54 protein-coding genes, 3 pseudogenes and 2 riboswitches are annotated in these 57,671 nt (G+C 35.1%); of the genes and pseudogenes, 17 read left to right on the forward strand and 40 right to left on the reverse strand.

Annotated elements, in window-relative coordinates; genetic code table 11:
- Positions 1-183 precede the first annotated feature (183 nt).
- From ABH968_RS16635 to ABH968_RS16655, 5 genes are all read right to left on the reverse strand, one after another.
- Positions 184-1,215, reverse strand: coding sequence for a YdcF family protein (locus tag ABH968_RS16635; protein WP_370045683.1), 1,032 nt, complete (start codon positions 1,213-1,215; stop codon positions 184-186).
- A gap of 419 nt (positions 1,216-1,634) precedes the next feature.
- The gene (locus ABH968_RS16640; protein WP_370045685.1) at positions 1,635-2,012 is read right to left on the reverse strand and encodes a YxeA family protein; all 378 of its coding nucleotides are present in this window, start codon (positions 2,010-2,012) and stop codon (positions 1,635-1,637) included.
- A gap of 150 nt (positions 2,013-2,162) precedes the next feature.
- Entirely contained in the window at positions 2,163-3,221 is a 1,059-nt protein-coding gene (locus tag ABH968_RS16645; protein WP_370045687.1) for a DUF418 domain-containing protein, read from the reverse strand.
- Positions 3,222-3,433: 212 nt separating this feature from the next.
- Entirely contained in the window at positions 3,434-5,359 is a 1,926-nt protein-coding gene (locus ABH968_RS16650) for an FtsX-like permease family protein (RefSeq protein ID WP_370045689.1), read from the reverse strand.
- On the reverse strand, positions 5,346-6,113 hold the full coding sequence (locus ABH968_RS16655) for an ABC transporter ATP-binding protein (protein WP_370045691.1): 768 nt from the start codon (positions 6,111-6,113) through the stop codon (positions 5,346-5,348). The genes ABH968_RS16650 and ABH968_RS16655 overlap by 14 nt, the downstream gene beginning before the upstream one ends.
- Positions 6,114-6,243: 130 nt before the next feature.
- Between ABH968_RS16655 and ABH968_RS16660 the strand changes: the two genes are divergently transcribed.
- Together ABH968_RS16660 and ABH968_RS16665 are read left to right on the forward strand one after the other, a co-directional pair.
- On the forward strand, positions 6,244-6,915 hold the full coding sequence (locus tag ABH968_RS16660) for a response regulator transcription factor (protein ID WP_370045692.1): 672 nt from the start codon (positions 6,244-6,246) through the stop codon (positions 6,913-6,915).
- Positions 6,912-7,937: a sensor histidine kinase gene (locus ABH968_RS16665; protein ID WP_370045694.1), complete on the forward strand. Its 1,026-nt coding sequence runs from the start codon at positions 6,912-6,914 to the stop codon at positions 7,935-7,937. Before ABH968_RS16660 ends, ABH968_RS16665 begins: the two co-directional genes overlap by 4 nt.
- 352 nt (positions 7,938-8,289) lie before the next feature.
- Here the strand turns inward: ABH968_RS16665 and ABH968_RS16670 are convergent, their stop codons facing one another.
- The gene (locus tag ABH968_RS16670; protein WP_370045696.1) at positions 8,290-8,640 is read right to left on the reverse strand and encodes a helix-turn-helix domain-containing protein; all 351 of its coding nucleotides are present in this window, start codon (positions 8,638-8,640) and stop codon (positions 8,290-8,292) included.
- A 132-nt stretch (positions 8,641-8,772) separates the two neighbouring features.
- Between ABH968_RS16670 and ABH968_RS16675 the strand changes: the two genes are divergently transcribed.
- Positions 8,773-9,765, forward strand: a complete 993-nt coding sequence (locus ABH968_RS16675) for a DGQHR domain-containing protein (protein WP_370045697.1) — start codon at positions 8,773-8,775, stop codon at positions 9,763-9,765.
- A gap of 259 nt (positions 9,766-10,024) precedes the next feature.
- Here ABH968_RS16675 and ABH968_RS16680 read toward each other — a convergent pair.
- The 10 genes and pseudogenes from ABH968_RS16680 to ABH968_RS16730 all read right to left on the reverse strand — a co-directional run.
- Positions 10,025-10,861 (reverse strand): annotated as a pseudogene (locus ABH968_RS16680) (Y-family DNA polymerase); the annotation flags it as partial.
- A gap of 939 nt (positions 10,862-11,800) precedes the next feature.
- Positions 11,801-13,231, reverse strand: coding sequence for a DHA2 family efflux MFS transporter permease subunit (locus ABH968_RS16685; protein ID WP_370045699.1), 1,431 nt, complete (start codon positions 13,229-13,231; stop codon positions 11,801-11,803).
- A 124-nt stretch (positions 13,232-13,355) separates the two neighbouring features.
- Positions 13,356-14,167, reverse strand: a pseudogene (locus tag ABH968_RS27860) (FecCD family ABC transporter permease).
- A gap of 51 nt (positions 14,168-14,218) precedes the next feature.
- Positions 14,219-15,211, reverse strand: coding sequence for an ABC transporter substrate-binding protein (locus tag ABH968_RS16700; protein WP_370045705.1), 993 nt, complete (start codon positions 15,209-15,211; stop codon positions 14,219-14,221).
- On the reverse strand, positions 15,204-16,565 hold the full coding sequence (locus ABH968_RS16705) for an NtaA/DmoA family FMN-dependent monooxygenase (RefSeq protein WP_370045706.1): 1,362 nt from the start codon (positions 16,563-16,565) through the stop codon (positions 15,204-15,206). The genes ABH968_RS16700 and ABH968_RS16705 overlap by 8 nt, the downstream gene beginning before the upstream one ends.
- A gap of 307 nt (positions 16,566-16,872) precedes the next feature.
- On the reverse strand, positions 16,873-17,703 hold the full coding sequence (locus ABH968_RS16710) for an AraC family transcriptional regulator (protein ID WP_370045708.1): 831 nt from the start codon (positions 17,701-17,703) through the stop codon (positions 16,873-16,875).
- Between the two features lie 462 nt (positions 17,704-18,165).
- On the reverse strand, positions 18,166-19,473 hold the full coding sequence (locus ABH968_RS16715; protein WP_370045709.1) for an opine metallophore biosynthesis dehydrogenase: 1,308 nt from the start codon (positions 19,471-19,473) through the stop codon (positions 18,166-18,168).
- A gap of 23 nt (positions 19,474-19,496) precedes the next feature.
- Positions 19,497-20,288 (reverse strand): nicotianamine synthase family protein, encoded by a 792-nt coding sequence (locus ABH968_RS16720; RefSeq protein ID WP_370045710.1) that lies wholly within the window; start codon positions 20,286-20,288, stop codon positions 19,497-19,499.
- A 232-nt stretch (positions 20,289-20,520) separates the two neighbouring features.
- Positions 20,521-20,673 (reverse strand): hypothetical protein, encoded by a 153-nt coding sequence (locus tag ABH968_RS16725; RefSeq protein ID WP_370045712.1) that lies wholly within the window; start codon positions 20,671-20,673, stop codon positions 20,521-20,523.
- Between the two features lie 69 nt (positions 20,674-20,742).
- Complete coding sequence (locus tag ABH968_RS16730; RefSeq protein ID WP_370045713.1) at positions 20,743-20,964, reverse strand: transcriptional regulator; 222 nt, start codon at positions 20,962-20,964, stop codon at positions 20,743-20,745.
- Positions 20,965-21,242: 278 nt separating this feature from the next.
- Between ABH968_RS16730 and ABH968_RS16735 the strand changes: the two genes are divergently transcribed.
- From ABH968_RS16735 to ABH968_RS16745, 3 genes are all read left to right on the forward strand, one after another.
- The gene (locus ABH968_RS16735; RefSeq protein WP_370045846.1) at positions 21,243-21,938 is read left to right on the forward strand and encodes a cupin domain-containing protein; all 696 of its coding nucleotides are present in this window, start codon (positions 21,243-21,245) and stop codon (positions 21,936-21,938) included.
- 147 nt (positions 21,939-22,085) lie between these two features.
- Positions 22,086-22,373 carry a hypothetical protein gene (locus ABH968_RS16740; protein WP_370045715.1) on the forward strand — a complete coding sequence of 96 codons (288 nt, stop codon included), beginning with the start codon at positions 22,086-22,088 and terminating at the stop codon, positions 22,371-22,373.
- A 547-nt stretch (positions 22,374-22,920) separates the two neighbouring features.
- Entirely contained in the window at positions 22,921-23,406 is a 486-nt protein-coding gene (locus ABH968_RS16745; protein ID WP_370045717.1) for a DUF3231 family protein, read from the forward strand.
- A gap of 52 nt (positions 23,407-23,458) precedes the next feature.
- Here the strand turns inward: ABH968_RS16745 and ABH968_RS16750 are convergent, their stop codons facing one another.
- From ABH968_RS16750 to dacB, 8 genes are all read right to left on the reverse strand, one after another.
- Complete coding sequence (locus ABH968_RS16750) at positions 23,459-26,065, reverse strand: cation-translocating P-type ATPase (protein ID WP_370045719.1); 2,607 nt, start codon at positions 26,063-26,065, stop codon at positions 23,459-23,461.
- Positions 26,066-26,568: 503 nt separating this feature from the next.
- Positions 26,569-26,853: a hypothetical protein gene (locus tag ABH968_RS16755; RefSeq protein ID WP_370045721.1), complete on the reverse strand. Its 285-nt coding sequence runs from the start codon at positions 26,851-26,853 to the stop codon at positions 26,569-26,571.
- Positions 26,854-26,955: 102 nt separating this feature from the next.
- Positions 26,956-28,146: an MFS transporter gene (locus ABH968_RS16760; protein WP_370045723.1), complete on the reverse strand. Its 1,191-nt coding sequence runs from the start codon at positions 28,144-28,146 to the stop codon at positions 26,956-26,958.
- Between the two features lie 67 nt (positions 28,147-28,213).
- A riboswitch (purine riboswitch) is annotated at positions 28,214-28,313 on the reverse strand.
- A 488-nt stretch (positions 28,314-28,801) separates the two neighbouring features.
- Positions 28,802-29,359: a signal peptidase I gene (gene lepB / locus ABH968_RS16765; RefSeq protein ID WP_370045724.1), complete on the reverse strand. Its 558-nt coding sequence runs from the start codon at positions 29,357-29,359 to the stop codon at positions 28,802-28,804.
- 525 nt (positions 29,360-29,884) lie between these two features.
- Positions 29,885-29,995, reverse strand: a complete 111-nt coding sequence (locus tag ABH968_RS16770) for a transcriptional regulator (protein WP_370045726.1) — start codon at positions 29,993-29,995, stop codon at positions 29,885-29,887.
- A 335-nt stretch (positions 29,996-30,330) separates the two neighbouring features.
- Positions 30,331-31,263: an LCP family glycopolymer transferase gene (locus ABH968_RS16775; RefSeq protein ID WP_370045728.1), complete on the reverse strand. Its 933-nt coding sequence runs from the start codon at positions 31,261-31,263 to the stop codon at positions 30,331-30,333.
- 596 nt (positions 31,264-31,859) lie between these two features.
- On the reverse strand, positions 31,860-32,633 hold the full coding sequence (locus tag ABH968_RS16780; RefSeq protein ID WP_370045729.1) for an IclR family transcriptional regulator: 774 nt from the start codon (positions 32,631-32,633) through the stop codon (positions 31,860-31,862).
- A gap of 311 nt (positions 32,634-32,944) precedes the next feature.
- On the reverse strand, positions 32,945-34,378 hold the full coding sequence (dacB, locus tag ABH968_RS16785; protein ID WP_370045731.1) for a D-alanyl-D-alanine carboxypeptidase/D-alanyl-D-alanine endopeptidase: 1,434 nt from the start codon (positions 34,376-34,378) through the stop codon (positions 32,945-32,947).
- Positions 34,379-34,553: 175 nt separating this feature from the next.
- Here dacB and ABH968_RS16790 point away from each other — a divergent pair, with 175 nt between their 5' ends.
- Positions 34,554-34,925 carry a hypothetical protein gene (locus ABH968_RS16790; protein WP_370045733.1) on the forward strand — a complete coding sequence of 124 codons (372 nt, stop codon included), beginning with the start codon at positions 34,554-34,556 and terminating at the stop codon, positions 34,923-34,925.
- 67 nt (positions 34,926-34,992) lie between these two features.
- Here ABH968_RS16790 and ABH968_RS16795 read toward each other — a convergent pair whose 3' ends face one another.
- Positions 34,993-36,729, reverse strand: coding sequence for an ABC transporter ATP-binding protein (locus tag ABH968_RS16795; RefSeq protein ID WP_370045735.1), 1,737 nt, complete (start codon positions 36,727-36,729; stop codon positions 34,993-34,995).
- Positions 36,726-38,468, reverse strand: a complete 1,743-nt coding sequence (locus ABH968_RS16800; RefSeq protein ID WP_370045737.1) for an ABC transporter ATP-binding protein — start codon at positions 38,466-38,468, stop codon at positions 36,726-36,728. The genes ABH968_RS16795 and ABH968_RS16800 overlap by 4 nt, the downstream gene beginning before the upstream one ends.
- Positions 38,469-39,293: 825 nt before the next feature.
- Between ABH968_RS16800 and ABH968_RS16805 the strand changes: the two genes are divergently transcribed.
- The 5 genes from ABH968_RS16805 (at position 39,294) to ABH968_RS16825 (ending at position 43,089) form a co-directional block, all read left to right on the forward strand.
- Positions 39,294-39,584, forward strand: coding sequence for a VOC family protein (locus ABH968_RS16805; RefSeq protein ID WP_370045739.1), 291 nt, complete (start codon positions 39,294-39,296; stop codon positions 39,582-39,584).
- A 674-nt stretch (positions 39,585-40,258) separates the two neighbouring features.
- Positions 40,259-40,621: a fluoride efflux transporter CrcB gene (gene crcB / locus ABH968_RS16810; RefSeq protein ID WP_370045740.1), complete on the forward strand. Its 363-nt coding sequence runs from the start codon at positions 40,259-40,261 to the stop codon at positions 40,619-40,621.
- On the forward strand, positions 40,618-40,947 hold the full coding sequence (gene crcB / locus ABH968_RS16815; RefSeq protein ID WP_370045742.1) for a fluoride efflux transporter CrcB: 330 nt from the start codon (positions 40,618-40,620) through the stop codon (positions 40,945-40,947). Before crcB (ABH968_RS16810) ends, crcB (ABH968_RS16815) begins: the two co-directional genes overlap by 4 nt.
- 30 nt (positions 40,948-40,977) lie before the next feature.
- On the forward strand, positions 40,978-41,325 hold the full coding sequence (locus ABH968_RS16820) for a hypothetical protein (protein ID WP_370045744.1): 348 nt from the start codon (positions 40,978-40,980) through the stop codon (positions 41,323-41,325).
- Positions 41,326-41,591: 266 nt separating this feature from the next.
- Positions 41,592-41,699, forward strand: a riboswitch (SAM riboswitch).
- A gap of 109 nt (positions 41,700-41,808) precedes the next feature.
- The gene (locus ABH968_RS16825; RefSeq protein ID WP_370045746.1) at positions 41,809-43,089 is read left to right on the forward strand and encodes a Na+/H+ antiporter NhaC family protein; all 1,281 of its coding nucleotides are present in this window, start codon (positions 41,809-41,811) and stop codon (positions 43,087-43,089) included.
- 197 nt (positions 43,090-43,286) lie between these two features.
- On the opposite strand, the gene ABH968_RS16830 is transcribed toward ABH968_RS16825, so the two are convergent.
- From ABH968_RS16830 to ABH968_RS16855, 6 genes are all read right to left on the reverse strand, one after another.
- Positions 43,287-43,445: a DUF3951 domain-containing protein gene (locus ABH968_RS16830; RefSeq protein ID WP_370045747.1), complete on the reverse strand. Its 159-nt coding sequence runs from the start codon at positions 43,443-43,445 to the stop codon at positions 43,287-43,289.
- A 452-nt stretch (positions 43,446-43,897) separates the two neighbouring features.
- Positions 43,898-44,443, reverse strand: a complete 546-nt coding sequence (locus ABH968_RS16835) for a DUF2812 domain-containing protein (protein ID WP_370045748.1) — start codon at positions 44,441-44,443, stop codon at positions 43,898-43,900.
- Positions 44,443-44,760, reverse strand: coding sequence for a PadR family transcriptional regulator (locus tag ABH968_RS16840; RefSeq protein ID WP_370045750.1), 318 nt, complete (start codon positions 44,758-44,760; stop codon positions 44,443-44,445). The genes ABH968_RS16835 and ABH968_RS16840 overlap by 1 nt, the downstream gene beginning before the upstream one ends.
- A gap of 137 nt (positions 44,761-44,897) precedes the next feature.
- Positions 44,898-46,004: a PA2928 family protein gene (locus ABH968_RS16845; protein WP_370045752.1), complete on the reverse strand. Its 1,107-nt coding sequence runs from the start codon at positions 46,002-46,004 to the stop codon at positions 44,898-44,900.
- A gap of 32 nt (positions 46,005-46,036) precedes the next feature.
- A complete protein-coding gene (locus tag ABH968_RS16850; RefSeq protein ID WP_370045754.1) occupies positions 46,037-46,873 on the reverse strand; it encodes a CbrC family protein in 837 nt (278 codons plus the stop codon).
- Between the two features lie 50 nt (positions 46,874-46,923).
- Entirely contained in the window at positions 46,924-47,232 is a 309-nt protein-coding gene (locus ABH968_RS16855; protein ID WP_370045756.1) for an antibiotic biosynthesis monooxygenase family protein, read from the reverse strand.
- A gap of 92 nt (positions 47,233-47,324) precedes the next feature.
- Between ABH968_RS16855 and ABH968_RS16860 the strand changes: the two genes are divergently transcribed.
- A complete protein-coding gene (locus ABH968_RS16860; RefSeq protein WP_370045758.1) occupies positions 47,325-48,011 on the forward strand; it encodes an ArsR/SmtB family transcription factor in 687 nt (228 codons plus the stop codon).
- A gap of 36 nt (positions 48,012-48,047) precedes the next feature.
- Here ABH968_RS16860 and ABH968_RS16865 read toward each other — a convergent pair whose 3' ends face one another.
- Positions 48,048-48,938 carry a DMT family transporter gene (locus tag ABH968_RS16865; RefSeq protein ID WP_370045759.1) on the reverse strand — a complete coding sequence of 297 codons (891 nt, stop codon included), beginning with the start codon at positions 48,936-48,938 and terminating at the stop codon, positions 48,048-48,050.
- Between the two features lie 171 nt (positions 48,939-49,109).
- Here ABH968_RS16865 and ABH968_RS16870 point away from each other — a divergent pair, with 171 nt between their 5' ends.
- Both ABH968_RS16870 and ABH968_RS16875 read left to right on the forward strand, forming a co-directional pair.
- Positions 49,110-49,781 (forward strand): response regulator transcription factor, encoded by a 672-nt coding sequence (locus ABH968_RS16870; RefSeq protein ID WP_370045761.1) that lies wholly within the window; start codon positions 49,110-49,112, stop codon positions 49,779-49,781.
- Positions 49,781-51,016: a sensor histidine kinase gene (locus tag ABH968_RS16875; RefSeq protein ID WP_370045763.1), complete on the forward strand. Its 1,236-nt coding sequence runs from the start codon at positions 49,781-49,783 to the stop codon at positions 51,014-51,016. Before ABH968_RS16870 ends, ABH968_RS16875 begins: the two co-directional genes overlap by 1 nt.
- 52 nt (positions 51,017-51,068) lie before the next feature.
- Here the strand turns inward: ABH968_RS16875 and ABH968_RS16880 are convergent, their stop codons facing one another.
- From ABH968_RS16880 to ABH968_RS16900, 5 genes are all read right to left on the reverse strand, one after another.
- Complete coding sequence (locus ABH968_RS16880; protein ID WP_370045765.1) at positions 51,069-51,620, reverse strand: ferric reductase-like transmembrane domain-containing protein; 552 nt, start codon at positions 51,618-51,620, stop codon at positions 51,069-51,071.
- A gap of 3 nt (positions 51,621-51,623) precedes the next feature.
- Positions 51,624-52,520 carry an FAD:protein FMN transferase gene (locus ABH968_RS16885; protein WP_370045767.1) on the reverse strand — a complete coding sequence of 299 codons (897 nt, stop codon included), beginning with the start codon at positions 52,518-52,520 and terminating at the stop codon, positions 51,624-51,626.
- Positions 52,521-52,533: 13 nt separating this feature from the next.
- The gene (locus ABH968_RS16890; RefSeq protein ID WP_370045769.1) at positions 52,534-52,776 is read right to left on the reverse strand and encodes a hypothetical protein; all 243 of its coding nucleotides are present in this window, start codon (positions 52,774-52,776) and stop codon (positions 52,534-52,536) included.
- 11 nt (positions 52,777-52,787) lie between these two features.
- Positions 52,788-53,450, reverse strand: coding sequence for a stalk domain-containing protein (locus tag ABH968_RS16895; RefSeq protein WP_370045770.1), 663 nt, complete (start codon positions 53,448-53,450; stop codon positions 52,788-52,790).
- A gap of 597 nt (positions 53,451-54,047) precedes the next feature.
- Positions 54,048-54,398, reverse strand: a complete 351-nt coding sequence (locus ABH968_RS16900; RefSeq protein ID WP_370045772.1) for a hypothetical protein — start codon at positions 54,396-54,398, stop codon at positions 54,048-54,050.
- 197 nt (positions 54,399-54,595) lie between these two features.
- Between ABH968_RS16900 and ABH968_RS16905 the strand changes: the two are divergent.
- A pseudogene (locus tag ABH968_RS16905) lies at positions 54,596-54,754 on the forward strand (CatA-like O-acetyltransferase); the annotation flags it as partial.
- A 113-nt stretch (positions 54,755-54,867) separates the two neighbouring features.
- Here ABH968_RS16905 and ABH968_RS16910 read toward each other — a convergent pair.
- Together ABH968_RS16910 and ABH968_RS16915 are read right to left on the reverse strand one after the other, a co-directional pair.
- Positions 54,868-55,401, reverse strand: a complete 534-nt coding sequence (locus tag ABH968_RS16910) for a dihydrofolate reductase family protein (protein WP_370045774.1) — start codon at positions 55,399-55,401, stop codon at positions 54,868-54,870.
- A gap of 221 nt (positions 55,402-55,622) precedes the next feature.
- The gene (locus ABH968_RS16915) at positions 55,623-56,522 is read right to left on the reverse strand and encodes a helix-turn-helix transcriptional regulator (RefSeq protein ID WP_370045776.1); all 900 of its coding nucleotides are present in this window, start codon (positions 56,520-56,522) and stop codon (positions 55,623-55,625) included.
- A gap of 96 nt (positions 56,523-56,618) precedes the next feature.
- Here ABH968_RS16915 and ABH968_RS16920 point away from each other — a divergent pair, with 96 nt between their 5' ends.
- Positions 56,619-57,074, forward strand: a complete 456-nt coding sequence (locus ABH968_RS16920; protein WP_370045777.1) for an effector binding domain-containing protein — start codon at positions 56,619-56,621, stop codon at positions 57,072-57,074.
- Positions 57,075-57,671: the final 597 nt, after the last annotated feature.

Consider the following 57,671-nt stretch of genomic DNA (forward strand, 5'->3'; position numbering starts at 1 on the left):
TCAACTGCTTGTAATTTATCTTCTACAGTATATTTAGCCATAGAAAAACTGCACCTCCAATTGTTAGATGTGTCTAACAATTGGGGTGCAGTTCAGATTATGGGTATTTTTTAATAAGCAAATAGATTATCGCTTTCTAGATTGGTACGATGCTCCAATAGTTAAGCAATGCTAAATCCATTCTCAAAAAAACAAATAATTTACTACGGTTGCTAAGATAGAGAATCCCAAAATAATGGCTATTACAATACTATGACGTACACGATTCATAACAAAGACGGCAATATACTCTCGAATCATCGCATTTGGCCAATAATAAAAAGCCGTTTTTGAACCAATTCCTTGACTATCCAAGCTTACTTTTTTAGCATATAATCCTGCACGAAACACATGGAAATTATTAGTAGAGAAAATGCTATTATAATTGAATCCTTTTATTGATTCCATAATTTTCTTTGAAAACAGCATATTTTCATAAGTAGTAGTAGAACGATCTTCTTTTATTGTATGTTCTAGAGGAATCCCGTTTTTTACAGCATAATCCTGCATTGCTGCCGCTTCAGAAATATTTTCATCCGGTCCTTGTCCACCGGAAAAAATAATTTTAGGTGAAGAGGAGACTGCTTCTTGTTTCCAATAAAATTCAATAGCTTTATTAATTCGGCTAGCCAAAAGTGGCGGAACCTTATCATTAATTAAACCACTTCCAAGAACAATGATAAAATCTTGATTGTATTTTGGTCTATTGAATTGGTAGAGAAAATAGGACGTTAAGAAATTAGATAAATCTATAAGTACATATAAGAAAATAAGAACTGCTCCCCAGTAAAGTGTTTGGATTACGCTAGGAAAAAAGCGAATTGGTTCGACTATAGGAATTATCATAAAGAGTAAAAGGCATATACCTAGAATCAAAGTTAGACTATTAGAAAAACGTCGACTTTCTTTTCTCATAAGAATCTTGGCATTTAGAAACAGCCCCACTATTAAGGCAATTAAGCCAAAATTCAACATAAAGACAACAGCTATAGCAGGTATAAGAGCGATTAACAATAAATACCGATTCCCTGTAGTCGTAGAGAAATAAGCGCATGTAATAATCATTGAAAATAAAAACATATTAAATAAAAAACCGTTGATCATTCTTCTAGGGTCTGTTAAATAAAACACCAAAAAAAGAATTAGTAAAACAATTGGAATAAATCCAAAAAACATAAGTTCTTAACACCTCAATACTTTGATATTATACAGATACTTTATAGCAAGTTTTAAATTCTTCTTTAAAATACTCCCTAGCTATTAAATTGGATCAATTATTTCATGAATATACAATTGATAGTAAACAACCTTAAAGAGCCTTACTACAATAAAATATTTTATATCAAAATTAAATAACTTCATTATATTATCACTTTACAATTAAATTTCAATCAAAAAAGCACCTCTAATTAAAGAAGTGCCTAAATGAATAAATACTTTTTGGGATATTTATTTTTTAATAGAGATGCAACGATAGAAAACCTAAAAATAATTGAAATCACTGTTGTGATAAGTACATAATTTGACTTATCAATTTTGGAAGTAAAATAATGAAATATCTAATCTTAACTTTTCATTTTAATTATCCCTTTATATTAATTTACATCCAATTTTTCTTTTGTTTTTGTAGGTAAATCTTCTTTTTGTACTTCTTCATAAGATTTTACTTCAGTATCCAATATCTCCATTTCCTCTGTATTACCTTGTCTGACATAGAGACGTAAAAATGCATTTTCCTGAAGTTGTTGGTTTATTGACTTTGCACTTGAGAATGTAACTTTCTTTTCTACCCCATCTTTATCATAAGCAGGCAAAGTATAGTAACGTCGATTATCTTTCATTTCCCCCGTTCCTTGTATTTGTACATAATATTGATCAGCCGCAATTTTGTTTGGTGTAGCTACTACGTTACAACCCGCCACAAAACTAGCGATAAGCGTTAAAATAGCACTTAAGACAAGTATTTTTTTCATAGTTAAACTCCTCGTTTATAAATTGTTCGTGTAATTTGTCTTCTTGATTTCTAACATCTTCATAAGTAACTCTGTGTATTGCAATAAAAGAACGCTTCTTAATTGAATAGCGTTCTTTTATCTCTATTTAGGAAATGATAATTATCTTTTCTAAATACTAGTTCCTTTAATTTCTTTACGATTCGGTATATAGCTCCAGTAAGTTAAGCAACGCCAAACCCATTCTACAGGTCCGAAGTTAAAATGTTTTAACCAAACTTTGCTTAGTATAATTTGTACAATCCATGTTGATAAGCAGAAAATAATCGTAAGAACGTTTAGAGGTAATAAATTGATAACTAAAGGCAAAATAAATATTCCTGCAAAAGTTTGTCCTAAATAGTTACTCATCGCCATTCTTCCATAAGCTTGAAGCGGCTTGAGGAAAGTACTTCCAGCTTTACTTTTTAATAAAGCAACTACAATCAAAATGTATGTTAATGTTAATATAGGTTGTAAAATAGTTAATAAACTAAATGATAACTTTCCATTTGTCGATAGTAATTGTACAGTAACACCAACAATTGAAATACTTCCTAAACCTACTAAAAGTATTGCATGAAGTTTTGGTCTATTCTTTAACTTTGTAAGTGCGTCCATTTTCATAAGAGAAAATCCTTCTACAAAATAGACTAAAATTGAAGTAAGCGAAGTAACTAATTGCAACATATTAATGAATAGTGGCATGTTTTCTTTACCGCCATACATGTAATCGTAAATAAGAATGTTTGCGATAATGCCAAGCGAATGAAAACTTAAAGAAAATATTAACAACCATTTGCTAGGGACTTTATGAAGTAGTAATAATACAAGTCCAACGATTGCATAAGTAGTGAGAATATCCCCGCCCCAAATGTTATAGTGTACTATTCCAATCACGAGTAGTATTAACATACGTCTAATGTACAAAGAATACGGTTGATTTTTCTTCTTAGCGCTTGCTAAGAAGAGTGCAGAACCTGCTCCAAAAAGCAGAGAGAAAATAGCGTAAAATTTCCCAGTTGCGAAAATTTGAACTAGGTCTAGGTCGCCACCTTTCTGAGAAAAACCAGCTTCAGTAAGAAACATACTGATATTCACTAAAAAAATTCCAATCAATGCAAAACCACGTATTATATCTAAATCGACAATTCGATTTTTTCTTGGCATACTTTTTGTTATTTCTGTCATAAATATTATCCTTTCGATCTATAATTTTTTTCTGTTGTATTTTCCATAAATGCTTTCAAAGTTTTATCATTCGTAGAAAATCTATAGTTAGTGTAAAGGGAATACATACTACAAAACATAGATGTGACTGACTGCAATCTTACATTTTTGTAAGGATCCGATATCGTTCCAAAAAGAAAGAGACAATCATTTACATGACCGTCTCTTTCTTGTTATTTATTTACGATGTTGTTATAAGAATGAACTGTGAATAAATAGTAAATTGAGTAGATGAGCGTATATACAATAATAGTTGTTAAAACTGGAATGAAAATATTCATGCCAAGAGCGTTTGATAGAATACGTAAAGCAATAATACTATGTAAACCACTGATACAAACTGGCAATATGAATATAAATGCAATTTGCTTAGCAATCGATTTAAAAATCTCTTGTTTACTTACCCCTAGTGTACGTAATATAGTGTACTTTTTTTGATTTATGATCGCTTCTGTTAATTGGGTAAAGTATATGACATTACCTGTAGCAGCCATAAAGACAAGGCCTAAAAATACACCTGCAAAGATGACTAATCCATTTGCTTCCATAAGCTCTCTGTAGGTAGTATATTTTGCTATTAGTATAGTTTCATTTGGAAGCATCTTTTGAATCGAAGCTGTTAATTGTTTTGCGTTTTTGTCGTTTGACACTTTAAAAGCTTGTAGTATATAGGGCTTTTGCTCGTTTGCTATAGTAGAAAAAACTTCGTCTGATACGACAATCGTCAATTCATGTAACGATTCATTTATAATGTTATCTTGTATTTTCCCAACAAATTGCAAATTGTAATGGCTATTTGGTAAATAAAGCATTGCTTCACTACTCGTGTATTCTGTTTTGAACGTATTGCTTTTATGTGCATCGAGAGCGATTGCTTCTGTATCTTGAAGTGAGACTTTTAAATTTTTATTTGTTATCTCTGATAACGATTGAAATGTACTTGCAGATATTAAATTTAAGTACCCTGGGTTCTCTGAAAAGTCAAAAGGCATAATACTATTCACGTTTAATTCCGCTTTAACTTTTATTAATGGAATCGTAGCTTTTGCTTCAAGTGAATGGTTCGATGCTTTGATCAACTTCTCAATATGCTGATCCACAGAAATCCCTGGCGTTTCATACAGAAAGCTAAATGGTTCCGTTTTATCAATCAATGTTTTATTTTTATAATAAATGCTATAAGATGCCCCAATGCCACATAATGTGATTGCGCTTAATAACGCGATGGCTGTTAATGTTTTAGCATTTGCTTGTATACGTGATAAGAGTTGAGAAACACTTACTACATTAATGCTACGATAATAGTGCTTTTTATATTTCTGTAAGCCCATTAATAAAAATACAGTAAAAGAATTGAATATGAAATATGTCCCGATTATAGAGCCTCCTAACACGATGTACATATTCCATATCCCATGGTTTAACCATAAAGATGAGCCAATCGGTTGAAGTGCAACCCAGTAAGAAGTAACAAGTAAAATAATTCCTAATAAAGCAGTACTCATAGATCCTCTAGGAATACTCTCATTTAGATGTTCAGTTTGAAGTAATTCAGTCAATTTAAATTTATATATTATTTTGTATCCATGGAAAGAAGTTATCAAAATAATGACACCAAATACGAAAGTGGTGTGGATTACTGCGTTCACAGGAATAGAAAATGAAATAACGGTTGGTAGGTGCATTAATTTTAAGAGTAACATCGCAAATATTTTTGATAACATGGCACCAATTCCTACCCCTATTGTAAGAGCAATAATCCCCATAATGAGATTCTCATAAAATAAGATGGCGCCAATTTTACGTTTTTGAACACCTAGTAAGGAATACAATGCAATTTCTTTTTTGCGCTTTTTCGTAAAAAATGAATTTGAATACCAAATAAATACTGCTACAAATATCATTAAAATAACAGATGAAGCATCGAATACATCTTTAATTTTTTTGTCTGCCCCAATTAGATTTAATATGTGATTGTTGTATCGCAAGGACACAAACGTAAAATAAATGACAATACTAAAAATCATGGAAGCAATATATAATAAATAATTTTTCAAGTTGACTTGCATATTTTTCTTGATAATACTAAATAGTGTCAATTACACCACCCCCAAGAGCAGATAGAATATGGAGCAGCTTTTGAAAAAATTCTTTTCGTGACATATCCCCCTTTACAAGTTCAGTGTATATTTGTCCATCTTTTATAAAGAGCACACGTTTGCAATAACTTGCCGCAAAAGGATCATGAGTCACCATTAAAATAGTAGCTAAGTTTTTTTCGTTTAACGTTTGGAAGCTGTTTAGCAAATCGGTTGCTGATTTAGAGTCCAGTGCACCAGTAGGCTCATCAGCCAAAACTAATTTCGGGTTCCCTATAATTGCTCGTGCTGCCGCTATACGCTGCTTTTGTCCCCCGGAAATTTGATATGGATATTTATTTAACAACTCCTGAATACTAAATAAAGTGGCAATTTCATCTACGCGACGATCAATTTCTGTTATGGCAGTATTTCTTATTGCTAGTGGTAACAATATATTGTCTTTTATAGTTAACGTATCAAGTAAGTTGTATTCTTGAAAAATAAATCCTAATGAATCTCTGCGAAAAGCAGTAAGTTGTTCTTCCTTCATTTTTGTAATAGTTGAATCATTAATAATAATTTCTCCTGCTGTCGGCATATCAATCGTTGATAAGATATTTAATAATGTAGTTTTTCCAGAACCTGATGGTCCCATAATACCGACGAACTCCCCTTCAAATATTGTTATATCAATATCATGGAGGGCGGTAAATATGCTACCTTTATTTGCGTATACCTTTCTGACATGTTTTGCTTGTAACAATGGTTTCAATAGTACTCCTCCTCCGTTGTGCAATAAGATTATTGTATGGTACTTTTATATCGGAAACCATAAGAAAACTACTTATAATAAACACTTTATAATAATTTAAGTTAAGTACTGAATAGGAGACAATTTCATAATGGAAATTTTATTAGTCGAAGATGAGCCAGTAATACGAGAAACAGTTGCGGATGAATTGGAAAAATGGGGATTTAAGGTGTGGGCAACTACGAACTTTGACCATATTTTAAATGATTTTTTAACCAAATCCCCACAACTGGTACTACTTGATATTAATCTTCCTTCTTTTGATGGATTTTATTGGTGTAGAAAAATTAGAGAAGTATCAAAAGTACCGATAATATTCTTATCATCTCGTGATAATCCAATGGATATGGTAATGGCGATCAATATGGGTGGGGATGATTTTGTACAAAAACCGTTCTACACAGATGTACTAGTCGCTAAAATCCACGCTATTTTACGTCGCACATATACTTATACACAAATGGCAGCAAACGTTGTTGAACATGAAGGGGTTATATTAAATTTACAAAATGGAGAAGTAACTTATCATCAACAACATCTAGAATTAACGAAAAATGAATTTAAAATCTTACAGGTTTTGATGCAAAATAGAGGGTCTATTGTAAGTCGGGACGAAATCATGCGCAGCCTATGGGAAAATGATAGCTTTGTTGATGATAATACACTAACAGTAAATGTTGCACGTGTCCGAAAAAAACTTGCTGAACTAGGGAAAGAAGATTTTATTCATACGAAGAAAGGGCTAGGTTATATTATTACATGAGCATCATTCTTTACGTAAAAGAACGTCGCTATTTTTTACTATTGTACGTTTTAATTATGTTTTTTGTCTCTAGCATGATTTACTTGAGTGACGGGTTAAGCGGCACGAAGATGAATCTTCTGTATATCAATATTGTGAGCATTATTTTTATTCTTAGCTATCTTATAATAGGTTTTTTCTATCATAAAAGATTTTATGAGGAGCTTGAAAATGCTCTTCAGTTAGAGAATGATACAGTCAGTGCTATCCCAAACCCACATACGTATGAACAAGGGTTATATACAGAGATATTAAAAAAATTGTACTTAGAGCAACAGAATAAAATGTACATTTTACATGAAGAAAAGAAAGAATATCATGATTATATTATGTCGTGGATTCATGAAGTTAAAATACCAATTGCTGCTAGTCAGTTATTGATGCGTAGTGGTAAATCTGCAGATATTTTAATGGGTAAGTTGGAAGATGAGCTAGGGAAAATTGATCACTTTGTCGATCAAGCACTGTATTACTCGCGTCTAGATTCTTTTTCGAAAGATTATTTTATTCAATCAATTTCGTTAGAAACTGTGACGGGAGCTAGTATGAAAAAATACGCCAAAACGTTTATTGCAAAACGTCTTCAGTTTGAACGTACAAACTTGCAACTTCTTGTTGAGAGCGACACAAAATGGTTATCATTTATCGTGGATCAGATTGTTGCCAATTCATTAAAGTATACAAATGACTATGGGCAAATTAAGTTTATCGGAGAAGAAGACGAAAATGAAAAACGTCTCATTATTCAAGATAATGGTATTGGTATTAAAGCTGAAGATATTGGACGAGTATTTGAACGCGGATTTACTGGATTTAATGGTAGGATAAATAACAAATCAACTGGATTAGGTTTATATTTAGCTAAACGCCTATCTTATAAATTAGGTCATGATATCTCAATTGAATCAAAAGAGAATGAATACACTAAAGTTGTATTACATTTTCCTAAAAACAAACAATATCATACAGTTGCGAAAACATAAGCTAAAAGGAAAGCGTAGCGAATTTATTGCATTAAAAGATAGATATTTTTCAACTAACGAGAGCTTTAAAATTGAATAAGGATCACTTTAATTAATCAAACTTTTTATAAAAATCTCATACTTAGTTAGAAAGATTAACTCCATTTTGATCAATCTTTTTTCAAAATGGAGTTTTTGCACTTGCAAATAAATGAAGATTGAAGGAAATTTTTATTCAATCTTTATTCTAAAGCTACAAGAACTACTTTGTGCTTCGGATTTTTCAATCATAATAATGGCGAAAGCAGTGAAACCAAGGTAAAAAAATAAACCACTCGAATGAGTGGAAGCACTGATTTTTCTTTCAAGCCCTTCACTTTTCGTATGTATTAAATATTTCATTAGCAATATTTAATACTAAGCGAACTTCGGCTTCACTTCTATCTTCTATTAGATTTTGCAAGATCATAATCAATTCTTTTTTTTCAAAATATTTATTGTCGAAACTTAGAGTATCAAATTTAAAGATACTGCTAGGTGCTTCTTCCAAACCTTCAGTAATCTTTTCTAAGGTCTGAATAGTGATATTCCTATCTCCTCGTTCAACACCCGCTAAATACGAAGTTTGTAATCCACATTTTTCAGCTAATTCTTCCTGAGTAAGTTTTTTCAATTTCCGTATTTCTTTGATGTTGCTACCAACTAATTTGACTAAACTATCCACATAATCACCTCACATTTAGACTATGTGAGGTTTGCACTACATTACAGTTACATATAGTATAAATTTGATTGAATTATGTACTTATAAGTACTATAATGTTCAAGTATTAAATTTTCTTAAGGAGATTTTATTATGAGTAATAACTTACCTTCAAATATAGCAATAGAAAATGTATTACAATCTAAGATGCGTGGTCGTGTTACTTATCAAGGCTTTGTTTCATCTCAAATTGCAGTTAATTTCTCTTATTCCAAACTTTATAATGACCCTTCTGGTAAAGGCTATCAGCGTCCTATAGATAAAAAACGATGTAAAGATTTTGCAAGTTATCTATCGCAGGGTGAAGATGCTCTTTATACCCCTATTTTATTGAATGCATCAGGAAATTGGGAATTTCATGCATATGACAACCAAAGAAGAAATTTCGGGAGATTAATATGCAAAAAAAAAGCAACGCTAATGGATGGGCAGCACAGATTAGGCGGAATCAGTGAATATATTAATGAAACAGACAGCACACTTAATGTTCCTTTCTTGGCCTTTCATTATTTAGATGATGATGAAGAAATTAAATTCTTCGATGTAATAAATACAAAAGCTAAAGGGATTGGTACATCATTAAGTCGTTATCTTAATAGAGAAAATGATGATATTAGCTGGGTAGCTACAAATTTAATTCTTAAACCCGAAAGCCCATTTTTCAGCAAAGGAACCTTGATTGGGAAAAGAACTAAAGAAAAAAATATAACGCTTCAAAATTTATATAACATAGTAAAATTGCTAACAAAAAAATCCCATCTAACTAACCTTTCAAAGGAAAAAAAGCTAAACTTAGCTCTTTTTTACTTTAATTTAATAAAAGAATTATTCCCTAATGAATGGGATGATAACAAATTATACAGAATTACACATATTACTTGCTTAAATGCATTGGCTATAGCAGGAAATCAAATTATTAATAATAATTATTTGACCAAGTCTCAACAACCAGACTCAGTTAAAATAGCTAATCTATTAGTGAAGCTGAAAGTTATAGATTGGTCATCAAACGGAGATTTAAAGTACCTTAAAGGGGCTGCAGGATCAAAAATGTTAGCTGAAGATATTTTGAACTGCATTCATTAAACTCCATTGTACAAACGAACATTGAAATAAATAATTGTTTGACATTTTTAAAGACCAGGACTCTAGATACATTGTGAGTCCTGGTCTTTTAATAAAATGTAAGTTCCAAATGTGGTTAACTAACGACAAGATGAGCATAATTGTTCTGATAAATGCTCATTTTTATTTATGCTCATTATCTGTAATAGCTTAAAGTCGTTGTTTTTATAGGAAATAATAAAATTTTCAAGTTATGCACCATTAATTTTATATTGATACCTAAGAACGCCACGGATATTTCTTTTCTTGTATGGTAGTCACGCATTAACATCTGACCTTTCCCAAAGCTTAGAGCTGAGTTTTTAACTAGAGGCTCTCCAAGCGTAGAAAGATCAATTCCATGCGCATGGTGGTACAGTTGATTACCCATGATGCCGAATTTTCCCTCTAATTCATTTAAATCAGCATTTGCTAATCCACCGACTGTTAATATCCCCATTGCATTTAACTTGGCTTCCATCTGTTTTCCGATCCCCCACATCTCAGATAAAGGACGCACAGGCCAAAGTTTCGTTGGCACATCCCCGTAAGTCCACTTTGCAAAACCTGACTTTTTAGCTTCAAGGTCTAAAGCAAGTTTTGCCATCAACATGTTAGGACCCATCCCAATAGCACTCGGGATACGAAACTGATCATATATCGCTTTTTGAATTTCCTTTGCTGTATCTTCAGGAGGTCCCCAAAGCTTTGCTGTTTCAGTTAAGTCCACCCAATTTTCATCGACACTATAAATATGTATGCACTCTGGCGGCACATACTTTGAAATAAGACGAATAATAGCCATAGACATATCGATGAAGAAACTCATCTTCGGTTCAAATAGTTTTATGTCTGGATGCTTTGGTATTTCAAAACGACGATTTCCCGTTTTTATCTTGAATCGCTCCTTCATAGGTGGCGATGCAGCTAAGACAACGCTTCCAGGTTGAGTGAAATTAGCTACTATTGCGATTGGGGTTGTCATGACGTCTAAGCCTTCAAGCATTGCCATGCAACTAGCGTAAAAGCTTTTCATATCAATACATATAATGGAACGTTCAGGCAGGTTTTCATACATTAAATAATCCCTCGCTCTTTATAGACAACTGGAACAATAACAAGAACATTATCGAGAATAAAAGTGCACTTTTGACTATCTTAATTATTTTGATAAACCTTTTCGTGATGACTCCAGACTTTGTAATGTACATCATATTTACTAACTGATTGTGTTGCAGCCCTTTTATTAACTGATCTTTCATTGTTTTCACTCCCCCTCCGCAACAAAAAGAACGTTCGTTCGTATATATTATACGTACAAACGTTCTTTTTTAGAAGTGGTAATTTTTAGATCAGTCCAAATTGATCGAGAACCGATTTAAATCCTATAATTCCCCAATACCTCGGAAGTTTCTCAATGGATTCCTACAGTTCTAATTCTTACTAATACAAATGGTATTGTAAATTTTTCTGAACTTAAGGAGTTATTCATTATCGTAGTAAGGATGTAGAAATTCAGAAATCGATAAAGAGTGATCCATATTATTCTTACTATCGGCACTAATATAAATTTGATCGTAATGCTGGCAAACCTTTTTGTTTCCTTGCTCTTCTCGAACCTGTTTTTACTTTTGTATATACCACGAGGGTTATTGTTGCTTTGAAAAAAAGTTTGATCAAAATGGACTCTTTTCTAACAGATTTAAGTTTTGTTTTTATGAAAAAATTTGATCATTTTCTACCTTAAACATTCAACAATCGCACCCTTTTCTTGAATAGACAAGTAGCCTCTATTTGTTGATTTTACGGAATATAAAAAATGAGAAAGAGCTACATGTTGAATTAACTGCATGATTGATTATCCTTATAACAGATTCACTAAAGATTTTGTTTGGTTAGGACTTACAGCAATACAGGATTTGCAGATGTTTTTCTATTTTTATCCTCACATTATGATGTCAACCACTGGTTTTTGTTTTGAGCCGTGAAATAAGAGTTTTAAATTATTCAGTAAGCCCTATTTAACGCGAGAAGATTTGATGAAGAAGGAAATAATTAAACCAACCATAGCTATAATTAGAGTGAATATAAAGGAGTCCTGTACTCCCGCTGTTAATGAAGCTCTAATTGAAGAAGGGTCAGATAGATCAGTCATATTGTTCATATATCTTTTCTGAGAAGCGGACATAATCGTAATCGCAACTGCAGTGCCAATTGCTCCCGACATTTGCTGTAATGTATTCATTAAAGCAGTACCATCTGGGTAAAGATTTTTAGGTAATTGGTTTAGTCCATTTGTCTGAGCAGGCATCAAAACCATCGATACACCTAAAAATAGAATGGAGTGCATCACAATCACCATACTAACCGGCGTTTCAATGGTAACGTTTGACATAATCCATAACATGATAAGCATGATTGCAAATCCAGGTATAACAAGTCCTCTTGGTCCGAATTTGTCAAAGATACGACCTGTGATTGGGGACATTAATCCATTCAGCACACCACCTGGCAACAAAACAAGCCCCGCGGTAAATGCAGTCAATGCTAGTCCTGTTTGCAAATATAATGGCAACAAAATCATCGTGGACATTATTACCGTGAAGCAAATAAATACGGCCAATAAACCTAGAGTAAACATTGGATATTTTAATACACGTAAATCAAGCATCGGTTTATCCATTTTTAATTGTCGCAAAGAAAACAAGGTAAGTGCAGCAAGACCTATAATAATCATCGTGATCACAATCGTACTTCCCCAGCCATTCTCACCCGCGCTGCTAAAGCCATAGACAATTCCTCCAAAGCCAATCGAAGATAGAATAATAGATAATATATCAATTTTGGGTTTAGTTATGGTTGATACATTCTGCATATACACTATACCCGATACCAACGCAAGAATCAGAAAAGGCAAACAAACCCAGAAAATCCAATGCCAAGTCAGTTTTTCAAGAATTAATCCTGAGATTGAGGGTCCAACTGCGGGTGCAAACATAATGACTAACCCTATTAGTCCCATTGTCGCACCTCTCTTATTGACGGGAAAAATCAATAAGATCGAATTAAACATCAGAGGCAGCAATAATCCCGTACCTATAGCTTGAATCACTCGAGAAAACATTAATACTTCGAAGCTTGGTGCAAGAGCTGCGACTAGTGTCCCAATAATTGAAAAAATCAATGACACAATAAATATTTGACGTGTACTAAACCATTGAAGTAAGAGACCCGAGACAGGAACTAATATCCCCAAGGTCAATAAATAACCTGTTGTCAGCCATTGAACCGTGGAAGAACTAATAGAAAATACTTGTATTAAATCCCCGAGAGCCATGTTTAAAGCCGTTTCACTGAACAATCCAATGAAACCAGCAATTAAGAAAGAAATTAATATTGGAGTAGTTTTAATCACTTTTGTTTGCTGTGTTTCTACTGTTAATGACATAAATAATCCACCTAAAATTTTATTTTGTTATAAGCTTGTCGTTAGTCTTAGCAGATTAATTTTAATTGCAATTTCTTCTGCACTTCTTTTTTTGTACAATGAGTGGCTTCCTTCTCTCTTTACTCTACTTTCTTTTTTTAAACAACAGATATACGAAATAAGGAACATCGATAACGGAGATCACAATGCCTACAGGCAGTTCAGCTGGAGCAAAGATCGTCTTTTCGATAAAATCCCCGACTAACACCATAAGCATGCCGATTGCTCCGCAGACAGGTATTACATATTTATAATGAATACCGACTAGTCTTCTAGCCATATGAGGGGCAATTAAGCCAATAAATCCAACGCTTCCTGCTACAGATACACATGCGCTAACTAACCCGACGCAGCATAAAAGAAAAATCATTTTTTCCCGGTCTTTTTTTAAACCTATTCCTATGGCTGATACCTCATCCAAATTTAATAGGTTAAGTCTGTGCGATTTCCACCAAATGATTGGAGTTAAAATTATTATCCATGGCAATACCGCTAATATATGAATCCAAGTCGTACTATAAATGCTGCCTGATAACCAAACAGTCGCCATTTCAAAATCTTGTGGGTCCATCTTTAATGAAATATAAAGAGTAATGGCCCCAAAACCTGAACTAAAGGCAATCCCTACTAAACATCGGCCACGCCCATAATCGAAGGGGAGGCAAGATAATTTCTTGTCATCCCCTGCATTAAAGCTCCTGAAACTGCCATGAAGGCACTAACCAATAGCGCCCCTATCACACGCGGAAGGCGTGATGTTTGAATGATTAAATGCTCCATATTCTCTGAATCAAAATGAAAAAGCGCCTGCCACATCATTTCATAACTCATTGATTTCGAACCATAGAAAAGAGACACGACTATTGTCACACTGAAAAGAATGCATAACACGACAATTAGAACAAACTTATGGCTTAATAACGATTTATTTCTCCCTGCTCCATTCCACTATTTGTTCAGATACTTTTGCACACTTTCTAAAAACTTGATTCGACTATAAACAGGGCCTCCTTCCATAAGCGGATCAACCACGTTGACATATACGTGATCGTGTTTAAAGGCATTAATATTTTGGATAATTGGATTCTTCTTTAAGTCTTCGAATGCATTTTCCGCATCTTTGTTATCACTCATAGAGAATTGCACAAACAAATAGTCTGGATTCATTTCCGCCAATTGCTCGACAGAGATCGCATCTTGCAATTTCGCCATGCCTACCTGTTCTGGCATTTCTAAACCAATGTCATTGTATAAAAAAGGGTTAAAGTCTACATGTTTCGCAAAAATGTAAGTTTGCCCTCCGCGAATACGAACAGCGGCTACTTTTTTACCTTGAAGTTTTTCTTTTAACGATGCTTTTACTGCTTGTGTATCTGTTTTATATTGGGATAGAATTTTTTCTGCCTCTGCTTGCTTTCCAGTTAATTCACCCATTAATTTCAAGTTGTCTTCCCAGTTTGTAGAAACGTGCGACACCAAAATAGTGGGAGCAATTTTTTGCAATTTCTCCTCCACCTCTTTTGGGAACTTCGTTGAACCTAAAATAACGTCTGGATTCAATTGCAATATCTTCTCCAAGTTAGGTTGTCTTTTTTCACCAATTGATTCCGCCTTGCCCGTTACTGAAGCAAACATTTCTGGAAACTTTCCGCCTACCGATATTGCCCCTACTGGATGAACGTCAAGCATTACCGCATCTTCCATTGCTTCCATAGCCCCAATCACAATTTTTTCTGCTTTTTGTGGAACGGTATACGTTTCACCGAGATACTCAATCGTTCTTGTTTCGCCTGTTCCTGCATTATCCAATTGAGATTGCGCTGATTCTCCGTTGCTGCCGGAGGTTGAGTTTGATTTGCTCTGTTTGTCTCCTCCTCCACATGCAGCCAAAACAATCATGAATGATGCTATCAAACCAGCTAGTATAAACTTTTTATTCATTCTTCTCTTGAACCCCTTTCAAAACTGTATCCCTATCATAATGATCAGTAGTATTAATCCCTAAATGCTCACGTAAGGTGATACCCGTATATTCATTTCTGAACAAACCTCTTTCAACTAATTGCGGCATCAGCTTTTCAAAAAATAGTTTCAAAGATTTTTCTGAACCACCCGGAATAGCTATAAATCCGTCAATAGCTCCAGCCTCAAATCGCTCAATTATATCGTTCAATACGTCTTCGACCGTTCCAACGGAAACCCAGTGAGCAGACCCGACAACCTCCGGCCTTGCTAATACCTCTTCCACTGTAGGTTGATGATTTGTAATATACCGGCGCAACAACTCAGCATGTGTTCGGCTGCGGACTGGCTGATTCGGATCAGGAAGCATATCGGAAGTTACGTGACGATCCAAAGCAAACCTACTCAAATCAAGACCCAGTACTGATTTAAGCGATGCATGTCTGCGCTCAATAGTCAAATGTGCGTGTGCAGCCTTATGTAATTCATGGGCTTCCTCACGAGTTTCGGCCAAGAAAAAATATAAACCTGGCAAAACTTTTATGGCGTCCGGATCGCGCCCATGCTCCATAGTTCTTTTTCTCAGATCATTTCGCAATTCCACTCCCGATTCAAGGTCTGGCATCGCTGCAAAAATAGCATCCGCTATTGAAGAGGCGAAATTTCGTCCTGTATCCGACGCACCTGCTTGAAATAAAGGAATTGGTCCCGATTTATGGGCAGGCAAAGTAAGTGGTCCCTTAACACTAAAAAACTCACCTGAATGATTAATTGGGGAAACCTTATCCTTATCAGAAAACATGCCTGACTCACGATCAATAACAATGGCTTCATTCGGAAAACTTTCCCAGAGTTTGCGTACGACCTCAGTAAATTCAATTGCTTTCGCATATCTTTCTTGGGGTGAAGGCATAGGTGACTCACTGAAATTTTCGGCACCTTCAATAGAAGTGACAATATTCCAGCCAGCACGTCCATTGCTTAGCCAATGCAAAGACTGAAGCTGTCTAGCAACAACATACGGTGGATTAAAAGTCGTAGAAATAGTCGTTACTAGCCCGATCCGCTCGGTTTCACGAGCAATCGCTGCAAATATCATAGTAGGGTCAGGGCTACCAAAATTAGCGGAATCGCCAAGCATCTGTGGGCTAACAAAAAGATAATCCGCCCTGAAAAGAAAATCGAGCTTTGACTTCTCTGCCATCTTTGCCAAATCAATGTAAGGGTCAATTGAACCCATTTTTTCTACACCGCTGTCTGGGCGCCGCCAGTCGTCTCCTTTCAACCAAGTAGATAAGACTAAGCCAATACATAATTGTCTATTCACAGTCAATATTCACCAATCCTTCCCATGTAGTAAAAAAAGTTTTGTGCCCATGAAATACTCTGATCAGAGGTTACCTCTAAAAGGCTATTAATTAATAATGATTCTCATTATCGATTATAGTGTAGCAAGGTCTGCAACAAATGCAAATACACAAATCATAAATACTATATGCATTATTATCTAATCCAGGTTTGCTGAATGATGATTTAGCCGACATGTAGGATAGGGCTGGAAGGAAAGAATGAGACAAAAGAGAAAAAGCCTGCACTCTAGGTTCATCACCAGTTGCAGGCGTAATATATAAATCAGTAACTCAATTTATATGATTATCTAATTTATGTATGTATGCGGAGGGAGACACACCAAATTTCTTTTTAAACACTCTACTGAAATATAGCGGATTGGCGTAACCGACACTAATAGCGATATCGTGGATAGGAAAATTGCTTACTTTAAGTAAGTCACTTGCTCTTTCCATACGATAATTGATAAGATAGTCGATTGGACGAAGTCCAGTATGTTTGTGAAAGAAGTAGGAGAAGCGTTTGGGACTCATTGCATGCAGCTCTGCCAATTCGTCGAGTGTCAACGGATTCATATAATGCCGGTGTATGTATGCAATAGCCTCCTCTATCACCCTTTCACTTGGAGAACTGCCACTCTCTCGATGCTTACACCCCACCAAAACTTGATGCATGACACTTAAAAATAGCTCCTTAACACGAAGCTTTCCAATCCCTCTAAGTGTATTGGCATTCTGATGAAGCATGATAAGTAATTCTAGCACTCTCGGATTTGCTCCCGCTTCCAGTTTGAAATGAGAGTCGCATTCATGACCGCGATATACTTCGTCTAACTTGTCAAATCTATAAAACAGTAAATAGTACTCATACTCTGATTGACTTGTAACTTGTGCGTCGAGTTGCATGCCTGGAGCCACATGAATTACTGAGCCTGGATGTAATTCATAGACAGTTCCATTCACACTCATTCTAGCCTCTCCACGAATTACAAAAAGAAATCCATGCCGGACAGCCCTAAATTCACTTAGTATACTTTTCGGCTGGATGACTAAACGGTGAACACCTTCTATATCATAGAAACCTCTAGCAAATATCTCGGCTAATTTATCCAAATCTATCATGATAATACACCTGCCCCCTATCCAAACATTGTACATCTGGGTTACTTTCATTAATGCCAAACAACAAATCTATTTCTCGAGATATCAGCATAACCGCTATTTATTGGGGATCAGTCAGGCTATACACAAGTATCCAATACATAATTGTCTATTTACAGTCAATATTGACACCCCTTCCTATATAGTAAAAATAGTTTTGCTCCCATGAAATAATACTCTGATCAGATGTTGCCACTAGAAGACTATTAATTAATAATGATTCTCATTATTAATTAATAGTCTAGCAAGGTCTGCAACAAATGCAAATACACAAATCACAAATACAATATGCATTATTATCTAATCCAGGTTTACTGAATGATGATTTAGCCGATATTGTAAGAGTCTTGTTAACTTCCACATACAATTTCCAGTGTTTAATTATCTATTTAGTCAAAACCGTTAGTCCTGATATAACACCTATTAATTTTGTTTTTTACTTAAAATTAATTCCTTACATATCATCTCTATTTCTTGTGAAAAGGATTTTACTTGGAAGGCTTCTGAATATCCTTTGTTCTCAGGTAAAGCTTCTACTTGTTGCAATTTTTCTTCATAGGTTTGTACAAAATGATCCAGCGTTGGACTTTTCAATTTCAGGGCATTAGCAATCCCTTGAATGATTTTCACACGATAGTAATCCTCTTTTGGCATTCTAGGAATATCCCATTCTCCTTCATGATTTTTAAAAATCCTTCTAAGAGGAACTGCTGAAAAATCAAAGTATCGTCCTTCTTGATTTGGTATAGAAAATGGATCAATTAATAAGGATGCATAACGAATATAGAGCAGATACTCTTGATGTATGGACTCAAGTTTGTTAAAATTCTCTATTTCTTGTCTCGCTATACTTTCTGGCTGTAATGGATAATTATCATCTACCATAAATTTTAATAGATTTAGAGGTTGAATATTGAAGTGTTCCACAATTACCATCACTTCTTTCCAATAATTTAATAAATGACGAATCATTGTATAAGTAATGGGACCTTCAGGATAAAGCTTATACACATACTTTGTTATTTTTTTCTCATCAAATATTGCTTTTAATGAAAAATCATTCATAAATAAGGGAGGATGCACGTATAAAGAAATATTTCTTGTCTCTGCCTCAAGGGGAGATGCTACTTTTTTTAAATGAATCCCTAAATAACGAAATAATTCAGACAATTCATCCAATCTATCCGATTTTGAGTAAGTTGAACCAATATAAACTGTTTTCTTTACTCCTGTCGTCAATACTTCACTTAATGGAATTTCCCCTAACCATCTAGTATCTCCATAATATGTTGAAAAACTAATTACCTCAGCCTGGAGAGATAAATTCTTTAGGAAATTAGTTATTAAATGACTAGAGCCAAATGTAGGTGAAATTAATATAAAACAGCTAACCTCCTTCAACACTTTGGTATCGATTTGTGCTAATACTGATATATAAGAATCTGTAGTAACACTAAGTACAATGGTATCCCAGTTGCCAGATATTGTATGATAACCCTTGAAAAACGCATCAATAGTACATTTTCCTGCAACAGATCGATGTTGTGTATTTTGTATATATACCTTAAGTGCAAGTTGCTGCTGAACGATAGTTTCAAAGAAAATTTTGGAACGAAAAGATTCTCGACCAGCAATAGCTACTTTACTATTATAATAATTCTTGAAATTCACAGCTAATTGAATTACTGTGGGCCCTGTTCCTAACAGTAAAACCTTATTAAAATATGTCATAATCTTCTCCTCATCTATTTAAGTCATTGTACTTTTTGATATAAAATAACATCAAATACACTTTGAGGGTGAATAATTTTCTCTATTATATGCCATTTGGTTTCGTCTACTTTCTGCATTGGATAATTAAAAAGAGACTTTAAACCATTTCCATAACGCATAGCAATAAGCACATCTTTATTTGTTAAATCATATAATTGGTCTAGTATGTCATATTTATAGCTAACAGTTGAACTAAATATAATATGACTAATCTGTTTAATAACTGCGAGTTCCCGTACTGACTTATTGTCAATTTGAATTGATAAATGACTTCCTAATTTATTTACTACATGTTTTCCCAACTGAATCGCTTCATCATCAATATCAATTCCAAAAACTTCTGCACCTGTTCGTTCCGCAATCATTAATAATGTTATAGGAAAAGGTCCAGATCCTACTAAGAGTACCTTTGACTGGCTGGTGATTTGAAAACCTCTAAATTCTCTTTCAATGCAGTTTTCTATGTTAAGAAAATAATTAGTAATCTCCTCTTTTTCATGGCTTAATACTAAAGCTCTATATTTTTCCATGATTTGGACACAAACAGAAGAGTTATTTCTTAGATTCTCGACTAATGATAATATTTCGATTGATTGATCAAAATTATTCCATTGTTTTTGATTGTCATGATTAATAATAAAGGAAGAATAATCATCAATTATTCCACACAACTCTGAATACTCAACTATTAGATGATCGTTGTTTTGATTGATAAATAACTTAAATTTTTTATCAAAGTAATGTAATTTCTTTAAAAACGCATCTATATCCATGACTTGCATCACTCCTATGTTTGAGGATTAAAGTTCAATATATGCGGTACCCTTTAATACTATTTCAACGCTATATTTCGCCATACAAAAACACCCCAAAAGTTAGCTTTTTAACTCTAACTTCTGGGGTGCAGCACCCAATTTGGAGGCTATTTTTCTTTAAACGCATATAGTATTAGATTTTTATTTTTTATAAATTAATGGTAGTTGAGTGGACCGGAAAATCAATTTTCTAGAGAAAAATTAAGATAAGTTTTGTATTTACCGTTTTGATTTTAAATTTTTCCTTCATCATCGGCGAGGCTGCCAGTACGATACTACCAGGCTGCTCAAAGTTGCCAGTAACTGCAATGGAGTCTTTCAAAACATCTAAACCTTCTAACATTGCCATACAGCTTGCGTAAAATATTTCATGTCAATACAAAAATGTCCTTGTGAGGAAGATTGTCGTAATTCATATCACCTCTCGCTTCCGATGCGTAACAGGCATTATTGCTAGAACATTGTTAATAATAAACGTACGCTTTGCCTGCCTCGTAAAGCAAAATGCTGTAAACGAATCACCAACAATCTTTATGATTTTCACACGCCTTTTCGTAATGACACCAGACTTGGCTACATACATCATGCTAACTACTTGTTGACGCTGCATTGCTTTTATTAACTGTTCTTTCATCCTAGTTGCTCCTTTTCACTAGCTCTGTTATATGCCTGAGCTTTACTTTCCTCCCATAAAAAATCAGGCGAGTATAGCAGAGCTGTTTTTATTACAGAACAAACGTTTGTATTTTTATTATACGCACGTACGTTCCTAATTAGAAGAGGTAATTTCAGCTGATTTTCAAGGAGGTTAGAGGACAAATAAACTGGGCGTTCGTGTAAGCCTATAATAGCTTTGTACATATTCTGTGCTTAAGACATGTATTGAAAATTAATTAGAGAAAGGATGTAAGTATTAGCTCAAATATTGACTATACTTCACCATCAACTCAGTTCACCTCTGATGTAAATGACAGCACTCTTTTTAAAAAAGATGATCGGAATTTTATAAATATTCTAGGTGTAGAACAATTAAATACGTTAGAAAATATATCTTTGCTTGATATTTTTCTAAGTAGGAATAAGGTGATAGAGCCTCACTATCATCAAAATGCAGCAGAACTTGTTTATTGTATTTCTGGTGCTGCCATTGTTTCTATATTTAATCCCTTTACAAAAGAGATTAAAAACTATCCTATCGAGCCTGGCCAAGTCGCCAATGTACCGCAAGGATGGTGGCATTATGAAATTGCTACTGAGAATGACACGCATTTACTGGCTATTTTTGATGCGCCAACTCCTGAAGTTATTTTAGGTTCAGATATTTTGAAATTTACACCTTCCAATGTTATAGCTCACACGTATTGTTTAGATGAAACTCAGTGGAAGAAAACAATCGCGCCTATTGTACCTTCAACATATATTGGCCCACCTAAAGACTGCAACCGTGTAAAATCAACTTCTGAAAAGCAAAAAGATCAAAAGGAGCAAAAAGATCCTCATCCTAGACATAAAAATAAGTATAGACCTTCACAATTTATGAACCCATATCCGCCATATCACTATCCATATATGAATCCATATATGAATCCTTATGGCTCATATTATTAAGCAATAGTAAAAAGTGGAAAATCGTTTTATACGAGTGTATGACTCGACATCAAAAGCTCTACACCTTTCATCGCATAAAAAATAAATAAAAAGGAAAATCTATATGTTAAAGTCATAGCTTCGTTATTACTAAAAGAGGTGTAGAAAATGGAATTATTTCCAGTGATCCATACGAATTTTTGGGATGCTGTAATAGCAGTTCCAGCTGTGTTACTTATTACACAGCTAATTAAGGTGTTTATGCATATTCAACCTAAATATGTTCCCGCGATCGCCCTTGTTATTGGCTTGGTTATTTCTATCTTCATTAGCCATAGGCATAATCTTATTGCAGGAATATTTATGGGCTTTTTTTATGGCTACGCAGCTATTGGAAACTTTGCTGCATTAAAAACAACCATTAATAGCTTTAAAAGCAAGAAATTAAAGGAATAAACCTTTCAGCTTATCTACAATAAAGTGTAACAATAAGCAAAGGTTGATTTTCACTCCGAGTTGGCGCTTTCCGCGCAAGCTAATCCCGCAGGAGTCGCCACTCTCCGTGAAAAATCAACAGCTCCTCATCTTTAGTATGAGTAGACAAGCTGAAGCGAAATAGCATTATAATTTTGATTAAACCGTCAAAAATTCAGAATTATTAAACCTTCATGCAGATTTATACAATCAGGAGTAGCGTTTGTCTACAATCTGACAGAAATACGTATTGTGATGAATTCATTTTTAAATGAATACTTTGAAGATTTATCGGAACAAAATCTCATTTTATCGGAACAATTTTAGCTTTTATCGGAATATTTTCTCGTTTTATCGGAACAATTTCAGTTTTTATCAACTATGAGCGGCTCATCGGACACCCTCAGGAAAACGCAATCACCCCTACGTTACGATTATCAGACCCTTTTATTGTAAAAAATGATTAGAATTTCATTTGCCAGCACATCCTAATCTCATAATTAATGAACGAGAGTTAGGATGTGTAACTATGGAATTGGTAAATGAAAATCTAGCAACATTACGATTTAAGGAAATTTTTAAGCTTTGGACACAGATCGGCGTTAATAATGGCTATATAGCTTCAAATCATGCATTTTTCAAGCACGCTGTTGATAAAAAGTTGAAGGCTATTATCGTGGATTTTGTGAAATGTTTAAAAGAAGAAAATAAACACCTAACAACATTATTAAAGGAAAATGGGGTACTTGCTCCTTCTACCTCAATCGACTACTCAAAGTTAAGAATGGGAAATATTCGAGGAAAAGCAGCCATTAATGATACAGACATCAGTACCATTTTATCAATGCATATTGCTTCTTCACTTATTTCAGTTAGTCAAGCTTTAGAAATATCTGTTAAGAAGAAGCATACTGCAAAATATGGAGAACTTCATATGAGGTATGCCATACTTGGCGCAAAGCTAATACGGCTCAGCAATGACAAAGGCTGGCTACTAGCATCTACTACAATGTAATGTTAAGAAGCTCTCGTTTCAACAAAACGAGAGCTTCAATATTTTTTCCTCATTATCGACTTCTCACGAACAATAGCTTGTACCACTGATTCACGATGAACGGTAGCACAGACAAGCTATAAATAAAGCCTAATTGTGCGGTACTTAATGTAGCAACTTCAAACACACCTGTAAGTAATGGAATAAACAATACTGCGTGTAAACTTAAAAAACCGATTAAGAATGCAAGCCAAGTATATTTATTAGAAAATAATCCAATGACGAAGATAGATTCTTTAGCTCTTGAGTTAAAGCCATGCACTAATCGTGACAAGCATAATGTTGTAAATGCCATAGTGCTTGCCGTTAAAGTATCTCCCGTGGACAATCCAATTTCAAAGGCAATAGTTGTAGAAATGGCAATTAGTAATCCTTCAAGCACCACTTGAGTAGTAAATGTTTTATTTAATAGTGGTGTATGAATATTTCGGGGCTTGTCCTTCATTGTTTTTTTATTGTTCGGCTCTAGACCGATTGCAATTGCCGGTAAACTATCCGTTAGTAAATTAATAAATAATAGATGCACAGGCGCAAAAGGAACTGGTAAACCTAATATGGTTGCATATAAAACAACAAAAATGGCACCTGCATTCCCCGATAATAAGAACAAAATAGCGTTTTTAATATTCGTATAGATACTCCTACCGTTTGCAATAGCCTTAACAATCGTTGAAAAATTATCATCGGTTAAAATCATAGAGGAGGCATCTTTTGCTACCTCTGTGCCGGTGATGCCCATCGCCACACCAATATCAGACTGTTTTAGGGCAGGGCCATCATTAACACCATCTCCTGTCATGGCGACGACATGCCCTTTTTCCTGCCACGCTTTAACGATACGAATTTTTTGAACCGGTGTTACTCGGGCATAAACAGAAAAATCCTTAACCTTTTCTTGAAGCTCCTGATCTGTTAGCCCTTCTATTTCATGCCCTTCAATCGCTTCAGAGGGATCATTTAAAATCCCGATTTGATTGGCAATAGCTGTTGCCGTAATTTTATGATCCCCTGTAATCATCACCGGTTTGATACCAGCTTTTATACATTTTTCAACCGCACCTTTAGATTCTTGTCTTGGAGGATCTATCATCGCGACTAAACCAACAAAGATTAAATCTTTTTCAGCCCTTACATCGATTGCTTGATTTCCCTTTACTTCTTTGTAGGCAACTGCTAGCACTCTTAACCCATTCATAGAAAAATCACGATTTACCGCTTCGATTTTTTGGCGTTGTTGTTTTGTAATATTAACTATACCCTGAGAAGTTTCAATTTTTATAATTTTAGGAAGAAGGACATCTAGTGCTCCTTTTGTAATCATAATAGATTGCTGATTGATATTATTTACAGTACTCATGAGCTTTCTATCTGAATCAAAAGGGATTTCGGCCACTCTTGGATAATGATCTCTTACCAGTAATTCGTCAAAATCATATTGCTTCCCTAATTTTACGAGTGCAATCTCAGTAGGATCACCGATTTCCTTACCGTCCCTTTCCACAGCATCACTACATAATATTGCCTTTAACATAAGATCTTTCTCAACTGCATTTTCAGTGTGTAGCTGATCATGTGGAATAATTTTTCCATCCACATATACCCCTTGAACAACCATTTTATTTTCAGTTAATGTTCCTGTTTTATCTGAACAAATGACAGATACACTGCCAAGACTTTCAACAGCATAAAGCTTTCGAATAATGGCATTTTCCTTTGCCATTTTTTGTGTTCCAAAGGCTAGTACAATGGTAACAATCGAGCTTAATGCTTCTGGAATTGCTGCAACGGCAAGTGAAACAGCAAACATAAACGATTCTACAAGCGCACGTCCTCTAATAAGGTCAATCACTAAAATAGCTAAACAGATTAACGTAATCCCTAAAGCTAATTTTTCTCCGAAATGATCTAAACTTACTTGTAAAGGTGTTTTCTTCTCTTTCGCAGTATCAAGTAAATTGGCAATTTTGCCGATTTCAGTTTGCATTCCGATAGCTGTAACCATGACAATACCACGACCAGTTGTCACAAAGCTTCCAGAGTATACCATGTTCTTTTTATCAGCAACCGTTACATTGTCTTCCTTGATAGGATCGACACTTTTCGCTACAGCGATTGATTCACCCGTTAGCGAGCTTTCATTGATATGCAAATTATGACTTTCTAATAATCTCCCATCTGCATTTATATAATCGCCAGCCTCCAAATAAAGAACATCTCCAACGACTATATCCTCCGAAGAAATCTCTATGAGCTGATTATTGCGCATTACTTTGGCAATTGGAGAGGTTAAGGCTTTTAAGTTATCCAAAGACTGTTCTGCCTTGACATGTTGTACAGTGCCTAGGATAGCGTTTAATATAACGACAATCATAATTACAATCGTGCTTCCTACTTCACCTAATAGAAATGAAACGAAAGCAGCGATGATTAAAATAATGACTAATAAATCTTTAAACTGTCCAAAGAAAACGGCGAATGCACTTGTTTTTTTTCCTTCCTCTAATACATTATAGCCGTATACTTCTTGCCTCTTTTGAACGTCATAATCACTCAATCCTTGATCTGTCACGTTCAAAGTTTGCATAACTTCAGCTGATGATTGTTGATGATATTCTGACATTCGATTCCCCCTCCATTTGAAATTATTAGACAATCATGCTAATTAAGTAACTGTTGTTATTAGTTAATAAGTTAGATTCCCATCAGTAGACCCCTTTGAATTATCTATCTTAGGCAGAGAGAAAATTATATGTCCTAAAAATAGTATTGAATCATCAGACTCTCTATCTACTCGAGCCCCTAAAATACTTTAACTACAACAATCTATTCCTTGCCCTATTCCAGTATGATAATATTCGGTATAGAAATTAAATATTTGTTTATAGGTGAAAATAGTATATAAAGTGAAACTTGAATCAGTGGGGTTTCCTTTATCTCCACTGATCTTCACCAATCGGACATTTATGAGCAATTCATGCGGGATAAATCGCGATGACCTTTAAGCCAATTGGGCACAATCATCTCCTCTTGCTAGCGATGTGCGCACAAAAAAGACATTTGGAATATGGCTACTCCAAATGCCCTTCGTCATATGCATAGACTCCCTATAGGCCAGTCTTGCAATTATTTTATTGTTTTATTCGTGACTAATAAATAATCAAGTGCACTCATTCTAGTAAGCTTATGAGTAAATTTTATAGCATCTGCCTGCGAGTCAAACATAAAGTTTTCGAGTTCGTCTGTTGGTATATATTGATCAGCGATTTTTCGTTTTAGTTTTCGTACAGATAAAGTGTGTGAATCCTCTTCATATAAAATAATAGCACCCACATTTCGGTAAAGCGTCTGGTCAACCGTTGCGACAACTTTCACATTTGATCCTTGAAATTCTGTTAAATCTATCTGCATGTATTTACCAACCTCCTCTAAACTTACATTCTATCTCTCTCTATCATTGTCCTTCTTTTTCAGCAGTATTTTTGGATATTTCATCCAAAAACTCCACTCTAACTAGGAGTTGTTGTGAGCCGATTTCATCTCTAGTTCAACCCCATGTGAACCTGGCGCTCTTTTTAGAGAGAAAATAGCACAACCTAGCGCACATAAAACTAAAATGGCACCGAAGCTAGCTAAATGCGTAACCGATCCTGTAACAGCAAACATAGCTCCACCGACAGCTGAACCTATGGATATACCGATTTGTAATGCAGCCGTATTTAAGCTTTGTTGAATATCAGATGTTTTTGGATCAGTTTGAATTAAATAATTTTGTAATGGCGGTGTAAGAGCCCAGCTAAGTGCACCCCATAAAACTGTTACTACTAAAAAGAGTGGTAAAGCAACAATCGTGTAAGGAATACTAAATAATACAACGGCGAATGTAGAGACAATCAATAGAATGGCTTTACCAGTACCAATTTTGTCACTTAGCCAACCACCTAGAGCATTCCCACTGACAGACGCGATTCCGAAGATTAGATAACAGATACTAATCCAAGAGGCACTCATATCAAATGCTTCTACTAAAAATGGTGTTAAATATGCGTAAAGCATATAATGACCAGCCAGCATAAATAGTGTTATTAATTGTGCACTTAAGATTTTTAAGTTGGCTAATGATTTCATTTGAGCCTTTAATGGGACAACTTCTACAACTGGCATTTTTTCAAGAAGTAACGCAATAAGAATCATAGATACAGTTGAAAGAAGCGCTATTCCTAAGAACACAGCTCGCCATCCAAATGCTTCTGCCACAAATATCCCCATTGGCACACCGATGACAAGTGCAGAACTGACACCCATGAACACAAGCCCTAAAGCTTTTGCACGATGTCTTGGTTCAACAAGTTTTGTTGTAATCGTTAAGGATAAAACGATGACCAATGCAGTACTCATCGCTGTGAAAATTCTAGCAATCATGACGATCAAGAACGTCGTACTAAAATACGTCATAAGATTACCTAAAGTAAAAATAAATAAAGAAATAAGATAAAGACGCTTCCTTTCCACTTTTGCGGTTAATGATAAAAGGACAGGCGCAGATATTGCATAGACAAGAGCAAATAGTGTAATTAATTGTCCCGCTGTTGCTAAGGACACATTTAAATCCTCTGCAATTGTTGGCAATATACCACCTACAATTAATTCCACCAATCCTACCGCAAAGGTAGTAACGGCAAGAATATACACTCTCCAATTCATAGTAATCACCCTTCTATTACACTTTCATTTTTGTAGGGAGATTTAAAAGAAAAAAATCCTGACTACAAAAATAAAGCAAAATTTTTGTAGTCAGGATTTTATGGTTCCTGGTAGAGACCCTCAATCCATATCATTGAGGTTATACAGATCAAATATTTACGTTAGATATATTAGCACATTGAATTTTGCATGACAACAATTTTTTATTATTCTCTCTTCCTTATCATTCATAAAATCGGTTCACTATAGCACTTTCAATCATTGAAATGCAAACGCTTACCTAATAAAAAATCATTTCAAGAGAGAGAAATTTTAGATTTTTGCTTATATTTTTTAAAGTTTGACCATACATACTAATATAACAGGAACATTGCGAGGTGATTGTTTGCGTATAGTAGGTTTAGTATGCTATTTTTTATTGTTGTTTTATGGTGTAGAACCAGTAGTAGAAGAGCTCTCAATCGATAAACCAGCAATCATTTCTCCTAGTCTGAGCAAACAGCAAGTCCCCATAAAAGAAACTTTTGAAAATTCAACAGTTTGCGTCTATTACCCCACTTATAAAGTTTGCAAAGCATTATCAGCAAACTAAAAAAGTAAAAAAAGAGGTCACTACCCAAGTTGCCTCTTTTTTTACTGAAAGTCCCAATTTATTTTATTTTGAACCGATATGGAAACGACTAAACGGATATATTGTTAATTTAGCTTCACCATAGATGGCATCTTTAGAAATTAAGCCATAGTGGCGGCTATCAGAACTTTTTAAACGGTTGTCCCCCAGTACAAAATACATACCCTCAGGAACCTTTTTTTCATTTACTAATTGCTCTAACGTGAAATTTTCTGTAATTCGTAATTGATTAGGATCATCTGTTTGGCGATTCACATAATCTTCTTTATAAGCTTTGCCATTTACATACAAAACATCGTCTTTCATTTCAACTGTATCACCTGGCAGGCCAATTACTCGTTTAATATATAGTTCATCTTCTGTTGGTGATTGAAAGACAATTTGATCAAAGTGGTCAATTTTACTCATTTTACTTACAATAATAAGATCTTTATCATGATAAGTTGGGTACATAGAAGCCCCTTGCACTTTAATCGGTGCAAATAAAAATTGCTTACAGCCTAAAACAATAATAGCTGTAATTACAATAATTTTAAGATAGGATATTAATTCTTTTTTGAAACTTGATCTCTCTTGTTGCATGCTCATTCCCCGATACTGTTTTTTTATAGTATAACATTTTCTACAGTATATTGACGAATTAATCACATAAATTGTTTCAAGTTTACCAAAATAGCTCATCACCAAATGTGAGGTTGATTTCGTTCTGACCGGGCGCTTTCCTGGAGACGTCAATAAGCCGCTTGAGTCAAAAAGATGCTGATCACGAAGGCGGTCCCCCTACTCGTTTCGCTCCATGGTCCCATCTGTGACGCTGTAGCCCATGTGAAAACCATTAACTAAAGAAACGCTCAGGTCCTAGGGAAAACCGATCCGCTCAGCCCGAAATCCGCTCAGGTCTTAGGGAAAACCGATCCAGCCGGCCCAAGATCTGATCAGGTCAACCGAAGAACAGCTCAGGTCCGAAAGAAAACTAATCCGCTCAGCCCAAAATTCGCGGATACGTTTTAACAAATGTCATCCCTAATTTTTTGGTGACTAGCCACAAAAAATAGACAAAGCTACTTAATAGCTTTGCCTATATGCATTCTATTTTTTATTTTTCGATTATGAATGGTTACTTTGCGTAGTAGAGTGGTGCTGCTCATTCATTAAGTCTACTACTAAAACAATACCGGTATGTAATGCAACTGCTAATAAAATTGTGCCTATGATCATCACAATCACTCCCTCAACCATTTCTAATGCAATTATACACTAAATTTTCTGATATTTCAAACATTTGAATGAAATAAAAAAACCATTCAACTAGGCATGCACCCTACCTGAATGATTTTTTTATGTTTTACATGAAAATTTTTAAGCACAATAGTTGTAAATAACGTATAGCTGAACTGACTGGTTTTTTTTGAACTTTACGCTTAGGCACATAGCTTTGCATGCAATTATTTAGAGCTGTATACCTAAGCACCTGGGTCCTCCCATTCATTTTTCTCCCTCCCTTCATTGTCAAAATATTTACAGCTATCACTCAAATTGTTACTCTTTAGTATTTATTGCAAATGGACTTTTAATTCCGATTTGATTTTTTCTAGCTCTGTCTCTTCAGGGATGAAATACCATATGTGGTCAATCCTTTTGCCATCTCCCTCTTTAAACGACAATTGCTCAATATTACCATCCATTTTTTTATAAATACTTTGTAGTTGGATTAAGTCCTTCATCGAAAAATTCATACGAACATTTTCTCCTACTACATCAAGCATATCTGTAGCCTTTAATAATATAGAAGATGTCGACGAGGCTTTTTTCAGAACCGCTTCAATAATTTGTCGTTGGCGAATTTGACGACCAAAATCACCGCGTGGATCTTCATAACGAATACGTGAAAAAACTAGTGCCTTATCACCGTCTAAAGTGATCTCACCCTTCGGATAATGGTAGGAATCATAAGTTAAATCCATGTCATTATCAATCGTTACTCCACCAATCGTGTCGATAATTTGCAAGAAGCCATCCATATTAATAAACACATAATAATCAATTGGTATATCTAAAAAATGCTCCACCGTATTCACCGCCATTGGGACGCCTCCAAATGCATAGGCATGGTTGATTTTATCGACGGAATTATGGCCAATAATTTCTGTCCGTGTATCTCGTGGTATACTGAGCATCTTCATTGTGTGTTTTTCAGGATTCACCGTAATAACTATCATCGTGTCTGAACGGCCACTATCATTTTTACGTTCATCCACTCCAAGCATTAACACCGAAAACGGGTCCTTTTTCGTAACTATTTTTTGTTCTTTATTGTCATCACCTGTCGCTTCAATTAATGGTGTATTTATTTTATTCATCGTTTTTTGGATTGTATAATAAGCAGTACCTATAAAAATCAAAAAAATTGTTAATAAGCTACCTACTATCCATAGCCAAATTTTCTTCTTGCTCTTTTTCTTTGAGCGTTTCATATTTTTTTCCATACATAAGTCCTCTCTTGCAAAATTTACCCCTCTTTTTGACGTTTTAAGTTGGAAAAAAGTTAATATGTCTAATTATATGCATATTGGACGAAAAAAAGACGTACACTAGTATTTACTAAATGTACGATAAAGTATTCCTTGATTTGTAAATGATCCCTCATTTATTAGTGTCAGCTAAATTTATGAAAAAGCGACTTACATAATTCCACTATGTTTATACGAAATTTTACTAGAAAACAAAATTAATAAATGACATTAGCAAAAGGCTTTACAGTGCCCCGAGCCTTTTTAACAGACATCAATCAATTATGCCTGGCATAATTGCGTCCAGAGGCTTTAGGCCAACAGATTTTTTTTTGCGCGAAAGCGTAGCGTCAGCAGCAGATGTTTTTTGTGCGCGAAAGCGTAGCGGCAGCAACGTGTTTTATCTGTGCGAAAGCGAAGCGACAGCAAAAGGGTTTTATCTGCGCGAAAGCGAAGCGGCAGCGGCAACAACACGATGTTGGTCACTCGGGCGTTTTCACAGGATGTGAAGTTCTTAGCCTTAGTTCCTCTTTTCAGCGGATGTTTGGACACCCGCTGCAAGAAGTTATAGATTAGTCATTATAAAGTTTAAAGCTATATTGATCGAAATATCGTTGAATACTCATCGCTGCATATTGGATAATTTTCACTATTTCAGGAAGTTTCTCCGCCGTTGGTTTCCGATAAACTGGGCCCGCTAAGGTTAAAGAAGCAATAATTTCACCTTTGCTATTAAAAAGTGGTACACCAATCCCAAATACAGAATGAGAATATTCACCTGTCGTAAAACACCAGCCTTGATTTCGAATCTTCTCTAAATCTAATAACATCTCATCTGGGTCTGTGATGGTTTCTGGAGTGAATTTCTCCATCCCTTTACTCATAATGTCCACCTGTCTATTTTCTGGAAGAAAGGCCATGATTGTCTTACAAGAAGCACCTATGTAAAGTGGTGTTCTCGTTCCAATTGAAACCGAGAATTTAATAGTTTGCGAACTCTCTGCAATCTCTACTGTTACTCCATCTGTTCCGTCCAGCCACGTTAAAAATACGGACTCTTTTATTTCCTCTGAAAGTTTTTTCATTATAGGTAAAACAAAATCTGAAAGATTCAATTTTTCTTTTACCATTTGACCGAATTCTAAAAAACGAAGCCCCAACTCATATTTTTTCGTCTCAGGATTTTGGATTAAAAAGCCATGATTTTCAAACGTTGACAAGATCCTATAAATAATGGAGTGACTAATATTCATTTCTTTCGCTAATTCACGCACGCCCCATGTAGGAGTTTGTTTACTAAAATATTTAAGAACTTCTAAAGAGTTATCTAAAGTTTTTAATGTCATCTCACACCTCTTTGTCTCTATATTAGAACCGCGATATTATTATAAAATGAATCTAGATAATTTTCAATAATTCCAACTTTTTCTATTATTAGTTATTTACTATAACGAGGGGATGCTTTTTATTTTGACTGACTCGGGCGCTTTCCTAGAGGACATCCGATGATCAGCTTGGGTTAGCAATTGTGATGGGCCATATTTTTTCTCCATAAAAAAAGCCGTTCCACACTGAAACGACCTTTTTTGTTTATACACTTTTGTCTTGTATGCCTTGCATTAATTTTTCTTGAATCTGCATTATTGTGCAATCATCCTTACATTTCATTGGCAATCTGTTTGACAATTTCATCAATAGTTGGGATAGCTGAAGTTTTATTGGCCTGTGTCAAAATACTAAAGATATACCACTTTCCACTTTTTCCTTTTACATAACCACTCAAAGAATATGTTCCAGAAATATAGCCTGTTTTAGCAGATACACTATAGCCCTTCATACGATTTTCTAAAGTCGCACCAACAAGGCTGCCTTTTCTTCCTGCATGCGGTAATGCATCTAAATATGAGTTATACCAGGATTTACTTCGAACTTTATATAATAATAGACTTTCTTGCATACTATTAACTCGATTTCGATGACTTAAACCTGAACCGTCTTCAAAATACCACTGATCCATAGTAAGCCCATTATCACTACCATATGTACGAATTGCTTGGATGCCAGCCGACCAGCTTCCTTCACCAAGTAGCTCTCGTCCAAGCTGTTTTGTCAACATATCACCCATGCCATTAATGCTTAACTTTAAATATTTAAAGTTAATATCAGTTAATGGCTTTGAATACGAAATACCTACTCGCTGTGCATTCTCAGGCACCTTCCCAGTGTTAAGAGGCATTGTTTGGATACCTTTTGCTACTAATTTTTCTCGAAATACATCGAGTGTATATAAGGTTGGATTATAGACAGTTACATATGTACTTTTCTGTGAACCTGCTGGTAAGTTACCAGTTACAATGATTCGATCTGTACCATATTCTCTTGTTATTTTTACAGTGCTTTTCTCGCCCTTTTTAACAATTTTCGTTTTGTTAACAACGGGAATTGTACTTGCAAACGGAACAAGCTGAACATTAGCCGTAGTGCCAACCTTTGAGCCTGTCACTTTCACTTGCACATTTGCAATATCATATTGATCATTTGGCGAAATCGTTAACGCTGAAATACGTGAAGCATAAGGTTGATCCTCTTCTTGAGGTACAATTCCCTTCGGTAAACGATCTTCATCAAACCACGTATCATCCCCGATTAAGGAACCCGTAATTTTCGAGATACCCATTTTTTTTAATCCATTGGCGAATGATTCTAAATGACTAGGTAAAAGCGTTGGATCTCCCCCGCCCTGTAAATAAATATTACCGTAAAGTACACCATTTTCAATTGCCCCATCGACATATGTCTTCGTAGCAAAGCGGTAATCATGTCCTAATAAATCCAATGCAGCGGCACTAACTAAAAGCTTGTGAGTAGAAGCTGGGCGGATCATTTTTTCACCATTATTATTGTAGAGCACATTCCCTGTTTCTAAATCTCGTACGGTCATGCTGTACTCGTTGTTCTTCCAATTCTTCGCAATAATGCTATTCACTTTTGTTGTCATCATTTGCTCACTAGCACCTGCCTTCTCAACAAAGATGATGGTCGAGTAACAGACCATTAAAATTATTACTAAAAAATTAATTTTCTTTTTCATAGACCCTCCAATTGGCAAATTTCTACTTTTCATGCTTTTATTCTACGGAAAAAATTAGCATTTTACAATAAAACACTTTTTTATTTTACAAAGAATAATGTGTCATCTTTTTTATTCGACAAGAATAAACTGTAATAGCTAGCTAAATCATTTTCGGGAAAGGAGTTGTTTATAAATGGGTGCTAAATGGATAAAGATTTCAGTTTTATATTTAGTGATTGTTTTGGCCTTTGGACTGTTTATGCATTATACAATTCAACTCGAATGGAAGACGACACATGCACATATTGGTGTGGTGGGTTGGCTTACAACTGGTTTTATCGGCTTAATTTATTCCGTATATAAAGATGCCGCCGAGACAGGATTAGCCAAAGCACAATTTTGGTTTTACAATATCGGATTGCCGTTCCTCTTTGTTGGTATGATGATGGTTTATATAGATGTACCGCGCTGGTTATTTGAGCTCTTTGTATCTGGTGGCGGCATAGCAGTGGCAATTTCAGTGCTGTTCTTTGTTGTCAATGTCTTTAAAAATGTAAAATCTTAAATAGAAAGCCCCACTTTTTTCATAAAGTGGGGCTTCATTTATACCATTCTCCATGTAATCATTCAAATTATTGTTGCAATGAATTCGCCTGCATTTGATACATTTTTTCGTAAATGCCACCCTGTACTAATAGCTCATCATGTGTGCCGCGCTCAACAATCTTACCTTGATTTAAGACAAGAATACGATCTGCATTTTTAATAGTAGAAAGTCGGTGAGCGATAATGAATGTTGTACGTCCTTTTTTCAACACATCCATCGCATGCTGAATAATCTCCTCTGTTTCCGTATCGATATTAGAAGTAGCCTCATCTAAAATTAATATAGCCGGGTCAAAGGCAAGCGCACGCGCAAAGGAAATTAGCTGACGCTGTCCAGATGACAGTGTGCTCCCCTTCTCGATAACAGGCTCATCATAGCCATTTGGCAAGTTCGCCAAAACACGTTCCCCACCAACAGCCTTTAATGAGGTTTCTATTTTTTCTCGCGAAATTTTAGGATTATTCAGGCTGACGTTCGAAGCGATAGTACCTGTAAATAAGTATGGGTCCTGTAGAACAATACCCATATGTTCACGCATTGTTTGACGAGGAACCGAAGTGATATCAATTCCATCAATCGTAATTTTCCCTTTAGATGGGTCATAGAAACGGAACAATAAGTTCATAATAGAACTTTTCCCAGATCCTGTATGACCTACTAAGGCAATGGTTTCACCTTGATGTGCTTCAAATGAAAGGTTTTTCAATACATATTCATCATTTTTATAAGCAAAGGAAACATCTTCGAACACCACATTTCCTTTATATCTAGGTAAACTTTTTTCAGATACTGGTTCCCCGTTAATATCTAACACCTCAAAAACACGCTTTCCTGCAACAAGTGAGCGCTCAAGCTGAGAAAATTGATTGACGATATTCGTGATCGGATTAAATAATCTCGTTAAGTAATCGACAAAGGCATATAATGCCCCCGCAGAAATAACTTCCGTTGCCGTAAATGACTGTGTACCAAAGTAAAAAATAAAGATCGTAAACATAAGAAGTCTTAATGTATTAACAAGGTTGAAGGAAGTTGCAGAATCAAGGAAGAGCAGCTTACGTTCATATGCATAATGCTCATTATTCATGTCATCAAATTCCTTCGTCATTTGCTGCTCACGACGGAATGCTTGAATAATCGTCATCCCTTGAATCGATTCATTAATCATTGCGTTAATATCGGCAATTTTCGTTCTGATAACATCATTATATTTCGAAGCAACTTTACGGTATAAAATCATCCATAAATAAACGACTGGTACCATAGTCAATGCTAGAAATGCCATTTTCCAATTTAAAATGAAGAGTGCGATATATACACCCACAATAGAAATTAAACTCGTAACGAAGTTTGAAAGTACTTGAACATATAAATTACGAACAGCCTCGGTATCATTCGTGACACGGGCTACAATTTTCCCCGCTGGTAAATTATCGAAGTATTGAATTGGCAATGTTTGAATATGCTCAAATACATCCTTACGTAATTTTTGTACAACACGGTTGGCACCCATTTGTAAATAGATATACATAAAATAGCGCAAAACAGCTGTAGCTATTGCTAAAATTAAATAGACAAGTAATAGCCAAGTAATTGGTTTTAATTCAATGCTGCCAACTGTCATGTAATTATCAATGATATGCTTCGCAATAAACGGCCCAACAAGCTCCGTAAAGACGGCGATTGTTAAGAAAAACAGTCCAAGTAGTATCGGTTTTTTAAAATACATTGCATAGCGTGTTAAACGTTGACTCGTACTCATGAGGCACCCCCTTCTAGCTGCTGACGGTCAAATTGCTCTTTATACCATCCTTGTTGTGAAAGAAGCTGCTCATGTGTTCCCTGCTCTACAATTTGGCCTTCATCTAGCACGATAATTAAATCGGCGTGCTGAATTCCTGATAAACGATGCGTAGTAATAATCGTCGTTTTATCTTGTCGTTCTCGCTGTATATTCTCAATAATTCTTGCCTCTGTTTTTGCGTCTACAGCAGAAAGCGAGTCATCAAGCATTAAAATTTCAGGGTCTTTAATAAGAGCACGCGCAATTGAAACGCGTTGCTTTTGACCACCTGAAAGAGATACACCCTTTTCACCAACAAGTGTCTCAAGGCCCATTGGTAAATTGTTTAAATCCTTTTCAAAGTATGCTGCACGAATCGCCTGGTGCAATTCAGCCTGTGTAGCATCTTCTTTTCCGAATAAAATATTTTCACGAATGGTACGTGAGAATAGAACATGATCCTGTGGAACATAACCAATCCAGTCGAGTAACTGTTCCTTCGTTTGTGCAGTAATATCGACTCCATCAATCGATAGCTGTCCCTCACCGACTGGATATTCGCGTAATAATTGTCGCAGGAAGGTCGTTTTTCCCGCTCCTGTTTTACCAACAATCCCAAGTGTTTGCCCCTTTTTCAACGACAACGAAATTTCCTGGAGGTTTTTCACCTGACTCATCGGATATTGAAATGTTAAATCATCAAAGCCAATCGCATTTGGTGTCGCAATCGTTTGTGGATTCGTAATATTCCGAACATCTGCCTCATAGTTTAGCGTTTCCTGTACACGATCAAGAGAAGCGTTACCTTGCTGCATCACATTGATAAGTTCCCCAATTGCAAATATTGGCCAAACTGCTAGCCCCAAGTAAACATTGAACGTTACAAGCTGCCCAACTGTCATAGCCTCAGTCGCTACTAGATGAGCACCATAGCCAAGCGCTACAACATAACTAATCCCAGTACCGACCTTTGTAATCGGTCCAAATAAGGCGTTAATTTTTGCGGTATGCATATTTTTTTCATAGACAATCTCGCTCATCTCTGCAAAATTTGCTTCGTCCTTTTTTTCTTGTACGTATGCCCGTACAACTCGCACACCTGCAACCGACTCTAGAACACTATCATTCAGCTCTCCAAAAACATCTTGTGCCTTCATATAGCGTTCATGCACAATCTTCCCTAAATATTGAATAAGGATGGCCATGATCGGCACTGGCAGCATTGCAAAAAAAGTAAGCTTCCACGAAATCATAAAACCCATGGCAAAAATAATAAAGCTCATGTAGATTGTGGAATCAATCAGTGTCATAATCCCGAAGCCAGCAGTCAACGACACTGCGTTTAAATCATTCGTCGCACGGGCCATTAAATCTCCGGTACGATTTTTCTCATAAAACGTTGGTGTCATGCGCAAAAAATGCTGCATAAGGTTTCGACGTAAAATTTTCTCTAGGTTAATTGCCCCTTCAAATAATCTGAATTGCCACACAAAATTAAGGACATAACCCCCAATCATGATACACACAAAAATCAAAATATACTTCGTTAAAAGAGCTGTTGTCATTTCTCCAGCAGTCAATATATCAATAATTGACCCTAGTAAATACGGTGGAACAACTTCTAAGCCACTTGCTATCATTAATAGCAAAACGGCTATTGTATATTGCTTCCAGTATTTCTTAAAAAACCAACTTAATTTACTTAAAACATCAAACATACGTTATAACCTTCTTTCTCTAGTGCTGTTAAAGCTTTGCTACCCACTATCCATAAATTTCTTGATGAAAATCATTTTTTGTACTTTGTTTCGCATACACATGCACTCCCTTTTTTGTTATCACTACAACCCTTTTTTGCAACAAAAAAAGACACATCCCCCAAAAAAAGAGCATGTGTCTCTTAATAAAAGGCAAGGTATAACCCATGCCTTTATTGTAATGTAAAATAAAATGTTAGAAGACATGGACAATGTATGCAGTTGTGCTTTGATATGATACTGGTAAAATTAACATCGTCATGCCCTCCTTTACTAAAGTTTGTTATAGTGTTCTTGAAGATTATCACACCTTAGAAATATTTGTCAACTAACTCACTGTTATTTTTTACGTTTTTCAGGAAATAATTAACGCTTTAGAGCAGCGAATTGCTAAAAGTAAAAATCTAGGACAAAAAGTAAAAACTAAAATTTAGAATTTAAAACTACAACTTTTTGTATTGACTTTCACGTCACGTAAACCTTTATGGTTAATTTGTATGAACCTAAAGGAGGAAATAGACATGAATGAATTTTATCAAATGCCCTTATTCGTAAAGCTAAAAGTAAGAGATATTGAAAAGTCAAAGGAATGGTATGCAAACGTAATCAATTATGCCTCGGCATAATTGCGTCCGGAATCGGCTTTGTGCAACAAAGAACTCCTTTCCGATTCTGTGACATCCGCCGGAGGCTTTAACTTCTTTCAGTGGGTGTTTGGACACCCGCTGAAAGAAGTTAAATTTCAATTCAGTATTTGATTTTCCAGATGCTAACGGAACAACTTCAATGACACACTTAAGAGGCGCAAAGTACCAAGACATAATGTTATTGAAGGATGAAGAAGTCAACACTTTTGACTCAGTCATTATTAATTTATTCTCTAGTGATATTCATAGTATTTATCAAGCCGCACTGGAAAATAAAACGAATATTATTCAACAACCGACAGTTCAACCATGGAATGCAAAAGAATTATCTTTAGAAGATCCAGATGGATATGTTTTTACAATAACGGAAAGTCTTGATGCCAATAAAGATTTTGCTACTGTCATTGACAATGTTAAAGGTCAATTATAGTAATAATAAATTATGACATGATTGCGACAGCAGAAACAAGTTCATCTGTTACACTACTTGTGTGAAGCAGAGGCTGTATGTATACACGTGCGATGGCAGAGTGGCTAAAAGAATCAAGTTCCATTTACGATGAAGGAAATAAAATCGGTAAGAAGTGTCCTTGATTCCTACAAATAGACAATACGATTGGCTGTGTTAACTAATTAACCTTCACTACTACTCCAACATTCACTATTATGGTTTGCCGCAGTTAAACGAAATAATAGAAACTATCTTTATTTTCAAGAAGAGCGAAAGTCAACAATCTTCTATTTTTCAATTAAAACATGTTATTGAAACATCGCTGGAGGACCCTATCGAACAAAGCTAGTTCGATAGGGTCCAAATCAATTTATCGGAACAAATTCAAGGTTTATCGGAACAAATTTTCGATTTATCGGAACAATTTCAAGGTTTATCGCCCTAATTTTTAAATTTATCGCCTAACTTTAGTTTATCACCCAACTTTTTTTATTTATCGCCTAACTTTTTTAATTTATCACCCAACTTTTTAAATTTATTACCTAACTTTTTTAATTTATCACCCAACTTTAATTTAACACCTAACTATTATCTAAAATGGGCATCTCATGATACACTTTTTAATATAGACATTTTAGTAAGGAGTCTTTACGTTGAAATCATTTTTAGCTGTTGGAATTGGCGGATTTTTGGGTGCCATCTGTCGATATAGCCTCGGTCTAGCACTTTCAAATAACGGTGGTTTTCCATTTGCGACACTTTGCATAAACTTAATTGGCTGCTTTTGTTTAGCATGGCTATTTACAACGTTTACAAAACGTACGCCTATTATTTTAGGAATTGGTACTGGCTTTTTTGGTGCCTTTACAACCTTTTCGACATTTTCTTTAGAAACGCTATTACTTTTACAGGATAGTAAATGGCTACAAGCCGGTCTTTATATTTTAGTGAGTGTATTTGGCGGTTTAGCTTGTGCATGGCTAGGATTTAAACTAGCAAAGGGGCGCATCGTATGATAATTATTGGTATCGGTGGATTTTTGGGTGCACTAACGAGATTTTATCTAGGAAAATTGATTGTCCATACATACCCATGGGCAACGTTTTTGATCAATATAACGGGTTCTTTTGCGCTTGGCTTTCTATTTGCATCACATCCAAGTGATTGGATTTGGCATTTTATAGGGATTGGTTTTTTAGGGGCCTATACGACTTTTTCAACATTTGGTTTTGAATGTTTACAGCTCTTGGAGCAGAAAAAATGGAGACAAGCGATTGTTTATATATGCACTACAGTTTTATTCGGTTTACTTTTCGCTGCACTTGGCTTTTTCCTTGTGTAGCAGTATTTTTGAGAAACTAGAGGTGATTTTGTGACACAGCCATCAATCGAACAATTACAAGCGCTTGAAGTTGAAATTGAACAAACACTATATACTTTAATCGACCTAGAACTAGAAGAAAACTTTCCAGAAATGAATACTCGCTTTGCACTCTTACTTGCAAAGGTACAGGCTGCACAGTTAATTGATTATAAACTAGACGTCCTCGTTGATCCTCAAGCATTTGCAACAGAAACATGTATTCTACTTCAAAGTTTAATAGAGGCAAAGGCTAGACCACATAAAAGACAACGACTTCTAACACATCGTATGATTTTAAAAATATGGCTGCGTAAAAATCAACGCTTTATGACGGAATTTTTACCACAAATGTTTTAGGCGCCTCTCGATGTCTCAAGGGCGCCTCCTTTTAAAGTTGTAATTGTTACAACACTTCTTTTATTTTCCCTTCAATTGTTACATCAAATTTCCATAGCAGTACAAAAAATCGCAGTTTCCTATCCTCTGATCCCTGTTATTTGTTCAAATTTCCTCCATAAATATTTCAGAATGTAACTTTGGAGTAAAGTTTGAATAAAAATATGTTGCAAATATTGATTTTTTATTTTAATATTTATTATTGTGAAAAAAAATAATATATTTGCTTCTTATCAAGAGAGATGGAGGGACTGGCCCGATGAAATCTCGGCAGCGGAACTTATGATTTAAGTTACTGTGCCAAATCCAGCAGGCAAAGGCTTGATAGATAAGAGGAGTGTTTTATAGATATAAGGCCTCTTCTTGTTGGTACAAGAAGAGGCCTTTTTTTCGTAAAAAAGAATGGACAAAAGACGTGTCCAATTTTATTTTTTGGAGGTAGACATGAAGAAAGGGAATCCATGGGCGCTGATCCCATTTGTTGTTTTTTTGATCTTATTTATTGGTTCAGGGGTTATTACAGGTGATTTTTACGCATTTCCAGTCATTGTAGCCATTTCCATTTCAGGTGCTGTGGCTCTGGCGATGAATCGAAAAGAATCGTTTTCGCAAAAGGTTGATATTTTTTGTAAAGGCGCAGGAAATTTAAATGTCATGCTGATGGTTGTTATTTTTCTCTTGGCTGGTGCCTTTTCAGAGGTAGCAAAAGGCATGGGGGCAGTGGATTCCACTGTTAACTTTGCTTTATCGGTCGTTCCACCAAACTTGCTTGTCGTAGGCCTGTTCATCATTGCCTGCTTTATCTCCCTGTCTATGGGTACATCGGTGGGAACGATTGTTGCACTGGCGCCAATTGGAGTTGGGATAAGCGGGCATATCGACCTTTCCATGGCTTTAGTAATGGCAGCGATTGTTGGCGGTTCGATGTTTGGCGATAATTTATCTTTTATTTCAGATACAACAATTACTGCCGTTCGTTCACAAGGCGCACAAATGAAGGATAAATTTAAGGTGAATTTTTGGATTGTGTTGCCAGCAGCTATTGTAACGAGCATCATTTTAGGGGTTATCACAATGGGTGAAACGGGACAAGTCGAGCATTTAAGCTATAGTTGGATAAAAATTGTTCCCTATGTTTTGGTTATTATTTTTGCGTTAGCTGGAATGAATGTTTTCCTTGTTCTAGCATTTGGGATTGTTCTTGCCGGGGCTGTTGGCTTAGCGGATGGCAGCTATCATTTAATGAGCCTTTTGCAAAAGATTGGCGAAGGAATGTCAGGCATGTATGAAATGGCATTTCTTGCGATATTAATAGCTGGCATGGTGGAGATTATAAAGTTTAACGGAGGAATTGACTTTCTGCTTTACCTTGCGACACGAAGAATTAAATCGAAAAAAGGTGCTGAATTTGGCATTGCTGGCCTAGTGGGCTTAACTAATTTATCTACGGCCAATAATACGATTGCTATTTTAATTGCTGGTCCGCTTGCAAAAAATATTGCTGAACAGTATGAGATTGAGCCGAGAAAGTCCGCAAGTATATTAGATATTTTCTCCTGTACGATCCAAGGCATTCTGCCATACGGAGCCCAATTCCTCGCAGCCGCAAGCGTAGCCGGAATTTCGCCAGTGAGCATGCTACAATACTCGTTCTATCCAATCCTTATAGGAATTTGCGGAATTATCGCTATCCTCATCGGATACCCGGCAAAAAAGACAGCCTGAACTTCATCACTTTAAAGTGACGGATGAATCTTTAGAATGATTTCAAATTAAAATAATCCAATCGTTTTGAAAAAAGATTAATCAAAACGATTGGATTTTTTATTTGAGGCAAGTCTGCAAGCTCGCTTTAATTAAAATAAGTTGGCACCTGTTAAAATTACCGTACTTTTTGAGGATTGAACTACTCACTTAAAAGTTCAATTGTCATGTTTTCCTACTCCATTCATGGCATCATCATATGGTGTATAGGTCATAGTAGGTACTTTCTTTTTCACAAAAACGCGATAAATTGCACGAACCAAAATGCTTGAAAAAATCAGACTTACAATAAGCGCAACGCTATTCCCAATATTCATTCCATCTTATCCTTTCTCACCGAGTAGTTAGTTATGGTTTTCCTATTTTGTAGGTGTACTACCAATTAATGTAGGCAACTGTACTATTATATTGTCATCAAACATTTGACATGCTCAGATTGTAAAAATAATTATCCCAAAACACACTTTAATTATATGATATTTCGACAATAAGTCAGTTTTTCCTGTGGTTCGGTGCATCTATTTCTTTTTCAGCAAAGACTTCATTACTGCAGGCATTCGCCGTGCCATTTCTTTCAAAGAAGTTGCTGTTTTTTTGCGCTTCGCTTTCGCACAAGAAAACATCTGTTCCCCGATGCGCCCAGTTGGAACGGAAATCAATCCCCTCGTTTTGCCGAACACCCTTACTTTATTTAATAGCATAATTTCATTGACATAATAATTTTTCAACAACATGAAAAAACAGCTGATAAGCTTCAGCTGTTCGTTCTTTATATATGCTTAGATTTCAATCGTAGGTTTTTCCACATATGATAGTAAACTCCACCAGAAGTCATCACTGCTGGAACAGTAAAAACAAAGGAATATGTAAATCCTTGCTCTGCAATGTGTTGAATTATCCCAGTCGTAAATGTCATAAATACCCACAAAACCATCGTTATAGTAAGGGCAATGGATGCTGCTAGATTTACAGGCTTTGCAAGACGCGCTAATTTATCAATAGAAGACTCAGCGTCACTATAAATGGGTGTAGTTTCTGGTACTGCCTTAAAAATATGCATATCTGCACTAGAACAAACATGTGTCCAGCCACCGAAAGCAAATAGCTCAAAATACTCCTCTTCTTCATCCTTCCGTAATTTACGATAATCAATACTAAAAATGACGTCTTCTGGTTCACCCTTCTCTAGCCCATAGCCAGCAAATCCAAATCTTTTTAAATGCCAGCCCTTTGCTGCTTTTTCGCTTAATTTTTTCATATCGCGCTCCTCAGAAAAAGCTAAACCATATGATGCCATATATCTCCTATTTCTCACTATTTTTGCCCCCCTTGTAGTCCCTGCTCTGCCAACTGAATCATAACCTTTCTTCTTTCGATATCTTCGAGCAATATTTCTCGACCTTTATCCGTTAAGACATAGACCTTTCTGCGAGAATCCGAATCATCGTGTAGCTGAATAAGCTGTTCAGCTAATAGTTTTTTTATAATTGTATAAAGGGATGCTGGACCAACTACGAAAGTACCCTTTGTTGTCTCCTCTATTAAACTCATGACCGCATAGCCGTGTCGTGGCTCTGTTAAGGCAGCCATAATATAAAAAACAGAATCTGTTAACTGCTCTAATGATTTCATTGTCTACACCTCCAATATATCATAAAACGATATATCATTAAATAATATATCATTTTGTGATACATTGAGCAACTCTATAAAAAATCCCCTCCAAGTCGTTACTTGGAGGGGATAAATAATACAATGCTCTGTAATTTTCACCGAACTGGACGATTCCAACGTAGCTGATATCTGAACATTTCTTTTTTCGTATCCTTATCTAACAATAAAAACTCATCTCCTGCTTGAATCGCGTAGTAGTTCTCTAAAGTACGAACACCCGGATTTTTTTGCTCAGCGTTAACAACACCTATATTTTCTTCCCAAATAATGCGATGGTTTTTCATATCATATGATAATACGATACTGTCTGCACTTTCTCGCTTCGTTTGTCGATAAGATACAATGGCTGTTTGTTGTTGCAGATCAACATCTAATAAAGCCGGCTCAAGATTCTTGTATGCTTGAATAGAAGGTTCAGCTAATACATTGCTACTAAATTCTCGAACCTCTTGATAATCCTCCAACGGTTGATTATACGAAGCAAAGTAACCTGGAATATCGGATTCTATGAAAAATTTTGTAGAAAGATATGTTTCCGCTTTGTGATCTTCGCTTAAATTTTTGCCATCAAAGCGATAAAATTTTCCATCGACACCCTCTAAATAAAGATTATTTTGCAACAAGACTATATTGTGGGAACCATTATCTAAAACATCAATTAACTGTTTATGTTTTTCCGTAAATTCTTTTTCAGAAAGCTTTTCTTTTCCAGTTTGAATATCTAAGAGGGAAAGTTTTCCGTATTCATCATCACGATGATGAACAAGAAGTCCGCCCATAAAATTGCCAATGAGTGTCTCTTTACTTGAAGAAGATTTCGTCCACTGTTTTTCACCTGTTTGCAAATTAATTGCTACAATTTGATGATGTGAAATAATTTGCGTAATGCCATTAGTTGTACCATTATTTTCAGATCCTTCAACCATTTGGACAGCAATTTTCTGTGCATCATCTGTATAAATAGGAGATTCGGAATTGATTGGGAAGCTTCGACCAGCTAAACCAAAAACAATCATCAAAAGATTACCTAAAAAAGCGTAAAGGATAAAAGTAATGATAAGAGCAAGATTAAGTCGGCGTTTGAACAAAGCATACAATAATAATAAAAGCCCAACGCCAATGATGATACCTAGAAAGATATCGTGGACAAACCAACCATTAAAGCGCCACGAATCAATATATCGTTGAAAAAAATTGCCCAATTCTCCTCCTCCTCACAGACTGTTTTTCAAATTTAACTAAAATCAGAATAAAGGACATAGCGACCACATTCTAAGCATTGAAATAAATACCCTTGATGATGCCCATTATTCATCAGTGATTCTGACAACTCCTCAGTAGAAAAACCAGTATAATTTTCAAATTGTTCTGTAATGCCCAACTCCACTAACTCACTCCAGCCAACATAGCCAATAAATGCACAATAATCTGAGCAATGAGCCATCCAATTATTACCTTGCCAACTTACATAACCAGGCGTTCTACACATTACCTCCTCAGTAAAGTCGGAATTGACAACATTCTCATCATTGATTAGATCTTGCTGGAAAGAACCGTCGTATTTTTTAGCAACTGTACCACTATGTATACATGTAGGACAGAGATAATCAACCTCTTCAACTGCGTAAATACCTCCAGTATAATAAACATCTACTTCCTGTTCGCAGCAATCACAAGTTACAACTTCTTCCGCTTCAAAGATTTTAGATTTTAATGGGTCTGGCAAATACTTAAATTTAGGTATTATTGTTTTAATTATTTTATCCTCTCTAATTTTACAAGGATACAAAGGCTTCACACAATTCGGATTATCTATGTAATATTTTATTGATCCAAATTTTTTCTGATCTTTCTTGTTCCCTAAATCCATAACTGAAGTAAAAATTTTATATGCATCAGAATACATTCTAAGCATACAGTAGATATCTACGAGGATCCTCAAATTCCCTTCAGTTACCTCTTGAAGTTTCACTTTTTCCTTGAACTCATGCATTCGATTAATGCTAACAGGATCAGAAGGATTGAAATTTTTTCTTTGTTCATGCCATTCTTCTAAAATAAACGTAGTCATATTTTAACACCTTCTAATTGAAATAATCGTTTTAACGTTTCTCGATTTAATTACATTGTAAAAGAATAATCTTTTATGACTGTACAAATTTCCACATTATATTGCATGTACCATTTTTCTTTTCCGAATTGCTGTGCGACTAGATGTTTTGAATTTTCTTTCCATGCCTGAATAGCCTCTAGTGACTCCCAATAGGATACAGTAATGCCCTTCCCTTCAGCATTTCTAGCACTTTCTACACGGAGAAAACCGGGCTGTTTTTGTGCTAGTTCATCCATTACTTCTGCCATCTTGGCATAGCCTTCTCCATCCTCGTCTGTTCTTTGCGATGTAAAAATTACGGCATAATAAGTTTCCATTACTATTTACTCCCTCCTCTATATGTATTATTGTAAACGATAAATACTTTTACGAATATCGATAATGTGGAATGCAGAAAGGATTGTGACAAATGGGTATTAATCCAAACATGGCTGAAATCGCTTCTCTCCTTGGAGAAACTTCAAGAGCTACAATGCTTGCTAGTATGATGGATGGTCGTTTTCATACTGCAAGTGAATTAGCTTATATGGCTGCCATTAAACCCCAGACAGCTAGCTTTCATCTTGCAAAGTTAGTAGACGGTAAACTTGTGAAAGTAGAGAAACAAGGCCGTCATCGATATTTTCAATTAGCAGACGAAGAAATTGCTCATTTACTAGAATCCTTCCTAGCGATTTCTCCACCACCTGAAGTACGCTCATTAAAACAATCAAGCCAAATGAAATTACTACAAGGTGCAAGAACTTGCTATGACCATTTAGCTGGTAAACTAGGCGTTCAATTAACAGACTCTTTGGTTAACGCAGGCTATCTAAAACTAGAAGAAAAACAGTTTCTCATAACATCTGAAGGTGCACAATTTTTTACGGATTTCGGTCTTGATTTAGATGATTTAAAAAGAAAGCGTCGATCATTTTCCCATGCATGTTTGGATTGGAGCGAACGACGTTATCATCTAGCTGGTGCACTTGGTCAAGGAATGCTTACTCATTTTTTAAGCTTGGGATGGGTGACTCGTGTCCCATCTATTCGTGCCATTAAAGTGACTGAAAAAGGAAGGGCTGGCTTTAAAGAAGTTTTTCAGTTAGATGTCTAAACTGGCACAGGGCTCTACCTTCTTTCCGCGAACAGTCTATACTCGACTCTCCGCGGATATTTTTTTAGCGTTAGTTGTAAAATTACGGTTCACCAAGTAAATACCAGCAATTATAAACAAGCCTCCTACAACTAGCGATGGTTTTAATGGTTCATTTAATAATATCCAGCCTGTTATAACGCCAAAAAAAGGAGCTAAAAACAGAAAGGCACTCGTTTTTCCAGGATCACTATTTTGTAAAAGATAATACCAGCCGGCAAATTGAACAATTGACGAGAAAATACTGAGCCATAATAAAATGAATAAAGAATGACTATTCATAGTAAAAAATGGTTGTTCTAATACAAAACTCGCCAATAAAAGTAATAAGCCACCAAAAAGCATTTGATAGGCTGATAGCACCCATGTATCAAATAAAACGCCCCATTTTTTAGCCAGTAGTGTCGCAATTGCCCAAAAAACAGCTGAAAGAATTCCAAAAAGAATTCCGATTTTTCCTTCAATCTGCATACCCATTGTAATCGTAACACCAATTAACCCCAAGAAAACACCACACCATTGATACAATCGGTAGCGCGCTTTCGTAAATATTGTAGCGAAGATGACTACAAGCAAAGGATTCGTAAATGTTAGAATAGAGGATTCACTTGCCGTAATTGTCCGTAAGCTTAAAAAGATACAGCCCATTACACCAGCAGTTTGAAATGCTCCAATCGTTAAAATTTTCATCCAGCCTTCTTTTGAAGTTGGATGAGGTCTTTTTAACGCTAACACGACGACAGCCATCATTATCCCTGCAAGTATAAAGCGGAGTGCAGCCAATAACAGCGGAGATGCATAAGGCAATCCCAATTTAACAATGGCAAATGAAGATCCCATTAAAAATGTCGTTAAAACTAACAATGCTGTAAATTTATAAATATTCATTATTTGTCCCCCTATTTCTATATTTAAGAACATTATAGATAGGAAAAGCTTCAACTCTTATCGAAGTATGGAATACATATAGTGAAGGAAGGAAGGAAGGAACTTTTTTCAGTTTCATTTCATTTTTAATGCGTATACTTAGTTGAATATAGGTACTAGGAGGAAGCTGCCTTGAGAATATTACTAGCAGAAGATGATGCACGATTAAGAAGAAATATCGTTCATATGTTAAAGAAAGGATTTCACCATGTGACTGAAGCGGAGAATGGACAGGAAGCGCTAGACCACACGCTTACTGAGAACTATGATCTTGTTATTTTAGATTGGATGATGCCGCACCTTAGTGGAATTCAAGTATGCCAACAGCTACGAAATACTGGATTCAATGGTAGTATTTTAATGCTAACAGCGAAGGACGATACAGAGGACATTATTAAAGGTCTTGATAGTGGCGCAGATGATTACATAGTGAAACCATTTAAAATAGAGGAACTGTTAGCGAGAGTTCGTGCATTACTACGAAGAAAAGATAAAGTGATAGAACAGGTCATCCAGATCGATCAATTACAGCTGAATGTAGATTCCCGCGTGTTTTTGTACAATAATGAAAGTATAGATCTAACAAAAAACGAATTTTTACTGTTAGAATATTTATTTATCAATAAAGGTCGTGTACTAACTAGAGAACAAATTTGTATTTATATATGGGGCTACGATTACGATGTTTCGAATAATTCCTTAGATGCTTTAGTCAAGCTTGTTCGAAAAAAAATTGATGATAGTCAATCCAAATCACGTATTCAAAATGTTAGAGGGATTGGCTATAAACTGAGGGAAGACTAATGTTTCATAAAACGAAAAAAAAATTATCCTTTTTGTATGCAACTCTTTACTTTTTGTTATTTTCACTATTCGTTATTGTTCTATACTTTTCCCTCGTAAAATTAATGGAAAATCAACAAATAAACGAATTAGAAGACTTTTATGGTAGACAAGAGCATGATTTCTTTGAACATGCTTATGCCAACACTAAAACTTTAAATTATGATCCAAATCGCAGTTTTTTTTATTATATTTACACAAAGGATCATAAGTTTGTCCATGGTGACGAATCTTTTAAGGGACTGAAGAATCAGCTCGAAAAAGCGTTTGGCAATAGGAATCCTAATGAGGAACTCGTACAGCATTATGAATGGCAAGAAGAGCATTTTCTAATTTTGAAAAAGCCAATTTACAACGATGATACTGTAGCAGGCTATATTATCGTTGGTAAATCTGTGACGTCACAGCATCATTTTTTCCAAATGACCAAGTATTTACTAATAGTATTAACTTGTATTTCAACGGTCTTAATCGGTCTACTGGCTTATTATATGGCTGGTAAAGCGATGATCCCTATTCAATGGTCGTTCGATAAGCAAAAAAAATTCGTATCTGATGCATCTCATGAATTACGAACACCACTAAGTATTTTTTATAGTTCACTTGACATTTTAGAAGATGAGGAAGCAAAGCAATTAAGTCCTTTTGGAAAAGAATTGATTGCGGATTTAAAAGATGAGGCTGAAATAATGAAAGAGCTCATAGAAAAGCTACTGTTCTTAGCAAGACACGATCAGCAGCAGGTTTCCATTCAAAAAGAAACCATACCGTTATCAACTTTACTCAAAAAAGTGAGCACGAAATTCCAAAGGATTATGCCTCCTGAAATCCGGTTTTCTACTGAAATCCAAGAAAACATCGAGCTGCTTGGTGATGCTTCAAAGATACAAGAGCTACTCTATATTCTTTTAGACAATGCGATAAGATATACAAATAGTGGAGCAATAACGCTTGCGCTTTTTAAAAATAAAGACTCTATAAAAATTACTGTTGCTGATAGCGGCGTTGGTATGACTGAACAGGAATTGCCTTTAGTGTTTGAGCGATTTTACCGAAGTGATGCTGCTCGTCAACGAAATGGTACTGGTTTAGGTCTTGCCATAGCAAAAGCAATAGTGGAGCAGCATGAGGGGAAAATTTATGCGACAAGTAAAGTCGATAAAGGCACTACATTTCATATTGAATTCCCTATATAAATATTGTTCAACTTAAAGGAAGCGGGGCTTTTTAAAACAGCCCTGCTTCCTCTTATTGTTGTGACGTTGAAACATTTACTTTTTTCATGAACTGGCTTATTGTTCTTGCAACCAGCACTAACATGGTAATTCCCCCAGAAACTACATAAAACATGATAATTAACGTATTTTCTGTATCCGTTCCTATTAACACTCCATGAGCAAGTGATAATGCCCATGCTGGTAACACAAGAAAGTGTAGCTTTTTCCATAACGAGCGATTCATTGTTCTAATCCATAAATCTGATGTCATGATTACTACTAAAAACAAATAAAATGCTATTGTTCCAAGTGCCGATGGTAGAGACTGATATTTTGCTGAGAAAGGAATTAAAATTCCTACTATGCTATACGGCTCATAATGATCGATTAAAAGGACTAACATATGCGCGATTACGGTGATTAATCCTAGCCATCCCGCATTTTGATGTATATGATAAATTAAATTTTTATGTGATTTTATAAATGATGATTTTCTCAACAACCCAAATATAATGGAAATCGTAAAGTAAAAATACGCTAAAAACCCCAATAATCGAATCCATTCCCACGTACTGAAGATCATTTATTACACCCCCGTTATCATCCAATTTGGTGCTTGCCCTTCTTTAACAATGAAACGGGCACTTTGTTGACAATTATTTTCGAACCATTGCTGCAATTCACCCTCATCCATAAGAAAGCAAAGCTTTGCACCAACCTCTGCATCACATAAAGAAGACGTTACGACTGAAGCTTGTAATACTTCAGTATTTGCAATTTCACCTGTTTGTCCGTTTAATAAATGATGTTTCTTCAATGTTCCTTGCATCCAGCTTCGATAAACTCGATTAGATGTTGCGATGGCACCTGTTTTCATCTTAATCGAGCTAATTTCCTTATCGATATCCCAGGCATCTGCAACACCGATTGTCCAAGTCTTGTCCCCGGAAGACCACATTTTCATATCCCCTCCCCCGTCTATTAGTCCGTAATCAGGAGATACCTCTTCTTCAAGCCAATTCGCCAATTTTTCAATAGCATACCCTTTGGCAAATCCACCTAAATCAATTTCCTGCGGTGCTACTTTCATTACTTGCGCGTCGCCTAGAAATTGAAATGCTTGATCTGCAATCAGAGGTTTGTTTTGAAATGCCTTGCTTTTAGCTGCATCAAATGGAAAAGATTGATTGTAGCCATGCTGTTCTAATTGGCGTTTAAGATATGGTGAAAATAAACCATTAGAAAGTTGATAATATTGATCCGCTTGCATTAAACAATCATATAGTAACGAACTAATGCGTAGCGTTTCTCCCATTTCTAAATCATTAAGTTGTGATAATTCATTATTCGATTGAAATCTTGACCATTCTTTTGCTACGTAGTGAAGCCATTTCTCAGCTTTTTCTTTCCATACGAAATGAACACCTTTTGGCATAGCTATATAAAATTCAGTATTCATTATTTGCAAAGTTAGTGTATCCACACGACCAACTCCATTAAGTTCTTTTCGTTTTGCGCTCGCTTTTGACGGCAGGCTGACTTGTCATTTCAAAGTTTGTCCAATCCAGCTGAGCTAGTTCTTTTTCTTTTTTCGTCATATTTTCCTGATCTACTTCCTGAATATTATTTGTGCGTGTAGTTTCGGCTTCTGTTGGGCTGTTAATTTGGGTTAATATCGCCGCAGACAAAAGAATCCCTGACGCACCTAATACCCATTTTGCCTTTTTCGGATCTTTCATAGTGCTTCCCCCTAATTCGTGATTGGCTGGCAGACAAATGTTTGATTATTTTCTTGCCACTCTGCTATATAGCCTAAGCCATTCGTTATTGTACTAATAGGTACATATAATTCTTCATTCATGTAAAATACTTGTGCAGGAGATGGTGTTTTCACATTGTTATCATAAATAACGTTAGTTCCAGCCCGGTAAATTAATTCATTTGCTTCATTTTGGATATCTAAAATTTTACTTACTTTGTAAAAGGTTGCTTTTGCTCCTAGAACCTGTGCTACTGCTTTTCCCGGTACAAATAATTCCCCGTCTTTTGGTATAACAAAAAAGCTCAGCTCCTTATTTGTACCTTCTACCTTTAACGTGACCTTTTGAGAGCTTGTAAAAGGTAGCACTTCTTTATCTGCAGCAACTGTTCGTGTCCAAATATTCCAAGTCCCTTTTGTACTTACTGCATCTTGAAAATAGTAAGTTTCACCTTTTTCTTCATCGTCATAGTAATATTTCTCATCGTCATCGTCGTCATCATCATCGTCGTGATCTTTATAGTCCTTATGGTCTTTATACTTTTCCTGTTTTTTATCTTCATGTTTATGATCATCTGCATGTACGACTACGTCATTTGTTATAAAACCTGCTAATATAAGAACTACAACAAGACTAATTTTTTTCATTTTCATCTACATTACTCCTTTCCTTTGACTTCATTGTAGGTTTTAAAAATGATACAAGACTGAATTTTTCAAACAAATTTTTACATACAACAAAAAGCCATTTCTACGGACAGATTCCTCTGCTTAGAAATAGCTTAGTTCATAAATCTATTATTCTTTTGTATATATTATCTTGGTAAACAACATCCATACAGTATTTCCATTGAGGTAAGCTTTTTACAAACGCAACGACTAAACCTTGACTTGCTCCAAAAATAATAAAGTTCTTATTCAATGCGTCTGTTACTTTTACGCTCACCATCATTAATAAGCTTATAACCTTGACCATTACATTTTTTACACTTTTTCATACCAGCCTCCTATAAACATTTTCTTGCGACTGATCCGCATAATCTTCAGTTACAAAAATGTATACTCGACAAAAAAGAACTATACTTTACAATAAAGTTTTATACTGAAAAAGATGTATAATCTGATTATATAACTTAGTGGGTGGAGTTTAGTCGTATCTTTTTAGATAAGGCTGTTTTCTCAAAGATTGTTGCTTCTAGTTTGGCTATCTTCTTCAACTAAAGCACCCCCGTTAGTTGAACAACTTTTTGATTACTCTCCCAGTTGAAGTAAATATCTTATTTCTATTCCGTTATTTTCTACTATAAGAATATCTCTCCTTTCTTTTGGTGCGATAATTTTAGTTCCCAGAGGTAAATCACTTGCCATACCCTCTTCAATTTCCCCAATTATCTCATCTTTTGTTAATTCTACTGCATCTATCCAATCAATTCCCCTTACATAAACTTCATCATTGAGTACAAAATAGTCTGCTTCAGGATTTTTCTTAAGCACTTGTTTTTTAGTCAAATATCCCGGTGTTTCTTCACCTGGAGAACCAGTACAACCTGCTAATAATAAAATAAAAATTATAACTACGAACATTTTAATTAAATGTTTCATATTTCCTCCTATTTTATTTTTATTTTACCACAAATAACCATCACTCTTGTTGAACTATTCTACCCCTTTAGCCATCCATGAAGCGCAAAAATAAGCACTTCACCACAGAAAATGAAAGATGATTAAGTTCTTTCATGGGAGTTAAATAGCAACAATCTTTTCGAAAACAGCCTTTGATAAAGATTGGTTCTACTCTCATTTGGATACATCCTTTTATTTTAAAGAACCGGCATCGACACGAATATTTTGAGCATTATATTACCCAACAAACAACATTTAGTATGACGTCAGAAATAGATATTAGTGTGCTGTATAAAAACATAAAAAATAATAATTTCAAGTTTTATCCAACTTTTTATATATACGGTAACAAAAGCTAATGCGCTATTCCCCTAAATAAAACAATTGTTTCATGATACAAAAATACTTTTTATGGAATCTAGAACAAAGAGTTACAAGAAATGCCATGCTATTTCTTGTAACTCTTTACTTTATAATGCATTTGTACAAACTGACCGTACCGTTTTGTATCAATTAAAATTAAATCAATTTGTGGATTTTTTTCTTTAAACAAAGGAATACCAGAGCCTAGTATATGAGGTGTGACTGTAATAATATATTCGTCAATTAAATTTCCCTTTATAAAAGCATCAAGTATACCCGCTCCACCAACCATCCATATTTTAGAACCCTCTTGTTCTTTGAGCTTTCTCGTAAACTCTACTACATCTTCATTGACAAATTCCACATATTCATCTGACCCTTTTTCAGAATTGCTGAAGACGTAGCATTTTTTTTCAGGATACGGGAATGATTCTGAATTTTCCATTACATAATCATAAGTCTTTTTCCCCATGATCGTTGTATCAATAGATTGATACATTTCTGCATATCCTGCATCACCCTCTCCTTCTGTGTCAGTTAACCATTGTAAGTCATTATCTTCCTTAGCAATAAATCCATCTAAGCTTCCAGCAATGTATAAAACTATTTCACGTGACATACTATAATCTCTCCTTTTATCTTTATACTTTCCTTATTGATTAAGGAACAAAACTATACTAACTACAAAACATGACAAGTAATGGCATGTTTTTTTAAAAAAGTAGAAATTTTTTTCTTAACAATTACAATGAATAGCTTCAGTATTATCAGATATCAACAAATTGCACGTTTTTATTTCCTTTAATTAGATATACCTCTTTTTGATCAATTCCTAATAAACTATTCACTATATAGATTTCTTATCTCATCCATATATTTTGTAAAACTGTTTAAAAACGAATCGGGCGAAACAACTTTGACGAATTTACCATAACTAAGAAGAGTATTATATCCGAATACATTGTCATTTAGAGGATAAATTACAGAGTACCATGTACTATCTATATTCTTAATGTTTTCTCTCCCTAATAATTCTAAGAATTTATCAATAACTAATTTATTTACTAAAAGAGAAACTGGAATTTTATCTTTTTCCATCCATTCACCACCATTATAGGAGAGTGGTCGATATTCTCTTTTTGAGAAAGTACCTATGATACTAAGGTTTGATATTCTTGCAAGCTTATAGATTTTGAATTGCTCTGTGGAATAACAATAAGCGTCCATGTACCAGCTTCTGTCTTTATATACAACTCTATATGGTTCAGTAGTCTTTTCTGATTCTTCACCTTGTGAATTTATATAATTAAAACTAATTAATTCATTATTTCGTATAGCCGAAAGCAAATCCAAAACAAGTTTTCTTAACTCTGTATTACCTTTCGAAAGAGACAGATCTATTTCAAAATCTGGAGTTTCTCCAATTTTATTTAACTTTAAAATTGCATTAAACGTTGAGTTATCATCTAGTACTTGTAGCCTACTTTTTAAACTCGTTTCAATGGACATCAACTCCGTTTTCGACAGCGGAGGCTTATTTAATTCAACTGAATCCATCAAATATATACCACCATTTTTACCCTTTACACAATATAGTGGTATGCCAGATAACGTAAGATCATCTATATCTCTCATAATTGTTCTTATGTTTACATTGAAATTTTCAGCTAATTCTTTAGCTGTTGTTTTTTTATGGTCTATTAGGTAAGAAATTATTCCCATATGCCTATCAATTTTCATAAAGTCTCCCTCATATATTCCCTTCTTTAATATGACATACAGTTGCCATATTAATATTGATAAGATTATAGCATAAAACAAAGGAGGTTAATGACCATGAAAGTCAAAAGCAGAGAAACATTTAAATTAATTGGTAGGGGTATTGAGATACAAGGGCAAGGGGTAAATGATGAAAATTACTCAAAAGAAAAAACTGAGTTCTATAAGGAATTATTTAATCAAGGCATGATGAAAGAACTTATGCCTATCTCAACAGATAAAAAAGGATATGCAGTTATTATTCCAATAGAAAACGGAATAAAATACTTTGCAGGTGTAGTATCAGATGATCATAAAGATGGATATGAAAATTTAGAAATATCTTCACAATCTTATGTTGTACTTACTACAAATGATGGAGTTTCAAGGCTCTTATTTGATAAGCTTGAAAATGAGTTTTTTACAAATGAAGACAATGCTTCAAAATATAACGGAAAAGAAATTTTTGAAGTACTTTTGAATGGAAATCCAATGAATGCCGAAGTTGAATTGTGGGTGCCAATTAAAAGTTAGATTTTGAGACCTAATTTCAAAAACTGGTTAGAAAACCTAACCAGTTTTTTAGATTATTTAATTTACTAAACTTTACTTCCGGTGTAAATGCAGCAAGTACTTGAAGATCTTGAAGTGATCGATAACCGTTTTCCAAACCCCACTTGACCAACAAGTCGATTTTATCATCAATTGCTATAAACCAAGTTATCGCCTATTTTTAGAATGAACCTATAAAGTAATTGTTTTTCATGTAATTCTCAAAAATTCTACAACTTGTTTTTTGACTCATAAACATCATTCCAAGGCTCTTTGAAGAAAGTGTCAATGAATAAATCTACACAGTCATCAAGCATGCCGGATTTCAGGCTGGGACAACACTGGTCAAAACCTTAAAAGCGCGAGAAATCAATTTTAGAAACGTTGATTTCTCGTGCTTTTCTGATGTAAAATTTTTAACTTCTTTCAGCAAGTATTTTATGTAGCGAAAACGAAGCGTCAGCTACAAATGTCTTTTGTACCGAAAGCGTAGCGACAGGTACAAATGTTTTATGTAACATAAGTGAAACGACAGTTACAGAAGTTGAAAAATCTAATAATTGATGCAAACTACTTGAC

The sequence above is a fragment of the Lysinibacillus sp. RC79 genome (assembly GCF_041262405.1).
In the GTDB taxonomy this organism is placed as follows: Bacteria; Bacillota; Bacilli; order Bacillales_A; family Planococcaceae; genus Lysinibacillus.

Coding starts and splice junctions, on each gene's coding strand:
- ABH968_RS16635 (WP_370045683.1), bottom strand. CDS start 1,215: ATGTTTTTTGGATTTATTCCAATTGTTTTACTAATTCTTTTTTTGGTG.
- ABH968_RS16640 (WP_370045685.1), bottom strand. CDS start 2,012: ATGAAAAAAATACTTGTCTTAAGTGCTATTTTAACGCTTATCGCTAGT.
- ABH968_RS16645 (WP_370045687.1), bottom strand. CDS start 3,221: ATGACAGAAATAACAAAAAGTATGCCAAGAAAAAATCGAATTGTCGAT.
- ABH968_RS16660 (WP_370045692.1), top strand. CDS start 6,244: ATGGAAATTTTATTAGTCGAAGATGAGCCAGTAATACGAGAAACAGTT.
- ABH968_RS16665 (WP_370045694.1), top strand. CDS start 6,912: ATGAGCATCATTCTTTACGTAAAAGAACGTCGCTATTTTTTACTATTG.
- ABH968_RS16675 (WP_370045697.1), top strand. CDS start 8,773: ATGAGTAATAACTTACCTTCAAATATAGCAATAGAAAATGTATTACAA.
- ABH968_RS16685 (WP_370045699.1), bottom strand. CDS start 13,231: ATGTCATTAACAGTAGAAACACAGCAAACAAAAGTGATTAAAACTACT.
- ABH968_RS16700 (WP_370045705.1), bottom strand. CDS start 15,211: ATGAATAAAAAGTTTATACTAGCTGGTTTGATAGCATCATTCATGATT.
- ABH968_RS16710 (WP_370045708.1), bottom strand. CDS start 17,703: ATGATAGATTTGGATAAATTAGCCGAGATATTTGCTAGAGGTTTCTAT.
- ABH968_RS16715 (WP_370045709.1), bottom strand. CDS start 19,473: ATGACATATTTTAATAAGGTTTTACTGTTAGGAACAGGGCCCACAGTA.
- ABH968_RS16720 (WP_370045710.1), bottom strand. CDS start 20,288: ATGGATATAGATGCGTTTTTAAAGAAATTACATTACTTTGATAAAAAA.
- ABH968_RS16725 (WP_370045712.1), bottom strand. CDS start 20,673: ATGTTAGAAGGTTTAGATGTTTTGAAAGACTCCATTGCAGTTACTGGC.
- ABH968_RS16730 (WP_370045713.1), bottom strand. CDS start 20,964: ATGAAAGAACAGTTAATAAAAGCAATGCAGCGTCAACAAGTAGTTAGC.
- ABH968_RS16740 (WP_370045715.1), top strand. CDS start 22,086: ATGGAATTATTTCCAGTGATCCATACGAATTTTTGGGATGCTGTAATA.
- ABH968_RS16745 (WP_370045717.1), top strand. CDS start 22,921: ATGGAATTGGTAAATGAAAATCTAGCAACATTACGATTTAAGGAAATT.
- ABH968_RS16750 (WP_370045719.1), bottom strand. CDS start 26,065: ATGTCAGAATATCATCAACAATCATCAGCTGAAGTTATGCAAACTTTG.
- ABH968_RS16755 (WP_370045721.1), bottom strand. CDS start 26,853: ATGCAGATAGATTTAACAGAATTTCAAGGATCAAATGTGAAAGTTGTC.
- ABH968_RS16760 (WP_370045723.1), bottom strand. CDS start 28,146: ATGAATTGGAGAGTGTATATTCTTGCCGTTACTACCTTTGCGGTAGGA.
- lepB (WP_370045724.1), bottom strand. CDS start 29,359: ATGCAACAAGAGAGATCAAGTTTCAAAAAAGAATTAATATCCTATCTT.
- ABH968_RS16770 (WP_370045726.1), bottom strand. CDS start 29,995: ATGATCATAGGCACAATTTTATTAGCAGTTGCATTACATACCGGTATT.
- ABH968_RS16775 (WP_370045728.1), bottom strand. CDS start 31,263: ATGGAAAAAAATATGAAACGCTCAAAGAAAAAGAGCAAGAAGAAAATT.
- ABH968_RS16780 (WP_370045729.1), bottom strand. CDS start 32,633: ATGACATTAAAAACTTTAGATAACTCTTTAGAAGTTCTTAAATATTTT.
- dacB (WP_370045731.1), bottom strand. CDS start 34,378: ATGAAAAAGAAAATTAATTTTTTAGTAATAATTTTAATGGTCTGTTAC.
- ABH968_RS16790 (WP_370045733.1), top strand. CDS start 34,554: ATGGGTGCTAAATGGATAAAGATTTCAGTTTTATATTTAGTGATTGTT.
- ABH968_RS16795 (WP_370045735.1), bottom strand. CDS start 36,729: ATGAGTACGAGTCAACGTTTAACACGCTATGCAATGTATTTTAAAAAA.
- ABH968_RS16800 (WP_370045737.1), bottom strand. CDS start 38,468: ATGTTTGATGTTTTAAGTAAATTAAGTTGGTTTTTTAAGAAATACTGG.
- ABH968_RS16805 (WP_370045739.1), top strand. CDS start 39,294: ATGACACACTTAAGAGGCGCAAAGTACCAAGACATAATGTTATTGAAG.
- crcB (WP_370045742.1), top strand. CDS start 40,618: ATGATAATTATTGGTATCGGTGGATTTTTGGGTGCACTAACGAGATTT.
- ABH968_RS16825 (WP_370045746.1), top strand. CDS start 41,809: ATGAAGAAAGGGAATCCATGGGCGCTGATCCCATTTGTTGTTTTTTTG.
- ABH968_RS16830 (WP_370045747.1), bottom strand. CDS start 43,445: ATGAATATTGGGAATAGCGTTGCGCTTATTGTAAGTCTGATTTTTTCA.
- ABH968_RS16840 (WP_370045750.1), bottom strand. CDS start 44,760: ATGAAATCATTAGAGCAGTTAACAGATTCTGTTTTTTATATTATGGCT.
- ABH968_RS16850 (WP_370045754.1), bottom strand. CDS start 46,873: ATGACTACGTTTATTTTAGAAGAATGGCATGAACAAAGAAAAAATTTC.
- ABH968_RS16855 (WP_370045756.1), bottom strand. CDS start 47,232: ATGGAAACTTATTATGCCGTAATTTTTACATCGCAAAGAACAGACGAG.
- ABH968_RS16860 (WP_370045758.1), top strand. CDS start 47,325: ATGGGTATTAATCCAAACATGGCTGAAATCGCTTCTCTCCTTGGAGAA.
- ABH968_RS16865 (WP_370045759.1), bottom strand. CDS start 48,938: ATGAATATTTATAAATTTACAGCATTGTTAGTTTTAACGACATTTTTA.
- ABH968_RS16875 (WP_370045763.1), top strand. CDS start 49,781: ATGTTTCATAAAACGAAAAAAAAATTATCCTTTTTGTATGCAACTCTT.
- ABH968_RS16880 (WP_370045765.1), bottom strand. CDS start 51,620: ATGATCTTCAGTACGTGGGAATGGATTCGATTATTGGGGTTTTTAGCG.
- ABH968_RS16890 (WP_370045769.1), bottom strand. CDS start 52,776: ATGAAAGATCCGAAAAAGGCAAAATGGGTATTAGGTGCGTCAGGGATT.
- ABH968_RS16895 (WP_370045770.1), bottom strand. CDS start 53,450: ATGAAAATGAAAAAAATTAGTCTTGTTGTAGTTCTTATATTAGCAGGT.
- ABH968_RS16900 (WP_370045772.1), bottom strand. CDS start 54,398: ATGAAACATTTAATTAAAATGTTCGTAGTTATAATTTTTATTTTATTA.
- ABH968_RS16910 (WP_370045774.1), bottom strand. CDS start 55,401: ATGTCACGTGAAATAGTTTTATACATTGCTGGAAGCTTAGATGGATTT.
- ABH968_RS16915 (WP_370045776.1), bottom strand. CDS start 56,522: ATGAAAATTGATAGGCATATGGGAATAATTTCTTACCTAATAGACCAT.
- ABH968_RS16920 (WP_370045777.1), top strand. CDS start 56,619: ATGAAAGTCAAAAGCAGAGAAACATTTAAATTAATTGGTAGGGGTATT.